The organism is Lysinibacillus sp. GW823-FHT02G10 (assembly GCF_058797135.1).
In genome coordinates this window covers 1-53,903 of sequence record NZ_JBXAJI010000014.1, presented here as the reverse complement: position 1 = coordinate 53,903, position 53,903 = coordinate 1, and the positions used below count along the sequence as shown (strand labels likewise).

General features: G+C 36.8%; 53 protein-coding genes. 18 read left to right on the top strand and 35 right to left on the bottom strand.

From position 1 onward, the window contains the following. The 6 genes from AC1RFD_RS21910 to AC1RFD_RS21885 form a co-directional block, all read right to left on the bottom strand. Positions 1-1,416 (bottom strand): InlB B-repeat-containing protein (locus AC1RFD_RS21910; protein ID WP_492475267.1); only part of this gene is annotated, 1,416 nt, incomplete at its 3' end. Between the two features lie 20 nt (positions 1,417-1,436). Beyond that, complete coding sequence (locus AC1RFD_RS21905; RefSeq protein WP_048390792.1) at positions 1,437-2,063, bottom strand: phage tail protein; 627 nt, start codon at positions 2,061-2,063, stop codon at positions 1,437-1,439. 18 nt (positions 2,064-2,081) lie between these two features. Further along, positions 2,082-2,588 carry a GNAT family N-acetyltransferase gene (locus AC1RFD_RS21900; protein WP_048390794.1) on the bottom strand — a complete coding sequence of 169 codons (507 nt, stop codon included), beginning with the start codon at positions 2,586-2,588 and terminating at the stop codon, positions 2,082-2,084. Between the two features lie 29 nt (positions 2,589-2,617). Further along, entirely contained in the window at positions 2,618-3,013 is a 396-nt protein-coding gene (locus AC1RFD_RS21895; RefSeq protein WP_048390796.1) for a hypothetical protein, read from the bottom strand. A gap of 1 nt (position 3,014) precedes the next feature. After that, on the bottom strand, positions 3,015-4,163 hold the full coding sequence (locus AC1RFD_RS21890; RefSeq protein ID WP_048390798.1) for a hypothetical protein: 1,149 nt from the start codon (positions 4,161-4,163) through the stop codon (positions 3,015-3,017). Positions 4,164-4,445: 282 nt separating this feature from the next. After that, on the bottom strand, positions 4,446-5,498 hold the full coding sequence (locus AC1RFD_RS21885) for a helix-turn-helix transcriptional regulator (RefSeq protein WP_492475265.1): 1,053 nt from the start codon (positions 5,496-5,498) through the stop codon (positions 4,446-4,448). A gap of 614 nt (positions 5,499-6,112) precedes the next feature. Between AC1RFD_RS21885 and AC1RFD_RS21880 the strand changes: the two genes are divergently transcribed. Next, entirely contained in the window at positions 6,113-6,817 is a 705-nt protein-coding gene (locus AC1RFD_RS21880) for a class I SAM-dependent methyltransferase (protein ID WP_281217393.1), read from the top strand. Beyond that, positions 6,814-7,857 carry a saccharopine dehydrogenase family protein gene (locus AC1RFD_RS21875; protein ID WP_492475264.1) on the top strand — a complete coding sequence of 348 codons (1,044 nt, stop codon included), beginning with the start codon at positions 6,814-6,816 and terminating at the stop codon, positions 7,855-7,857. Before AC1RFD_RS21880 ends, AC1RFD_RS21875 begins: the two co-directional genes overlap by 4 nt. Positions 7,858-7,908: 51 nt before the next feature. On the opposite strand, the gene AC1RFD_RS21870 is transcribed toward AC1RFD_RS21875, so the two are convergent. From AC1RFD_RS21870 to AC1RFD_RS21860, 3 genes are all read right to left on the bottom strand, one after another. Further along, complete coding sequence (locus AC1RFD_RS21870; protein ID WP_054548544.1) at positions 7,909-8,631, bottom strand: amino acid ABC transporter ATP-binding protein; 723 nt, start codon at positions 8,629-8,631, stop codon at positions 7,909-7,911. Further along, positions 8,624-9,283, bottom strand: a complete 660-nt coding sequence (locus AC1RFD_RS21865; protein WP_036075291.1) for an amino acid ABC transporter permease — start codon at positions 9,281-9,283, stop codon at positions 8,624-8,626. Before AC1RFD_RS21865 ends, AC1RFD_RS21870 begins: the two co-directional genes overlap by 8 nt. A gap of 133 nt (positions 9,284-9,416) precedes the next feature. Continuing rightward, complete coding sequence (locus AC1RFD_RS21860; protein ID WP_004233155.1) at positions 9,417-10,211, bottom strand: transporter substrate-binding domain-containing protein; 795 nt, start codon at positions 10,209-10,211, stop codon at positions 9,417-9,419. A gap of 422 nt (positions 10,212-10,633) precedes the next feature. Here AC1RFD_RS21860 and AC1RFD_RS21855 point away from each other — a divergent pair, with 422 nt between their 5' ends. Beyond that, a complete protein-coding gene (locus AC1RFD_RS21855; RefSeq protein WP_492475263.1) occupies positions 10,634-13,642 on the top strand; it encodes an ATP-binding protein in 3,009 nt (1,002 codons plus the stop codon). Positions 13,643-13,656: 14 nt separating this feature from the next. Further along, complete coding sequence (locus AC1RFD_RS21850) at positions 13,657-14,370, top strand: DNA-binding response regulator (protein WP_048395759.1); 714 nt, start codon at positions 13,657-13,659, stop codon at positions 14,368-14,370. A gap of 229 nt (positions 14,371-14,599) precedes the next feature. Here AC1RFD_RS21850 and AC1RFD_RS21845 read toward each other — a convergent pair whose 3' ends face one another. Genes AC1RFD_RS21845 through AC1RFD_RS21815 form a run of 7 tightly spaced genes read right to left on the bottom strand, consistent with a single transcriptional unit; the run spans position 14,600 to position 20,375 of the window. Beyond that, complete coding sequence (locus AC1RFD_RS21845; protein ID WP_048395761.1) at positions 14,600-14,968, bottom strand: Na+/H+ antiporter subunit G; 369 nt, start codon at positions 14,966-14,968, stop codon at positions 14,600-14,602. Continuing rightward, positions 14,946-15,230, bottom strand: coding sequence for a Na(+)/H(+) antiporter subunit F1 (locus AC1RFD_RS21840; protein ID WP_004233151.1), 285 nt, complete (start codon positions 15,228-15,230; stop codon positions 14,946-14,948). The genes AC1RFD_RS21845 and AC1RFD_RS21840 overlap by 23 nt, the downstream gene beginning before the upstream one ends. After that, a complete protein-coding gene (locus AC1RFD_RS21835; RefSeq protein ID WP_048395764.1) occupies positions 15,230-15,712 on the bottom strand; it encodes a Na+/H+ antiporter subunit E in 483 nt (160 codons plus the stop codon). The genes AC1RFD_RS21840 and AC1RFD_RS21835 overlap by 1 nt, the downstream gene beginning before the upstream one ends. Continuing rightward, on the bottom strand, positions 15,712-17,217 hold the full coding sequence (locus AC1RFD_RS21830; protein WP_492475261.1) for a Na+/H+ antiporter subunit D: 1,506 nt from the start codon (positions 17,215-17,217) through the stop codon (positions 15,712-15,714). Before AC1RFD_RS21830 ends, AC1RFD_RS21835 begins: the two co-directional genes overlap by 1 nt. Beyond that, positions 17,210-17,548, bottom strand: coding sequence for a Na(+)/H(+) antiporter subunit C (locus AC1RFD_RS21825; RefSeq protein WP_004233143.1), 339 nt, complete (start codon positions 17,546-17,548; stop codon positions 17,210-17,212). The genes AC1RFD_RS21830 and AC1RFD_RS21825 overlap by 8 nt, the downstream gene beginning before the upstream one ends. A 3-nt stretch (positions 17,549-17,551) precedes the next feature. Then, a complete protein-coding gene (locus tag AC1RFD_RS21820) occupies positions 17,552-17,974 on the bottom strand; it encodes a Na(+)/H(+) antiporter subunit B (RefSeq protein WP_004233141.1) in 423 nt (140 codons plus the stop codon). Continuing rightward, positions 17,964-20,375, bottom strand: coding sequence for a Na+/H+ antiporter subunit A (locus AC1RFD_RS21815; RefSeq protein ID WP_257962172.1), 2,412 nt, complete (start codon positions 20,373-20,375; stop codon positions 17,964-17,966). The genes AC1RFD_RS21820 and AC1RFD_RS21815 overlap by 11 nt, the downstream gene beginning before the upstream one ends. Before the next feature lie 564 nt (positions 20,376-20,939). Here AC1RFD_RS21815 and AC1RFD_RS21810 point away from each other — a divergent pair. Continuing rightward, positions 20,940-21,626 carry an adenine nucleotide alpha hydrolase family protein gene (locus AC1RFD_RS21810; protein ID WP_036075307.1) on the top strand — a complete coding sequence of 229 codons (687 nt, stop codon included), beginning with the start codon at positions 20,940-20,942 and terminating at the stop codon, positions 21,624-21,626. Between the two features lie 28 nt (positions 21,627-21,654). Here the strand turns inward: AC1RFD_RS21810 and AC1RFD_RS21805 are convergent, their stop codons facing one another. Then, positions 21,655-22,860, bottom strand: coding sequence for an MFS transporter (locus AC1RFD_RS21805; RefSeq protein ID WP_492475260.1), 1,206 nt, complete (start codon positions 22,858-22,860; stop codon positions 21,655-21,657). Between the two features lie 102 nt (positions 22,861-22,962). Here AC1RFD_RS21805 and AC1RFD_RS21800 point away from each other — a divergent pair, with 102 nt between their 5' ends. After that, positions 22,963-23,682, top strand: a complete 720-nt coding sequence (locus AC1RFD_RS21800) for a DUF421 domain-containing protein (RefSeq protein ID WP_082148191.1) — start codon at positions 22,963-22,965, stop codon at positions 23,680-23,682. A 26-nt stretch (positions 23,683-23,708) separates the two neighbouring features. Here the strand turns inward: AC1RFD_RS21800 and AC1RFD_RS21795 are convergent, their stop codons facing one another. After that, entirely contained in the window at positions 23,709-24,413 is a 705-nt protein-coding gene (locus AC1RFD_RS21795; RefSeq protein ID WP_048395772.1) for a CBS domain-containing protein, read from the bottom strand. Positions 24,414-24,588: 175 nt separating this feature from the next. On the opposite strand from AC1RFD_RS21795, the gene AC1RFD_RS21790 reads away from it, so the two are divergent. Next, a complete protein-coding gene (locus tag AC1RFD_RS21790; RefSeq protein ID WP_231595764.1) occupies positions 24,589-25,353 on the top strand; it encodes a MerR family transcriptional regulator in 765 nt (254 codons plus the stop codon). Between the two features lie 2 nt (positions 25,354-25,355). Then, positions 25,356-26,009, top strand: a complete 654-nt coding sequence (locus AC1RFD_RS21785) for a GAP family protein (RefSeq protein ID WP_492475259.1) — start codon at positions 25,356-25,358, stop codon at positions 26,007-26,009. A gap of 39 nt (positions 26,010-26,048) precedes the next feature. Here AC1RFD_RS21785 and AC1RFD_RS21780 read toward each other — a convergent pair whose 3' ends face one another. The 5 genes from AC1RFD_RS21780 to AC1RFD_RS21760 form a co-directional block, all read right to left on the bottom strand. After that, positions 26,049-26,831, bottom strand: coding sequence for an ABC transporter permease (locus tag AC1RFD_RS21780; protein ID WP_492475258.1), 783 nt, complete (start codon positions 26,829-26,831; stop codon positions 26,049-26,051). After that, positions 26,828-27,712 (bottom strand): ABC transporter ATP-binding protein, encoded by an 885-nt coding sequence (locus AC1RFD_RS21775; protein ID WP_048395781.1) that lies wholly within the window; start codon positions 27,710-27,712, stop codon positions 26,828-26,830. Before AC1RFD_RS21775 ends, AC1RFD_RS21780 begins: the two co-directional genes overlap by 4 nt. Then, a complete protein-coding gene (locus AC1RFD_RS21770; protein WP_081010918.1) occupies positions 27,709-27,912 on the bottom strand; it encodes a PLDc N-terminal domain-containing protein in 204 nt (67 codons plus the stop codon). Before AC1RFD_RS21770 ends, AC1RFD_RS21775 begins: the two co-directional genes overlap by 4 nt. 118 nt (positions 27,913-28,030) lie before the next feature. Continuing rightward, positions 28,031-28,462 carry a protein-tyrosine phosphatase family protein gene (locus AC1RFD_RS21765; protein ID WP_048395783.1) on the bottom strand — a complete coding sequence of 144 codons (432 nt, stop codon included), beginning with the start codon at positions 28,460-28,462 and terminating at the stop codon, positions 28,031-28,033. Positions 28,463-28,483: 21 nt separating this feature from the next. Continuing rightward, on the bottom strand, positions 28,484-29,431 hold the full coding sequence (locus AC1RFD_RS21760) for a carbohydrate kinase family protein (protein WP_054548551.1): 948 nt from the start codon (positions 29,429-29,431) through the stop codon (positions 28,484-28,486). Between the two features lie 156 nt (positions 29,432-29,587). Between AC1RFD_RS21760 and AC1RFD_RS21755 the strand changes: the two genes are divergently transcribed. From AC1RFD_RS21755 to AC1RFD_RS21725, 7 genes are all read left to right on the top strand, one after another. Beyond that, positions 29,588-30,151 (top strand): GNAT family N-acetyltransferase, encoded by a 564-nt coding sequence (locus AC1RFD_RS21755; protein ID WP_066038452.1) that lies wholly within the window; start codon positions 29,588-29,590, stop codon positions 30,149-30,151. Positions 30,152-30,169: 18 nt separating this feature from the next. Further along, complete coding sequence (locus AC1RFD_RS21750; protein WP_492475257.1) at positions 30,170-31,084, top strand: EamA family transporter; 915 nt, start codon at positions 30,170-30,172, stop codon at positions 31,082-31,084. A 199-nt stretch (positions 31,085-31,283) separates the two neighbouring features. Continuing rightward, positions 31,284-32,390, top strand: a complete 1,107-nt coding sequence (locus AC1RFD_RS21745; protein ID WP_492475256.1) for an extracellular solute-binding protein — start codon at positions 31,284-31,286, stop codon at positions 32,388-32,390. A gap of 83 nt (positions 32,391-32,473) precedes the next feature. Next, positions 32,474-33,544: an ABC transporter ATP-binding protein gene (locus tag AC1RFD_RS21740; protein WP_066038451.1), complete on the top strand. Its 1,071-nt coding sequence runs from the start codon at positions 32,474-32,476 to the stop codon at positions 33,542-33,544. Between the two features lie 12 nt (positions 33,545-33,556). Continuing rightward, entirely contained in the window at positions 33,557-35,263 is a 1,707-nt protein-coding gene (locus AC1RFD_RS21735; protein ID WP_492475255.1) for an ABC transporter permease, read from the top strand. A gap of 27 nt (positions 35,264-35,290) precedes the next feature. Further along, a complete protein-coding gene (gene argH / locus AC1RFD_RS21730) occupies positions 35,291-36,805 on the top strand; it encodes an argininosuccinate lyase (RefSeq protein WP_054548557.1) in 1,515 nt (504 codons plus the stop codon). Next, positions 36,802-37,749: an N-acetylglucosamine kinase gene (locus AC1RFD_RS21725; RefSeq protein WP_492475254.1), complete on the top strand. Its 948-nt coding sequence runs from the start codon at positions 36,802-36,804 to the stop codon at positions 37,747-37,749. The genes argH and AC1RFD_RS21725 overlap by 4 nt, the downstream gene beginning before the upstream one ends. A 21-nt stretch (positions 37,750-37,770) precedes the next feature. Here AC1RFD_RS21725 and AC1RFD_RS21720 read toward each other — a convergent pair whose 3' ends face one another. The 4 genes from AC1RFD_RS21720 to AC1RFD_RS21705 form a co-directional block, all read right to left on the bottom strand. After that, positions 37,771-39,075 (bottom strand): transglutaminase domain-containing protein, encoded by a 1,305-nt coding sequence (locus tag AC1RFD_RS21720; RefSeq protein WP_312145358.1) that lies wholly within the window; start codon positions 39,073-39,075, stop codon positions 37,771-37,773. A 90-nt stretch (positions 39,076-39,165) separates the two neighbouring features. Beyond that, a complete protein-coding gene (locus tag AC1RFD_RS21715) occupies positions 39,166-40,302 on the bottom strand; it encodes a transglutaminase domain-containing protein (RefSeq protein ID WP_269897513.1) in 1,137 nt (378 codons plus the stop codon). Between the two features lie 252 nt (positions 40,303-40,554). Further along, a complete protein-coding gene (locus tag AC1RFD_RS21710; protein WP_004233098.1) occupies positions 40,555-40,815 on the bottom strand; it encodes a metal-sensitive transcriptional regulator in 261 nt (86 codons plus the stop codon). A gap of 84 nt (positions 40,816-40,899) precedes the next feature. Then, positions 40,900-41,613, bottom strand: coding sequence for a glycosyltransferase family 2 protein (locus AC1RFD_RS21705; protein ID WP_048395935.1), 714 nt, complete (start codon positions 41,611-41,613; stop codon positions 40,900-40,902). A gap of 238 nt (positions 41,614-41,851) precedes the next feature. Between AC1RFD_RS21705 and AC1RFD_RS21700 the strand changes: the two genes are divergently transcribed. After that, positions 41,852-43,768, top strand: coding sequence for an SEL1-like repeat protein (locus tag AC1RFD_RS21700; RefSeq protein ID WP_492475253.1), 1,917 nt, complete (start codon positions 41,852-41,854; stop codon positions 43,766-43,768). Between the two features lie 44 nt (positions 43,769-43,812). Here the strand turns inward: AC1RFD_RS21700 and AC1RFD_RS21695 are convergent, their stop codons facing one another. From AC1RFD_RS21695 to AC1RFD_RS21670, 6 genes are all read right to left on the bottom strand, one after another. Continuing rightward, a complete protein-coding gene (locus AC1RFD_RS21695; RefSeq protein WP_048395933.1) occupies positions 43,813-44,220 on the bottom strand; it encodes a hypothetical protein in 408 nt (135 codons plus the stop codon). Between the two features lie 73 nt (positions 44,221-44,293). Next, positions 44,294-45,667, bottom strand: a complete 1,374-nt coding sequence (locus AC1RFD_RS21690; protein ID WP_326141356.1) for a HAMP domain-containing sensor histidine kinase — start codon at positions 45,665-45,667, stop codon at positions 44,294-44,296. Continuing rightward, entirely contained in the window at positions 45,664-46,335 is a 672-nt protein-coding gene (locus AC1RFD_RS21685) for a response regulator transcription factor (RefSeq protein WP_326141355.1), read from the bottom strand. The genes AC1RFD_RS21690 and AC1RFD_RS21685 overlap by 4 nt, the downstream gene beginning before the upstream one ends. A 73-nt stretch (positions 46,336-46,408) precedes the next feature. Further along, positions 46,409-47,506, bottom strand: a complete 1,098-nt coding sequence (locus AC1RFD_RS21680; protein WP_492475252.1) for a DUF1648 domain-containing protein — start codon at positions 47,504-47,506, stop codon at positions 46,409-46,411. A gap of 4 nt (positions 47,507-47,510) precedes the next feature. Next, positions 47,511-47,906: a GntR family transcriptional regulator gene (locus tag AC1RFD_RS21675; RefSeq protein WP_269897518.1), complete on the bottom strand. Its 396-nt coding sequence runs from the start codon at positions 47,904-47,906 to the stop codon at positions 47,511-47,513. Positions 47,907-47,978: 72 nt separating this feature from the next. Continuing rightward, positions 47,979-48,872, bottom strand: coding sequence for a LysR family transcriptional regulator (locus AC1RFD_RS21670; RefSeq protein WP_490762225.1), 894 nt, complete (start codon positions 48,870-48,872; stop codon positions 47,979-47,981). 129 nt (positions 48,873-49,001) lie between these two features. Here AC1RFD_RS21670 and AC1RFD_RS21665 point away from each other — a divergent pair, with 129 nt between their 5' ends. Further along, positions 49,002-49,667 carry an O-methyltransferase gene (locus AC1RFD_RS21665; RefSeq protein ID WP_269897519.1) on the top strand — a complete coding sequence of 222 codons (666 nt, stop codon included), beginning with the start codon at positions 49,002-49,004 and terminating at the stop codon, positions 49,665-49,667. 274 nt (positions 49,668-49,941) lie between these two features. Here AC1RFD_RS21665 and aceB read toward each other — a convergent pair whose 3' ends face one another. Both aceB and aceA read right to left on the bottom strand, forming a co-directional pair. Continuing rightward, complete coding sequence (aceB, locus tag AC1RFD_RS21660) at positions 49,942-51,540, bottom strand: malate synthase A (RefSeq protein ID WP_048395937.1); 1,599 nt, start codon at positions 51,538-51,540, stop codon at positions 49,942-49,944. A gap of 112 nt (positions 51,541-51,652) precedes the next feature. After that, positions 51,653-52,936 carry an isocitrate lyase gene (gene aceA, locus AC1RFD_RS21655; protein ID WP_492475251.1) on the bottom strand — a complete coding sequence of 428 codons (1,284 nt, stop codon included), beginning with the start codon at positions 52,934-52,936 and terminating at the stop codon, positions 51,653-51,655. 214 nt (positions 52,937-53,150) lie between these two features. On the opposite strand from aceA, the gene AC1RFD_RS21650 reads away from it, so the two are divergent. Further along, the gene (locus AC1RFD_RS21650; RefSeq protein WP_257962188.1) at positions 53,151-53,822 is read left to right on the top strand and encodes a LytTR family DNA-binding domain-containing protein; all 672 of its coding nucleotides are present in this window, start codon (positions 53,151-53,153) and stop codon (positions 53,820-53,822) included. Positions 53,823-53,903 lie beyond the last annotated feature (81 nt).

Below are 53,903 nucleotides of genomic sequence, written 5' to 3'. Positions count from 1 at the left end.
CGCTTTTTCTCCATGAGCTATTGTTTGTGCTGGGACTGTACTTCCCCCATCTACATCAAAGCTCACTGTATGTGTCACGGGATTCCATTTCGCATAAATCGTTGTGTCCCCTGTAATCACAGTATCAAAATTAAATGGTGTATTTCCCGTACTGCTTGTATACCAGCCAACAAATGTATGTCCCACTTTCGTTGGTGGAGGTGGCTCCGTCGCTTTTTCTCCATGAGCTATTGTTTGTGCTGGGACTGTACTTCCCCCATCTACATCAAAGCTCACTGTATGTGTCACAGGATTCCATTTCGCATAAATCATTGTGTCTCCTGTAATCGTAGTATCAAAATTAAATGCTGTATTTCCCGTACTGCTTGTATACCAGCCAACAAATGTATGTCCCACTTTCGTTGGTGGAGGTGGCTCCGTCGCTTTTTCTCCATGAGCTATTGTTTGTGCTGGGACTGTACTTCCTCCGTCCACACTAAAACTTACAGAATACGCTTTAAGTGTAGTTACATTCACCATAGTATAGGCTGTTTTATTTCCTGCTGCATCCTTCACTATGATGTTAAAATAGTAGGTTGTATTTTGTAATAAATCAGGTATATCAAATGTTGCGATATCCTTTGAATAGTTTCCTAAAGCAATGCCATTTGTCTCTATATGACTAACTGTATCAATATTGTTACTTGTAGATTGATAGATTTGATATTCTAAATCTTCTGTAGAAGTAATATTATCTGTTGCTTTTAGCCAGTTTAATGTCACGCTATTATTACTAATATTCATAACATTAATAGATGAATTGCTTATTTCTGGAGGTATTAAATCTTCTGTACTCGTAACTGATGCACTTACATCCAAATGATAAATCCTCACAAATATATCTGCAACTCCATCTGTTCTACTAATTCTAATTTCATCGATGTTTTGCCATGGTTCCCCCGTTAATGGGACATCAATTTTTTCAAAAGGCATGTACTGATTTATAACTACAGCTCCGGTAACAAATGTATTATCTCTATATCCTTCTATTTTGAGTTCTACAATTTCATTAACCGCACTTTCTAATCGTAATGAGTTTAGCTTGAAATTTCCTTTAATGGACTTAATAGAAGCTGTAGTAACAATACCAGGGTAACCCGACATCCCTAAACTTTTATCAGTTGGATAAAAATCGTCAATATCATTGTTACTATTATTTGAATCATCCAAAGTACCATCAATTTTTAATAATGCAAATTCCCAATCCCCTATAATACGGGGATTTGTACCCACGCCGTCACTAGATTCAAAATCCTCGCTTGATGGAAAGGTAGTTGCTGAAACTCTTGGAACCTCCACAATTGTCATCGAAGAAAGATTTAGTACTATCATACAAATACACAGAATGCCTATCTTTAACCTAGAAAATATTTTCATCATAACACGCCCCTCAATTACTAAGGTCTCGGTGGATATAGTCCTTCGATACAAATAATATAGTTCACTGCTAAATAAGGTTGGCGATTATCAAATGAAGTACCACTACCTGTCTCTCCTATTATCCCACTAATTGATACATCACCAGTTACTGGAGCATCAAAGGACTTTAGAGTGCCGTTTGAAGTATTCTTACTATAAATATTAGCGTCCCTGCCATTAGAAATGCCTTTTCCGAGGGTACTGTTATCATCTGGAATATTAGTCGTACCATCATTATTTACAACGGGAATAGCAACAGTAGCATTAGCGTTTTTAAGGATACCACCTGCGCTACTAAAAAGATGATTGTGTCTTGGTAAATTATTTATACTTAAAGTCGTCTGCTCTGTACCACCCTTACTACCATTCGAATAAGATGATATTCCTGCATCTCTTTGTCCCCCCATATCGGCACCTACTGGAACGCGGCCATTAAGATTTGGCAAATTAAAAACCGTTTTTCCATCCCCTCCGTATTGGAATCCAATCACTGCATACAAAGCTTGGTATTGATTAATTTGTAATTGTTGTCCATTACAAAACAACCATCCTCTTGGAGCGTATGTTCCTGCCCAAGGTAAAATTACTCCTATAAATGCTTCCATAAATATCTCTCCTTAAGTTTATTTTCTCCAGTACATCTCAAATGTTGCTTCTTTATCCATTACAATCTTAAACCCTAGCTTTTTATATAACTGATAGGCAGCTATATTAAATTTAGCCACTTCAAGTTCCATGCCCTTCAAATAATGGGTTGCTTCCTTCATCATAGATTGTATAATATACTTCCCAATACCTTTGCTTCTCCACGTATGAAGGAATCCTATCCAAATTAATCGATAGTTTATATTTGTTTTATCAATGGTATATCTCCCGATTGGCTTCCCTTTATATTGAACAATTATCTTTTCTGCCCTTGGGAACATCTTCTTAGTCTGCACATTATCTAATTCATATTGTTGTTGTACAATACTTTTCCTTACATTTTCATCCTCTATAAAAGATAACTCCATTCGTGATTCTTCAAATATTCGATATAATACCGCTTGGTCTTCCTTTGTAGCGAGACGTAAGCTTATTTCATCAAAATTTATCAAATCGTCAGAAAAATCACATGTAATTCGTTTCATATTTATCACCATACAAATATTAATTGCGCTTAGGAGTTCTTGTTTGTAACAATGATGGAACGTACAAAGTTATGCCCTTTTTCCGGTAGTTTTTCCCAGCTATCTATATGAAATTGATGATCAGCCAAGCATTCAGCTCTATTTTGACTTTTTTGCGGTACGTCTAATGATAACGAGATAGTACCATAGGATTTTTCACCTGGCGGTACCTTATCTCGCCAAGAGCAAGAACATTCATAGCCATTAGGCCCTGTTGAAGCCTTAATTCCTAAAGCCTGAATAGTTGTATTAGGCGGAACATTCATAGGCTCTTTGCCTTCAATATCCTCTGTATTCCAAATACCCCAAGTTCTCTCCTTATGAAAAACTTCTAATTCACGATCTGTTGCATTTGTTATCATTAATGAAAAAGTCCAAGTTGCCATTTTAATTCTCCCCTCCTGTTGTTACTTTTATCTTTGCATTATCCATAACATCGAATTCATGTGTACGGTTCAAAATTGCGTAATCCCATTCGGATGCTCCGATTAATGTTGTCACATTATCTTTATCAGTTCGATATAAAAGAATCATTTTACTAAAAATCCAAGGTACAACATCCATATCTTTATCGTTTGGTGCTTCAAATTCTCTATCAATTGACTTTCTTTCTGTTTGTTGTTGTTCTTTGGTCACAGAATTTAATATATTAAACTTCGCTCTTAATTCCGTCTGTAATTCTTGCTCAACACTCGCCTTCACTATCTTTTCTTCAGAAACTGAAGCTTTTTCCGAAAATTTCAGTGCGGTTTCAATCGTGCTAACCTTTTCTACTACTTTTTTACTTGTAGTCGATATAAACTGTTCATCTTTTACTTTTATTTTTCCTCTTCTAGTGACAGTTTCAACTTTTGAAGCATCTGCTCTTATGCAAGTAACCTCAACAGAAAAATAATCATTCACTTCACGCTTTTTCAAATAAAGGCTATCAAAATCTACATCATTAACCCCATCCCAAAGTTTTTTCGAAATTTTAAATATAGACGTTTTAAATATTGCTTTCTTTTCAAAGTTAACTCCACTAGGAATATACTGATTTAGATCAATAGTTTCTACATTCTCAACAACCTTTAATGTGTCTATTTTGGACCAATCTGTATATAAACTATTAGGTACTTCCTTTTTTCTAATCCTGTCCATCTTATTCGAAATCCGTATATCTCGAACAAAGTTATGTCCATCATGAGTAATACCCTTCCATTCATTCACTTCAAAATACCCATTCGCTCTGCAAGTTGCTTCATTGGGATTGTTATATGGCACATTAACATAAAGGCTTACAACACCATATGGTTCCTGCATATTTCCTTCATGATTCTTGTTATTATCCTTCCATGAACAAGAAAATTCGTAACCATTCGGACCAAAGGCAGATTTGACCCCAACGGCCTGTATTGTTTGTCCTGCTTTAATTGATTGGGGTCCTTTATCCTCTTCACCATTTGTATTCCAGTATCCCCAGTGCAATTGTGATTCCACCAATTCTAAATCTCGATCTGTGTCATTTGTAACGTTAAAACTAAATGTCCATGCCATAAGTGTGATACCTCCAATTAAAATATTTTAATATTCAGAAATTAATTTATGTAAAACAAATAATTCTTATTACCTAATAAAAAATCTAAAGGTTACATTTTTTTGGTTCTTTATAACTTTTTTTCATTATATTATAGGTCCATAGATTCCGCTATGAGTTCATTCCCTTTTTTAGGTTAATTTTTCTTAACCTTTTAACTTCTAATACAAATCTACTGATTAAAATGCTAATAAACAAAAGAAACTGCTAGAAAGATAGCAGTTTCTTTTGGTAGTCCACCTTTAATCTAATTGGAAGCGGGAGAAGATCTTCCATACTAGCTCATTTCGATTTGAGACATTTACTTTTTGAAAAATTACCTTTAAATGATCTTGTACCGTGTAGATTGAAATATCAAGATTATAAGCAATCTCTTTTGTAGGAATCCCTTTAATAACTTCAAATACTACTTCCTTTTCTCTAGGGGTAAGATTATAGGCTGTTATTAAGAAATTGAGCATTTCTCTTGATGATGCTTCATTTATTAATAAAGCAATTTGCTGTTCTTGTTGGCTTGTCAGCAAAAGTGATGCCCGAATAGCAATATAGCCTGTATCTTTGATAGGTACTATTAAAGAAGTATTTGAATTGTACTTATCAGCAAGTAGCTTTGCACAGATAGCTTGAATAGGCTTAGGAACTTGAATTTCTGCTAAACTTTCATACTTTCTTAAAATGGATAGCAATTCAAAAGCTTTGGTATTACTTGAAAGAATTTTTAACCCTTTATCAAAAATAACAATGCCTTGTTCTCCTTCTACAGCTGGAATCCTCTCCTCAATAATATAATGATAGAACTTCTTTAATGATTCACCCATAATTGGCATCAGTCTTTTTATAAGCATCACATCTTGATCTTTAAATAAAGGCTGTTCATTTTCAGCTCTTTTGAATAGTGTTAAAAAACCATAGCATTGTCCTTGATAAATTAATGCAGCTCTTACTTCATCACTAAAACCATTGGGCATTAAAACTTCTCTATAGCGAAAGCTTCGACTTGAGGAATCGCTTAACCTGCCTATGTTTTGCCCACTTTGAACTAAGAATCCATATTTATTTACATCTTCTGTCGTATATTCCAATTCCATAATCTCCTGATGAATCGCCTCTATTGATTGTTCAGTAACTGCTCCTACCGAAAAAAGAGTATGTACATCCGTTAATGTACAGCAATACGCATCAAAATTTATATGTGTTCGTAGAGCTTCGATCATCAATTGACGATATTCAAACGAATTTTTGCTGTGCTTTAAGCATTGGTCAGATTTTCGTTGCCAATATTGTGCTTCCTTCATAAACACCTACCTCCCCCCAGAAATATGGGATAGTTCTTTTTTTCCGAAAGTTTATAATTGAGAATAATTCTTAATTGAATTGTACAGAAGTTCAACAAGTAGGAATACTATTTTGAAGAAAATTTTTACTTTTTATTTTCTTGCTAGCTACTTCCGTTATTAGTGGCTGCTCAGAGAAATCGTCTCAAGCAATTGTGGGTGGTGTGAATTCAGATTAAAGCTACTATTAATGCCCCTAACTCGTCTGCTATTTTTCCAAGCATCCTGTTGGCAGAACAAAAGAGGATATTGAACTTATTACCTGGGGAAACAGTAGATACCCTTTTAGCTCAAATACAAAAAAACCAAGCACAATTTATGGTACTTCCTCTTAATATGGGAGCTAATCTATATGCAAAAAGAGTGCCATTACAACTTATAGGAGGTCTAGCACATCAAACTATTTTCATGCCTAGTTAAGGTGGTCCACCAGATATTTTTAGGGAATAGTCCTACACAGATACTAGGTGACTTCACTAAACAATCATCAGCCTTTCATCAGAATGATTGCTTAAAGATGAAGGAATTGCTCTCAATTTTAACGCATAAAAATAAATTGTTTTGGAGGTATTTTAATGAATAGATCTATACATAGCTGGGACAGTCCTTCTGTCAACAATTATCAACAGTCCATTCGACAAAAAATCATAGGCTATGATCTTATTTATGACATGATGGTCAATATACTTCAGAATTTCACTCCTGCAAATAAATTTTTAGTGGTAGGTGCTGGAGGTGGACAGGAATTACTCACTTTAGGCAAATCATTTCCTTCTGCCCATTTCACAGCAGTCGATTCCTCAAAGGAAATGCTGGAGCTGGCTGCTAAACAAATTGAATCGCTACCACATCGACCTACTATTATGTGGGTTGAGAAGGATCTACTATCCTTAAGTGTAAATGAGGTTTTCGATGTAGTTAGTTGTCATTTGGTTTTGCATTTCATAGAAAGCCTTGATCAAAAGAGAACAATGCTTCAAAAGATTGCGGATAGCTTAAAAGAGAATGGAGTGTTATTTATTTCATCGATAAATGCTGATTTAACTTCACAAACGTTCAAACATGAGCTTTGTTATTGGCGAAGCTCCATGCTTCATAACGGAATAGGTGAGGATCATTGGCAACGCTTTGAGCAATCCTTTAGCGTCACAACCCATCCTATTAATCTTGAATTGCTTATTAATTTACTGAAAGAGGCTGGCTTTACAACAATCCTTCCCTATTTTAAAACACATATGATTGACGCTTTAGTCGCTATTAAGGGAGAAACTACTATATGAAAAATGGGAATATCTTAATCATCGGAGGCTATGGTGAAGTGGGAGGGAAAATTGCAAAATTATTGTTGCAAAGCTATCCCAACAGAATATGGATTGCCGGAAGAAATATAGAAAAGGCTAAGGATTTCTGTGTCGAGCACAAAAACTTAGTAAGACCTCTTCAATTGGATGTGTCAGAAAAAGTGCATCCAGAGCAATTAGAAAATGTAGCACTGGTCATTATGTGTCTAGAGCAAAAGGATACTGCATTTGCACAGCTCTGCTTAAATGAAGGGATTATCTATATCGATATTACTGCAAGCTATACCTTCCTTAAAAAGTTAGAGGCACTCCACTCACTAGCTGTACAAAAACAATCTACAGCCATTTTTAGTGTTGGTATGGCTCCAGGATTGACCAACTTAATGGCCATGCATGCTGCAAGGCAATTATCCTCCCTCGAGAAGATGCATATTTCCATCTTACTTGGGGCAGGCGATACACATGGCACCGCGGCAATTCTTTGGATATTGCAACAATTAAATAAACCCTTTAGTAGCTACAACAATCATAAGGTTGCTAATTTTACTAATAAGAGAACCGTGAAATTTAAAAAGATTGGGAAACGAAGTGTGTATCAATTTAATTTCTCTGACCAGCATACATTAACAAAGCATTTCCCTTCTATTCCTATCGTCACAAGATTAGGCTTTGATGTTGAGCCACTCAATAAATTTGTATCCTTTTTACAAAAGAATAGAATTGCTTGCCTATTAAAATTTAACGGAATACAAATCTTGCTCACTTCACTTATTCAAAAAATTAAAATTGGTTCTGATGTGTGTGGCATACAAATAGAAGCCATTGGGACAAAACATCACAAAGAAGTAAGCTTCACATTAGACTTTCTTGATCGCGATGAATCACTTGTAACAGCGAAAGTTGCAGCATTTATAGCTAACGAGTTTCTTAACAATAAACATCCAGCAGGAGCCTATCATATTGAGGAATTATTTACATTAGACACCTTACAGACTCAATTTGATATGTCCCTTCAATAAAAATGGCATTTAGCTCTCATCTAACGGAGAAGCTAAATGCCTGTTGTTTTATTATAAAACCTTCTCTAAAAAATCCTTTGCACGCTGTGTTGATGGCGCTGAAAAAAACTGTTCTGGAGGAGCATCCTCAATGAGCTTGCCGCCATCAAGGAAAAGAATACGATCAGCAACCTCACGAGCAAAGCCCATCTCATGTGTCACAATCAACATGGTCATCCCAGAATCTGCGAGGTTTTTCATAACAGCCAATACCTCTTTAACCATTTCAGGGTCAAGTGCCGATGTAGGCTCATCAAATAATATAACTTTAGGGTCCATGGCAAGTGCTCGCGCAATAGCAACACGTTGCTTTTGTCCTCCCGATAAACGATTTGGATATTCTAGACGCTTCTCAAACAGACCTACTTTCTTTAGTAACTCTTCTGCTTTGTTGATAGCTGTAGCCTTATCCAAACCCTTCACATTGATTGGCGCATATGTTAAATTTTCAAGCACAGTTTTATGAGGGAAAAGATGAAAATGCTGAAATACCATACCTACTTCTTCACGTATTTTCATTATATTTGTCCCTTTATCTGTCAGGACATCCCCTGCAATCGTTACCTTCCCACTTGTCGGAGTTTCTAATAAATTTAAGCAACGAAGAAATGTCGATTTACCTGATCCTGAAGGTCCAATAATAGCAATTACTTCTTTTTCTTTAACTTCAGTTGATATACCCTTTAATACTTCATTCTGCCCATAAGATTTGTGTAAATCTTCAATTTTAATCACTTTTTCTCATTCCTTTCTCGATTCGTTTACCAAGGAACGTTAAAACAAGCGTCATGATGTAATAGATTACCCCTGCAAAAAGTAGTGGCTCAAGATAACGGTATGTCGAACCTCCTACAATGTAGGCACGACGCATAATATCTAATGCACTGATTACTGTCACAACTGCTGTTTCTTTATTTAATGTAATAAATTCATTTACTAAGGATGGTAAAATATTTTTTACTGCTTGCGGAATAATAATATCCTTCATCATTTTTGCATATGGAATCCCCAATGCTTGTGCAGCTTCCATTTGTCCTTTATCAACTGCATTGATACCAGCACGGATAATCTCTGAAATATATGCACCTGAGTTTAAACCAAAAGCAATAATAGCTGTTGGAATAGGCTCAATTTGGATATCTAGTAATTGCGGTACTGCATAATAAATAATTAGTAATTGTAATACAAGAGGTGTACCGCGGAAAATCGACGTATAGAAATCAGCAAACCAACGTAAAAAATTCACTTTACCAATTTTACATAATGCTAAAAGTATACCTACGATAAAACCAATGATGGATGCACCGATTGCAATTTGAAGTGTAACACCTATCCCTTTTAAAATATAAGGAATAGAGGGAACGATAGCTGTAAAATCTAAATTCACAGCGCTCCCTCCTTTCTTTTTCATCATGATGTAGCTTTGTTTTTTGTACCAAACACAAATTTAGAAGAGGCTTAAAGGATAATAATGAAAAGCACAAGCGATAGCCCAAAAGTAGAGCTATCGCACGCAATTATTATTCAACTTTTTCTAACCATTTTTCTTCTAACTCTTTGATTTTGCCTTCTTCAGCTAGCTCTTTTAAAGCTTTATTAATTTTATCTTTTAAATCGCTTCCTTTTGGAACAGCGATTGCTTTGAAATCTTCAGGCTGTTCTTCCACTGGGAAAGCCTCTAATTGATCATTCGTTTTTAAATAGCCTTTCGCAACGCCACCCTCTAAAATACCTGCGTCTAAACGTTTAGACATCATATCTTGCACAATCTCAGGGATTCGCGTACGTCCTTCTACTGTTACATCAACCTTTTTCGCAATTTCATTACCTAAGTTTTCCTGAATAGATGCAGTTTGTACACCTATTTTTTTACCAGCTAAGTCAGCTTCTTTTTTAATACCGCTATCCTTTTTAACAAGGATTACTTGCTCTGTTTCATTATATTTATCTGAGAAATCTACCACTTTTTCACGCTCTGGATTCGGTGTCATACCCGAAATAACGACATCAATTTTCCCTGCTTGTAGTGCTGGCACTAAACTGTTAAAGTCCATATCTTGCACTTGCATATCAACGCCTATTTTTTCTCCAACTAATTTGATTAGATCAATATCAAATCCAATAATTTCTTCGCCTTTTGCTGCATCCACATATTCAAATGGCGCATAGTCGGCTGATGTACCAACTTTTAATACTTGCTTACCCTCTGTATCCGTAGTAGATCCTGTATCGCTTGCATTATTGTCTTTAGTGCCACATGCTGCAAGTACACCTATTACTAGTACCAGCATCATGATGAATAACTTGTTCTTCATAAATTGTAACTCCTTTTATTTATAATTTATTGTGTATGAGAATACATTTCTCGAATATAGTTGATTGGATATTTATTCATGTTGAAGAATAAAAAATCTATCTGCTAATTAAGATATACTCTTTTGAAATAATAATCAAGATAAACTAAAAAAATTTTAGCTAAATATTATATACATAATTTTCTGATAAGTCAATTTATTTTTGTTTTCATTCATTTTACAAAGTAACTTTACTATTTTCCTTTTTAGCATTATTTATTCCTCCATCATAAAAACAACTTAATTTCAACAGTTCAGAGATAGAGATTATTGCCATCCTTTAAGCTCGCAATATTTAGATTTCATCGCTAGTAGGAATTTTGTATTAATGCCGTAAGTTATCTTGTATAATCCAAATAAATCATTTGAAAGGGATTTTTACGATGAAAAAATTATCGTTATTGTTCGCAATTATTATTGGCTCAGTGCTGATAGCAGGCATTACCTTTTTCTTAACTCAACCAAAGTCGCATGGGCCGCAAGCGATTGAAGGTGTGATGGATTTACGTCATCATTCATTTCACGATAATACGCCTATCAAATTAGATGGGGAGTGGGAATTTATCCCGAATCATTTAGTGGACGGTGAAGCCTTTGATTCCTATCAAAGCTATCTTGTTAATGTCCCTTCAGCTTGGACAAAATATACAATTGATGGGCAACAAATACCTGTATTTGAAAGTGGGACTTATCGTCTCAAGGTTTTAATCGATGATACCGAAGATATTTTAGGAATTAAAACGAGTAACATTCGAATGTCGAACGCATTGTATATTAACGGAAAGCGAGTTGGACATAGTGGAGAGCCCGCTGAGGATAGCAGCTATATACCCCACAATACCCCATATACCGCTTATTTTTCGCCTGATAAAAAAGAACTTGAATTGATTGTTCATGTAGCCAATTTTGATTATGCACCAGGAGGAGGAATTATTAGCTCCATTTTTTTGGGGGATCAATCTAGTATTGCAAAGCTTCGAGAGGGTGCCATATTCTACGATTTAATTACCTTAGCAGGTTTTTTAACAATGTTTATCTACTTTTTTGGCTCATATCTTTATTCAAAATTTGGTATAGAACAGCTTTACTTCTCTATATTTTGTTTCGCAAGTGGGGTTTACACCCTTACTCATGGCGAAAAGTTATTACTAGACTTTATAAATATTTCCTATGCTCCATTTCAGAAAATGCAAATGATCTCTAGTATAGCTGTAGGCCTTTTTATATTGTTGTATTTTTATCGTGCTCTAATAAAACATATGAATCGTTTAGTTGTGAAAGTGTTTTGTGCAATAGGTACCCTTCTAATGCTGGTTGCATTGCTTCCAACATCCATTAATTCACTATTTCAGAATATCAACTCATTGTATGTATTCGCAAATATTGTTTATATCTTCTATGTACAAATTATAGCAATTTACAAACGTGCTACTGGAGTAATGTATTTAACATTAAGCTCTCTAGCCATTTTGCTTTATTTTATCGTTGCTACTTTAAATACAAATATTAATCTTGAACTGAGTGCTTTACCACCATTGTTGCCATTTATTTGCCTGACAATGCTTTCCCTATATATTTCTCATCGTTTTGCAGATTCTTATTTAGAAAAAGGCAAGCTAACGGAGGCACTGATACGTGTAGATAAATTAAAGGATGAGTTTCTCGCTAAAACATCTCATGAATTCCAAACGCCCTTACATGGCATTATAGGCATTTCACAATCTATGCTGAAGGATAATAGTTTACCTATCTCAGCGGACGAACAAAAAGAAAAAGTATCACTTATTTTCAATATTGCAGAACGTCTATCCTATTTAGTCAATGATTTACTTGATTTTTCAAAGCTGAAGGAGAATGAATTAACATTGCGGATGGCATCTGTTGATTTATATGCCATTACACATATGACTGTAGAAGTGCTTTCCTACACGATTAGCAAGAATGTCAAAATTTATAATCATATAGAACGGGGAACCTTTGTCCAAGCTGATGAAAACCGTCTTCGCCAAATTTTATATAATTTAATTCATAACGCAGTGAAGTATACAAATGAAGGAAAAATTGATATAACTTGTTATGAGAAACAGTCATTCCTTGTGATTGAAGTTAAGGATACTGGGTGTGGGATAGCACCAGAAAATTTAAAAACCATTTTTAACCCGTTCCAACAATTCAATTATTCAATTGGTGGCAGTGGATTAGGTTTACATATTACAAAGGAGCTTGTCGAGCGGCAGGGTGGGAAAATATTTGTTGATTCTATTGTCGGACAAGGCGCTACCTTTTCATTCAAATTACGAAAAGGTCAGCCGACAAATGAGGAATTACCATCCATGCCAATCCAAACATACCAGCATCCTTTCCTAACATTCCCACATATTGTTGAGAAAATAGGAAAGAAAAAAATTCTTATTGTAGATGACGATGCTGTTAATTTAAAAGTACTAATAGATATATTGACACAAGAAAACTATTCCATTATAGCAATTGATAATGGACACCATGTTTTTGAGTACCTTACACAACAACCTAGTATTGATTTATTAATTTTAGATATAATGATGCCCACAATTTCTGGCTATGAGATTTGTCAACAGGTTAGGCAACATTACACGTCTACAGAGCTACCTATTCTAATGTTGACTGCGGCGGTTCGCCCAGAGGATATGATTGCAGCCTTTCAATCTGGAGCAAATGATTTTTTACATAAACCTTTAGATGCTACCGAGCTAATGACAAGGGTTCGCAATCTTCTTTTATTGAAGGAGTCTGCAGAAACAGCTGTGAAAATGGAAACTGCGTTTTTACAAGCACAAATAAAACCGCATTTTATTTATAATGTCTTAAATTCCATTCTGTCCCTAAGCTATTTAGACTTAGATAAATCACGGGCAATGATTACAGATTTTGCTACATTTTTACGTAACAGTTTTGCCTTTGAAAATGCCAACAGTCTTGTCCCTTTGGAAAAGGAGCTTAGTCTTATTGAGGCATATGTAAATATTCATCGTACTAGATATCCTGAGCAATTAGAATTTAATATTTGCATGGATGAGCCTATCCAATGTCTTATTCCTCCTTTACTGCTTCAGCCTTTAGTAGAGAATGCCCTTCTTCATGGTTTGAAAGTCAGAAAAGAGGTTAGCAAGCTACTATTAGTTATAAGGCAGGAAGAGCATATGGTGATTTTCCAACTGATTGACAACGGCATTGGGATATCTTCAGAGCTTTTAAGGCAAATTCAAAATGGTGAGAAAACAGCTAGTCAAGGCATTGGTATTTTAAATATTTCCAAAAGATTAAAAAAATTCGACAACGCTACTATCCATTTTGATAGCCACGAAAACAAAGGAACGACTGTTGAAATAAGATTTCCAATAATTACTTTATAGAGGATGTGAGCAGCTTGTTAAAAGCAGTTATTATAGATGATGAAATTTTAGCCATTCGTTTATTAGAATCCATGCTAAAGGCAAGTGGCTCTATTGAGATTATTGGAACCTTCCAGAATCCAAAAGATGGTTTAGTAAATATTGATATGCTAAAACCTGATATATTGTTTTTAGACATTGAAATGACTGAAATGACTGGACTTGAATTTGCTTCTAAAATAGAAGATGTCTCAAGCTATATAGATATTGTCTTTGTTACAGCTTACGAAAATTATGCTTTAGAGGCCTTTAATGTACAGGCTATAGATTATATTTTAAAGCCCATTGACCACAACCGACTCTTAAAAACAATTGAGCGGCTACTTGAACGAAGGCAACATAAAAAGTTGATGCAACCAATTGAACATACTTCCGTAAATGAAGGAATCAAAATTATTCATACATTACACTTCCATATACACTCAGGAAAAGTTTCAATTGGTGATACTGTATTAACTTTATCAACAAAGGAATTCCAAATTTTATTCTTTTTAGCACAGCATTGCAATCAAGCTTTTCCCGCTGCTGAGCTGTACCGACTTATTTGGGATGAGGATAGCTTTGGACAAACACAAGCCTTACGAGTTCATATCAGCAATTTAAGAAAAAAACTTGAAACGATTCCAGGTCATACAGCTAAAATCGTTATGGTAAGAGGCTCTGGGTATCAATTGGTTTTTCAAGAATAATTTGAAAGGGAAGTTGATTAAACCAATCAACTTCCCTTTCACTTATTTAGAATCCACTTCAATGTTAAGAAATGTCCAATGTTTACTACCTTAAGCCAGTGCTCTCTCATCTCTTGTGCAGGGATTTCACCACTCTCTTTGAACAATCTATTCATCAATTTTGCAGTTCTACTATTTTCATTATTTTGCACTAAAAAGACTGTTTGCTTTAGGGCAAACAGTCCTCCTTCTATTTTATCGTATGCTCTTCTGGGAACAATTTTGACTTTAATTCATCTTCACCAGAGTCCTTTGCTAATGGAACGCGAGAACGATAGGCAGCACGACAAATTAAATGCCCTGCAACGGGTGCTGTCACAAAGACGAAAAGAATACCTAAAATGAGCCGTACACTAACAAAACCGTCATGTACCCAGAAATAGATAAACGCTCCTAACAAACAGGTTAAAACCGATAATGTAGAGCTTTTCGTAGCAGCATGTGATCGTGTATAGACATCTGGTAGGCGAATCATCCCAAATGCGCTAATAACACTCACAATGGAACCTATAAGAATAAGGATAACTGCTGCCCATTCAATCATTTGATTTACGTTCAACAATCACACCTCTTTCTATATATTTTGTAAATGCAATCGTTCCGATAAACGCTAAAATGCCCAAAATAAGAATAGCTTCTAAATATGCTTTAGTCTTCAATATAATAGAGACAATCGCAATAGCCGATAATAAATTAACACCAATTGTATCGAGAGCTATCGCTCGATCAGGCATTGACGGACCACGGATAACACGATATAACGACAGCGCAATGGAAATACTGAAGAAAGCAAGTGCAAGAAGTAATATATTGTTAATCATTAGCGTGTCACCTCCATTATTGCTTGTTCGAATTTTCCAATTGATCGTATAACAGCATCCTTTGACTGTTCGATGTCCATAGCATGAATATAAAAGACATCTCCCTCTTCCGATACCTCCATGACGACAGAGCCAGGTGTTAACGTTAACAGTAAGGCAAGAGCTGTAATCTCCCAATCACCCTCTAATACAGTTTTATATGTGAAAATACCCGGTGTAATATTTAGCTTAGGTGTAGTGATTTGTCTTAATACACTATAGCTTGATAAAAATAGCTCCCAGTTAAACAGCCATAATAACTTGATAATGGAAAAGACTCTCCTCATGTAAAATTGAGTACCATAAAAGCGATGCATCGCATATAGAATACCCATACCTACAACAAAACCCATTAAAAATGTTGAAAATTGTGGTGTCACTTCATCCTGTAGAAGTAACCAAAGTGTTGCGATAAATAAATTTAAAATAAACTGCATCGCCATTATTTATTCACCTCACCTTGCCATTGTTCGCCATCTAAAACTGCATCGATATAGATAGATGGTGTATAAAGTGTTTCAGCTGCATCTGTGACAAATGGTGCCAGTTTTTCTGCCCCAATCCCTAACCCAAATGTGCAAACAGCTAGTAATGTTAATGGCAACAATATACGTTTAGGTAAAGGTTTTTCATCCTCTAAGCTAATAATGGTTTCGCCGAAAAAGGAAGAAAGAAATATCCTTAACAATGAATATAAAACAATTAAACTAGAGAAAAACCCTAGACCTAATAGAACGAAATGGCCACCTTCTATCGCACCTTGTCCAATTAAAACCTTTCCTAAAAAACCACTCAGTGGGGGTATACCAGCTAGTGAACACATTGCTATAAAGAACAACCATCCTAAAAAGGGGTAGTTACGAATAAGTCCACTCATCTTATCAATTACTGTTTCCCCAGTGAGATAGATCATCATGCCAACAGCTAAGAACAACATAGCCTTAGCTATCATATCGTGCATTAAATAGTAGATAACACCTTGTAAGGCTGACTCTGTGCCTACAGCTAGCCCAATTATTATAAAACCAACGCCAATTAGTACATTGTAAGAGGCTATTGTTCTAACATCACGACCTGAAAGTGCACCGATACAGCCTGCTATAATTGTGAGTCCAGCCATGATGCCAAGAGCTGTGTGTGTGACTTCAGGATTGTTAGGGAACAGCAATGTAAAGGAACGTACAAGTGCATACATCCCTACCTTTGTTAATAAAGCAGCAAATAAAGCAGCAATGGCAGTTGGTGGTACACTATAAGATCCTGGCAACCAGAAGAATAATAAAAGTCCAGCCTTCAAGCTAAAGACGATTAAGAAAATAAGCGCTACTGTTGTAATAAGAGGATTAGCTCCTGCCTCCATTACACGAATTGAAATATGTGCCATATTTAATGTGCCTACCGTTCCATACAGAAAAGCTAGTGCCACTAAGAAAATCCAAGAGGCAACAATGTTGATGAGCACATATTTCAATGCTTCACGTAGCTGAATTTTTTCGCCACCTAAGCTAATCAATGCATAGGAAGCGAGCAACATTACTTCAAAACACACAAATAAGTTAAAAATATCGCCCGTCAAAAATGAGCCGTTGACACCTGCTATCATCAGCAAGGTAAATGGATAAAAATACATTTTTTCATATCTTAGCTCCATTGTAAAAATTGCATATAGCATACAAATGAGGGCTACAATATTTGCAACTAACACTAATAGTGTCGCAAATGAATCGGCTACAAATGAGATTCCAAATGGTGGTGCCCATCCACTAAAATCAATGCGCATCACACCCTGTTCTTGAATCTCTACTAATAAAATGACGCTAATGATAATAATAAAGCTCAATGTCAATAAGCTGATGATACGTTGTAGCGTCACATGCTCTTTTAAAAACACCAGTAAAATAGCCGTAATTACTGGTACAATTAATGGTAAAACAATCATATTACTCATCAGGCGTACCTCTCAATTCATCAAAATTCCCTGAACCATTTGTTTTGTACGCGCGATACCCTAAAACGAGAACAAAAGCAGTGACAGCAAAGCTAATCACAATCGCTGTTAATATTAATGCTTGAGGTAATGCATCTGTATATGGTCCCTCTGATTCTCCTAATAACGGGACATCCCCTTTTTTTAAACCTCCCATAGTCAAAATCAGTAAGTGGGCAGCATGAGATAAAACAGCGGTGCCTAAAATAACACGCAATAACTGCTTCGAGAGGATTAAGTACGTCGCAACAGCTACTAATATACCTACTAAAACAAGTATTAAAGACTCCATTGGCTACTCATCCTCACTTATACTTAAAATAATTGTTACAACAACCCCCACCACTGTTAAAGCCACACCCGCTTCAAAAATAGTGACAGTTGAAAAGCCCATTTTCCCAAAGATAGGAACATCTATATACGTATGTGCTTGTGTTAAAAATGGGACATCAAAAAACAACGAACCTATTGCTGTTCCAGTTGCAAGCAATACACCAAGAGCTGCAACTTTTTTGAAGTCGAAAGGCATCCCTTTATGAACAGTTTCAATATCATAGGCTAGATATAACAAAACAATGCCTGAGGCTAACACCAGACCACCTATAAAGCCACCGCCAGGAGCATGATGCCCAGCAAAGAATAAATACACGCCGAGTGTTAAAATAATGAACACAACGGCTTTGGTGACGGTTCTTAAAATCACATCATTAATTTTCATGATCTGCTTCCTCCTTTCGTGGCTTAAGCTTTGTCAGAGCATAGACCCCTAAGCCAGCAATTAGAAGAACAACAACCTCTAGCATCGTATCAAAAGCACGGAAATCCCCTAGTATTGTATTAACGATGTTGGAACCGCCAGCCAATTCATAGGCATCATTGAAGTAAGTAGCCACTGGTTCAAAGCGATCATAGTGTACTACTGCTAAACCAACAATAGTTACAGTTGCACCAACAAAAATAGAAATCAATGCTTTTGACCATTGAACCCTTTTACGTGGTAGCTCTGGCATTAAATCTGGCAAATATTTAAAACATAATAGGAATAAAGCTGTTGTGACCGATTCAACAACTAATTGTGTTAAAGCTAGGTCTGGTGCACGGAAAATAACAAAGAAGAAGGCAATAGAATAGCCTAGTACACCATTTAGCAACATGGCTGTCACCCGACCCTTTGCGAAAATCATCCAAACAGCAGCAAAAATCATGACAAACACAAGGATTAACTCGTAGGATTCTATAGCGGAATCTTTGTCAAAATTAAAGGTCATGGCATCTGACCAAACAAAATAACCTGCGATAAGTGCAACAAAAAATACATATATATAGACAAAATAATGTGTTAAATTACCTGTCATATATTTATTGGTAAGCTTCTGTGAGCCATTTTCACTCATCTCTATCATTCGATTGTAATACGTATTAAACGTATACTTTTGTGAAAATAGACGATAAAGTGGCTTCCAGCTTTTTAATGTTTTAAATAAGATAATTCCAATAATAATGACACCTACTGTCATCAATAACTCTGCATTGATGCCATGCCATGCATGAATATGTGGTGTTAACTCACTTGTAGTTGGGAATGTTGGATAAATACTAGCCATAGCAGGCTCTAAAATATAATGACCTAATATATTAGGGAAGAAAAAGATACCAACTACCAACAAGCATAAAATAATTGGCGATATTAACATGCCAAGTGGAGCTTCGTGTGGTTTTTTATCAATCTTCTCTGGCTGTAGTTTACCCAAAAATGTACGACTAATTAAAATCAAACTATAGACAAAGGTAAAGATACTTGCCACCCATGCTACTATAGGGAAAAACAGCCCTATATCAGCAATAGAGAATGCTTCTACATCACGAATAGCCAATACTGCTGCAAAAAACATTTCCTTACTTAAAAAGCCATTAAATGGTGGCAGTCCTGCCATTGAGAAGCTACCAATCACAGCAATTGTAAAAGTGATAGGCATGAAAGACATTAAGCCACCTAAACGACGAATATCACGAGTACCTACTTCATGATCGACAATTCCAACCATCATGAATAAAGCTCCTTTAAAGGTCGAATGATTCACAAGGTGAAATAGCGCTGCAAAGCTTGCTTGGGTGTAAAAAATCGAGTTTTCCTCATAGCCATAATAATGACCAACAGACCCAAGACCAAAGAGACTCATAATTAAACCAAGCTGACTCACTGTTGAAAAGGCTAATAATGCTTTTAAATCCGTCTGACGGACAGCATTAAAGGAGCCCCAGAATAATGTAACTAGGCCGATAACACTAACTAGCCAGAACCATACTGCCTCTCCTCCAAAAACCGGTGAAAAACGAGCAACTAAATAAATGCCTGCCTTCACCATTGTTGCGGAATGTAAGTAAGCACTAACAGGTGTTGGGGCCTCCATAGCATCAGGCAACCAAATGTGGAATGGAAATTGTGCAGATTTTGTAAAAGCCCCTAGTAAAATTAGAATAAGCGCTGGCGTAAATAAGGTATGATCTCGTATAACCTCTACATTAGCTACAATTTCACGAATACTAAATGTATGAGAAGCTACATAGAGCATTAAGAAACCCGCAAGCATTGAGAGTCCGCCAAAGACGGTAATCATCATCGCTTTTTTAGCACCTGCCCGAGAAGCCTTTCTATGATGCCAAAATGCGATTAATAGGAAAGATGACACACTCGTTAATTCCCAAAATGTGTATAATACCATTAGGTTATCTGAAAAAACAACGCCAAGCATAGCGCCCATGAATAGTAATAAATAGCAGTAAAAATGATGAAGAGATTCTTTCGTTGATAAATAAAAAATAGAATATAAAATGACTAAACTACCTACACCTGTAATCAGCAGACCAAAAATCATACTGAGTCCATCTAGGTAAGTTGTGAAATTTATATTAAAAGAGGGAATCCACTCATATGTATGAATAAAGGTTTTACCCTCGGCTAATTGAGGAATATAGCGAGCGAGTAAAAGAAACAAGATGAATGGAACAGATAAAACAAACCAGCCAAGATGTGTGACACGCCTTAGTCGCCTGTAAAGCAATGGAATTAGAGCAGCACAAACAAATGGCAAAAGTATCGCAATGAGAACTGTGACCAAATGAAAACCTCCTACTATCTAAATCATCTAGCAAATTTTTGTGGTGATGGGCATGTAAAGTGCTAAGACTTTAGAAATTTGTTCAAGCTAAGGAACATATTAGATGTATTCTTGAAATTTATTAATGGAATGTGGTGGGGTATTAAAGTGCCTAATTGTTTATAAAAACGGTTATTTTAGTTATTTAGTCACTTCTAACCCGATGCAAGCCTAAATAACTTGTGGAAAATCAGATAATTTATACAGTTACAACTCAGTTAATATCAGCATAATGAAGACACTTGACTATCTATTTAACTCACTGCATAATAGTGTGGCATATGAAAGCAAATTAGCATAGATGCACAGAATGCATAAATTAAATAATCTCTAATTATCGATTTAAGCTTAATCCTTCAAGGGTTTTCCAATACATTTTCGTTAACTTTTATACATTTTTAAGTATACAATATAAGTGAGCATAATGCACTGTAACAGCATCGATTTTAGCTGTTTTAGGATAATTTTTTCAAAATCAACAGTGAAATTAACAAAATACCAACAGATAAGAGGTGTACATTTTTTATGAAGCATGTAAAAGGGCGTTTGGATGAAAGTATATTAGTTTGTGTTTATTACGGCTTAAATGGCGAACGTTTGATTCGTCGTGGTCATAAGATGGCCACAATGCTTGATTGCCCACTCTATATTCTTTCAGTCGATTCGCAACCCCTTGATGCATTTGACGCAGAGAAATCTAGTTATATAGAGCAATGGAAAAAGTTATCAGATGAACTTGAGGTTGAAAAATTTATTTTGCAAGATAATGAAAAACGCCCCATACAAAAGGTTATTGCAGAGGTCGCGAAGAATTATAGTATTTCACAAATTATCGTAGGGCAAAGCGCACAAAGCCGTTGGGAGGAAATCACTAAAGGTTCGTTCTTAAACGTACTGTTAAAGGAAGTTCCTTTTGTTGATTTTCATATCGTAGCTGTTCAACGCCCAACCGATGATGATGCAAATGAAACATATGAAAAAGGAGTACGTGCTTACTTAATTAAAGAACAGGAGAACTTTAAAGTAGCATTTACATGTCCTAAGTATGTATCGATTGAAGGTATATTCTTCAAAGAAATTGGCACAGATTTTGACAATGGCATCTTTAAATTTACTTACAACGATAAAATGCATGAAGTTCATATTTCAGAGGGCTATGTAATTGATCAGGAAAAATTGCCAGCAGAATTCTTAGCTCCATTAAGACAATAAAAAAACGCGTAGATACGCGTTTTTTTTATTAGACAGCAGCTGAAGCAGGTTTATCTTTCGGTAAGAAGAAGGCAACTAGTAATAATAAAGGTAATAATGAAACAACAATCATTGTAAAATCAATGCCTTTATGATCCATTAAAACGCCGATAATCATTGCCCCTATTGCGCCCATTCCAAAAGCAAATCCTGTTGTTAAACCTGCCATGGTGCCAATTTTTGTTGGGACTAACTCTTGCGCATAGACCACCGTTACGGAGAAGCTAATCATAATCAACGTACCAATAATAACTAAAAATATCATAGCCGCCCATAATGGTACATATGGCAATGCTAAACAAAATGGCATAGGGCCAACTACAGAAAGGATAATGACATTTTTCCTACCAATACGGTCTGATAAAGAACCTCCGAAAAAGGTACCTACTACACCAAATGCCATGAAGGTGAATATTAATATTTGCCCTAGTCGAAGGCTGACCTCATAGTGATCCATTAGATAAAACACATAAAAACTTGTTATATTTGTTGTATAAAATGATCGTGCAAAAATAATTGTAAATAATAATGTTAATGCGATTCCTACTTGTTTCTTTGTTAATGGAGGCAATGTTGAGACGAGTACACGCTTTTTCTTAGTTGCACGCTCCTGCTCCAATTGTTTTTTATACCATGTAGCAATTTTACTTAATAAAATGATACCAAACGTTGCAATTACTAATATGATTGCAGCCCCACGTTGCCCTAAAATATCAAAGATATAAGCACTAATTAATGGTGCTAGTGCTTGCCCTGAATTTCCCCCCACTTGATAAATTGACTGCGCAAGTCCTCGTTTAGATCCAGCTGCCATAAAGGAAACTCTCGATCCCTCAGGGTGAAAAATAGCTGACCCGAAGCCTATAAATAATACCGCAATAATAATAATCCAATACTGCGTTGTGAACGCTATAATAGCAATCCCTATAAATGAACTAATCATACCGATAGGTAAAGCATAAGGCATTGGTTTTTTATCACTAATAAAGCCTACCGCAGGCTGCAATGCAGAAGCAAATATGTTTAATACAAAAGAAATCATTCCAATTTGTGTAAAGGTCAATCCTAATTCACTCTTAAATATCGGAAACATCGCTGGGATAACAGCTTGCATCGTATCATTTATTAGGTGAGCAACACCGATTGCAATCATTATTGGATAGATTGGATTGGTTACATTTAATTGTTTATTCATGTTGCCACCTCACTCTTATTTTGTTTAAAAATGATTGTCGCATACTATCGACCATTTTGCACAAGCTATAGTTCGACAGCTGTAAAAGGAGTTGATATATGCATGGAAAGCTTTATTCATGCTCACTTTTGGGAAATGATTCTACGAACAACACTTTCGTTTTTTGCCTTACTAATTCTGGCACGTCTACTTGGTAAAAAACAATTAGGCCAGTTAACGTTTTTCCATTACATTACAGGTATTACATTTGGGTCGATCGCTTCAGAAATTGCCTCTCAGGAAGAAACACCATTTTTAGATGGTTTGATTTCTCTCGTTTGGTGGAGTGCTTTAACGTATTTGATGACCGTTATTACGATTAAATCTAAAAAAGCTCGCGTTCTCATTGATGATAAACCAACAATTGTTATTCAAAAGGGTCTTATATTAGAATCAGCACTACAAAAAAACCGTCTTCATCTAGATGAGCTTACAATGATGTTACGTGAACAAGCCATTTTCTCCGTACAGGACGTTGAGTATGCTTTACTAGAAACGAATGGAAAGCTCAGTGTGCTACAAAAAACCTCTGAACAAGTGGCTACAAAGCAGGATGTTAAAGCCGATGTATCACCACCTACCTACCTTCCTACAGAAGTTATTTCTGATGGTCAACTTATTACCGAGAATATTGTTGAACTTGAGCTGACAGAAGACTGGGTAATAAAGAAATTGAAAAAGCAAAATGTGCATTCTGTAGAAGAAGTTTATTTTGCTCAAGTCCAAACAAATGGTTCCTTGTACATCAGCTTAAAAGATAAAGCGAGACATTCAAGCCCTTAATTGCTTGTCTAGTCTCGTTTTTTTTGTTAATCAATTTTGACAATATCTAAGGGCGTAATAATACCGAGTAATCTTTGATGTGGTTGACCATGCTCCGTTATTAATAATGCCTCAAAGCGTCTCCCTCTTTCGACTCCTTGTTTAAATATTTCCTCAGCCTCATAGATGGATATCGTTCTACTGACAAATTTGTAATTCACTCTATTTTTCTCATGCAATAAGATATCATGCAGTGTTGGTATTCTTTTCGGTAAATGATCACCACCCATCTTTGACGCAAGCCAATTTGTGATTCCTACTGTTGTGATGAGCCCCTTAAACTGCTTATTATAATAAACAGGAAATTGTGTATATTTGCGCTGACGTATCACTTTTAAAACATGTTTTAAAGAATCATTTTCTTGAAAAATCAATACTCTTTTACGGAACATTTGCCCCACAAGCGTTGGCTTAGCAAGGGTAGCATCTATGTATTCAATTCGTTCTACAACATCAGTATGTGGCTCTGCAATCACATAATGTAATGATGTACGATGATGCACAATCGCATTTCGTAAGTCCGCATATGAGCGGAGATCATCTTCATATTTCTTCACCAAGACATCCTTTTTCTTTGCTTGATCAATCAGCCGATAAAAAGGCATAAAATCCTTCGCACCTACAATATCTCTCAGTCTATGATCTATTCGATTAAACGCTGTCAGGAAACGATCGGAATTTTCAGTTCCCACTTTTCATGTCCCTTCTTTCTATAGTAGTCTATATATTTTCCGAGTTATTTGACAAATTTCGAGTTACACACCCATTATATTCCTAAGTTATAGAGATTCCAAGAAAGGAGTTTTACAATCCCTCTTGAAAGTGACGTTACGTCATTTTATATAATGTCATTAACAGAGAGGAGGAGTGATTACCTTGATTACGATTCACAATGTATCAAAACAAACTGGCATTTCTGTTCGAACGTTACGTTACTATGAGGAGATCGGCTTGTTACTTCCTATAGCAAAGACTGAGGGGGGACATAGGATATACGGAGAGAACGAACTCAAAACGTTACAACAGATTGTATTTTTAAAGGCATTGGGCTTCAAGTTGAAAGAAATTCAGACGCTTATCAATAATTCATGGAACTGGGAAGCAAGTTTAGACCATCAGTTAGCTTTTGTAGCAGAAGAGCAAAAGAAACTACAGCAAATGAAGAACACTATTCTTGGATTAAAGAATGCTTCGTCTATCGAAGGTGGGTTGACAGAGTCCCTTATCCAAAAGTACATTAAGCTTTCAAATCAAGAACGAGATAATAAGCAAGCCTTCCGCCAGCAGATTTTTGCAGCTACAGAAATGGAACTACTTAGAAAATTACCCAATTTAAATAAAAATGATCCTAATTCTTTAGAGTGGATTGGTTTATTAGGTCAATTAAAGCAGCTTCATAAGGAAAGTCCTGAAGCCGATTCCGTTCAGTTTATTATTAAACGAATGATGGAAAAAGCCGAGGTAGAATATAACGGAAATGATGAATTTTTAGAGAAGATGTGGACCATAAGAAAATCTACTTATAAATCTGAACAAATTGGATTATATCCTTTAGAGGAAGAATTTCTACATTTTATAGAGCAGGCTTTTCATGTTTATGAAACAAAAAAACAGGCGTTAGGAAAATCATAATCATGAACATAGAAATGTTGCTACTGATTGGTACCTTAGCTTTGTTAGACATGTTTAGTCCTTCTATAATTGGCGTATCCGTCTATGTATTGCTTGTGACTAAAAAACAGCAGATCCGCCTTTTATTAACCTATTTAATGACTGTTGGGTTGTTTTACTTTAGTACTGGGAATTTTTTAATGTTAGGTCTAGGTGTCATATTCAACCCTATTTCTAATTTGCTAGATAGTTACTCAGCTCGATTAATCATGACCATAGTAGGGGGAATTTTATTTATTGGCAGTTGGTTAGTTCCAAAAAGAAAGGCAAATGGACCCCCTAAACCAAAATCTTTACATGTGGGCTCTATGGTAGCTTTAGGTTTCACAACTTCTATTTTAGAAGTTGCAACCGCTCTTCCTTATTTCGCGGCAATAGGTATTTTAACGAGTAATCAAATAGTGTTTTATGAATGGTTACCTTTATTGGCAGGATATAATTTAGTAATGATTGCACCAGGGATCATCCTACTATGCTTACATCTATTATTCCGCCGATTTATGAATAAACCTTTAAGAAAAATTCAAACGCTTTTTGATCAAAGAACAAGCTCGACCCTTTCTTGGATTATGTTCTTTGTAGGATTGATTTTGCTTATAAATGGTAGGATGATTTAAAATAAAAAACGGTAAAAATCCATTTTTACCGTTTTCTCTTCAGATTTTTGTCATAGACGCATTTCTTTTCATCATCACGATACCAATGCCGATGCAGATAATTGTCAATGCTAGCGTAATGACTAAGCTCCACCAGTAATCTGACATCTCTATTGTTCCTCGAAATTTTGCAATTCCGTAGCTTGCCAGTTTCCACGGAGATATTGTCCAAAAGATTCCTATAATCATATCGATAATTTGCCCAACAAAGATTACTGTAAATGCACATGTTGTAGCAATAACTGTTTTAAAGCTGGCACTCATCATTAACGTAACAGCTATCACAAATAGCAGCCAAATATAGTACGTAGAAAAGCTTACTAACAGTGCACCCACGTCCAACGTTCCATATAGAATAGTAGTATAATAGACACTTGCACCAAACCCAGCTAAAATACTAACAAAACAAATGGTGCTCATAACAACAAATTTACTCAAAAAATATGCGCCAAATGATATAGGCCTAGAATATAGTAATGTTGCCATACCATTAGCGCGTTCCTTACTAATAGCTCCTACAAATGAAGCCATCATCACCAATAAGCCAATTGTTTGAAATTGCCCGATAGAAGCTTGAATTAAATCCAGTGGCATTAATTCTGGCATCAACATTTCAAAGCCCTCTGGAACATTTCCAACAGCATTTAAAATATCCATCATATAATAGTTTGTTAGTGGATCACTCATTCCAAGCAGAGCAAACACTAGAGGAATCCATAGAAACTTCCAACTCCGCCATGCTTCTCTAAATTCCTTTTGCAGAAGTACATTGAATCCTCTCATGCCTTTTTCGCCACCTTCATGAAAATTTCTTCCAAAGATGCTGTCTGTCGCTCTACCTTTCTAATTGTATAAGGACATTCACTTAACCGTTGAAGCAACATTTTCATCGTCGGCTCTTCATTCACGATCTCAATATACACATTACAACCTATTACATGATTAGAGGAATTTGCAAAAAGCTTAGCCTCTTCTTCACTGCCAAATTCAATGACATAATTTTGCTCATCAAAACGTTGCCGTACTTCACGTAATGTTCCCTGCTCTACTAGTTTTCCATTTTGCAAGAATAATAGTTGATCTGTCATTTCTTCAGCATCATTTAAAATATGCGTTGAGTATAAAATAGTCGTCTCTTGCTGTAGTCCTTTTAATAAATCAAGTACTTCTCTACGGCCAACTGGATCTAATGCTGAAACAGGTTCGTCTAATAGCAGTAATTTAGGCTTATGCACTATTGCTTGGGAAATACCTAGTCGCTGCTTCATTCCACCTGAAAAAGAGGCTATTTTTTTATGTTGGACGTCCCCTAACCCTACAAATTCTAAGGTTTTTTGTGCTTCTAATTTAGCCTTTTTGGCTGCTACACCATTCAACTTTGCAGCCATTTCTGTAAACTCTAACGCAGTTAACCAAGGATGAAATTGTGGATATTGGGGTAAAAAACCTATATTCGCACGTAAATCATTACCTAGCATTTTTACATTTCCAGCAGTCGGTCTTAAAAGCCCCGTTAACATAGATAAAGTGGTTGTCTTGCCAGCTCCATTTGGACCAATTAAAGCCGTAGAAGTTTTTTCCTCTAAGTTAAAATGAATAGCATCTACAACTTTGTGCTCTGCAAATTGCTTGGTCAAACCTATAACTTGAAGTAAAGTTGTCATGACTGCTTTCTCCCCACTATAAAGTACGCAATTGATCCAAATAGATTAGCAAAAAGAATAATAAACACCCAAAGAATTTTAGGGCCGTTTGTTGCATGAATTTTTCGTAAATCAATAAGTGCTACAATCATCAAAATAATTTGAACGATGATGAGCGGTGCTATTACTGCCCATGGAACTTTTGCTAATTCCTCCATCATACAGATCACCTCATTATTTGTTATACATTAACTATAACAACTTTGTTCTAATATGTATAGAACAAAGTATCTCTTACATCATAAAAAAAGATGTACCTTAATTAGTACATCTTCTCAATTATTTATAAAGTTTTTGCAGCGCGTCTTCCATTTTAGGGCGTATCGTCACCAATGGACGAGCTTTTTTGACAGCTGCCTGTGCTGCTTCTAATGAATCAGCCATTCCCAACTCCATTAATATAGCAGTAGCTGCAACACCTGCACGTCCACCACCACTTCCACAGTGAACATATACTTTTTGCCCTGTCTCAAAGGCTATAGCAACTTCTTGCGCGACTTGTTGAATGGATGATGCTACCTCACTATCTTCATCTGCTATAGGCATATGTTTATAAGAATAAGGAACTGTCTCCTGGTCTTGAGGGGATAGCCCTTGAACACGAACATCTATCACAACATCAACGGATTCTTGTGTAAATGCAGCCTCTGCATCTTTTGCACCGCCAAAGAACAGTTGATCCTTTACTAAAACATCGTAGTCTTTCCCCATATTCTCCACGCCTCACATGTTTTATTTTAGTAAATGCTTAATATCCTCATAATATGGTAGAGCCGTTAAAGCACCTGCTTTTGTTGCGGCAAAAGCTCCTAATTTGTTGCCAAAGCTTGTACAACGCACTAGTTCTTCTTTTGTTGTAGGTAAACCATTGTAATGGACATCACGTAGGACACCTGCCATAAATGCATCTCCCGCACCTGTTGTATCCACAGGCACTACTTTCTCAGTAGGTACATGGATAACTTCACCATTAAGGACTGCATAAGTCCCGTTTTCTCCTACGGTAATTAAAATAATAGGCACTAAATAGCTATTTAATTGCTCGATACCTTCTTCTAAGCTACTTGTCTCTGTCAGGAAGAATAGCTCATCATCCGTCACCTTTAAAATATCGACATCCTCGAAAAATGATGTAATCGTATCTCGACAAATTTCTTCACTGCTCCAACGTAAAGGACGAATATTTGCATCCATTGCAATAATCGCACCCTTGTCCTTAGCCATTTCTACTGCTGCTCGTGTTGTAGCAAGAGCTGTTGGATGGAACATTGTGCCTGAACACACCGTTAAAGCAGAGGCATGCTTAAAAGCTGCTTCATTTAGCTGTGATGGTTCAACTTGTAAATCAGGTGTTTCATCAACATAATCCTTAAAAATTCGCTCACATGCTTCTGTTAGATGCACATATACACCACTTACTCGTTTTGCTGGATCAAATACGGCATAATCCAGTTTCACACCCTCTTGGGCAAGCCCATCTCGCACAAATTGCGAGCCCTCGTCATCCCCCGTAATTGTAATTAATGCGGAAGGCGCACCAATGCGGCTAATACCCGCTGCAACATTGACCGTTGCGCCACCCATATATTTAGTAAATGATGTGTTTGTTACATCATCAGCAATATAGTCAATAAAAGCATCTCCATAGACTAATATAAAATCCTTCTCTTGCTTTGTCATGATAGTCCTCCTGAAAGTCTAGTCATTATAGATTAACACGAAAATTGTCATTCTATAAAGGTTTTTACTTTTGGGATTTCTTTATGAGCGGATGGATAACTTGAGTCATCCCCTATCTTTGTTATACTTGCCTATAGAAAGGTAGGGATTATCAAAATGAGTATTACAATTCGACAAGCGCAACCACAAGATGCCCATGCCGTTGTGCCTTTAATTATCGACGCCATTGGCGATATTGCTAATCGCTTAACTGGTGAGCAATCAACGGAGGCTGTTATACAAGAGCTGACTGTTCTTTTTCACCAAGAAGACAATCGACATTCTTATTTAAATACTTTTGTCGCTACTGAAAATGAACAGATTTTGGGGATTCTCGTTTATTATCACGGCGAACAAGCCGTTCACATGGACGCTAACCTTGTTAAATGGCTTGAAGCAAAAAATGCGCCATCCATTGTTATTGACCAAGAAGCCCATGAAGATGAGGCTTACATTGATACAGTTTGTGTTGCACCAGCTGCACGTGGTAAAGGAATCGGAACATTGCTATTACAATTTGCTGAAGAGCTGACAAAGCAGCGTGGCTATACAAAATTATCATTAAATGTTGAAACCCAAAAAGAAGAAGCTCGCCGTCTTTATGAACGACTAGGATTTGTTATTACGGAGCCTTGGTCAATTATTGATGAGCCTTTTCACCATATGGTTAAACAGTTTTAGGAAGTGAATAACTAATATATGAAAAACAATTTGATTTACCCTCTTTTGATTGTTATTGCATCTAGTAGTTACGGGATCTTGTCGACTATTGTCAAAGTAGCTATGCAGCATGGCTTTACATCAGCAGAGGCTGTATCAAGCCAATATATTATTGGCTTTTTACTCGTAATATCCATCTTTATTTTTACTGACAGAAAATTACCAAGACCGTCCAAGAAGGGCTTACTTATTTTAATATGCGCGGGAATTTTTACAGGGACAACAGGTATCGTGTACGGAGAATCTTTAAAGTATCTTCCTGCTTCTCTTGCAGTAGTCATGTTATTCCAATTTACATGGATTGGTCTACTGATTGATTGTGCCCTCCATAAAAGATTACCAAATAGACCTGAAGTAATTTCAATCGTTATCTTATTTATAGGAACGATTCTAGCTGCAGGTGTATTAAATGTAGATTTAAGTGACATTCCTATTCAAGGATGGCTATTCGGTTTTACAGCAGCCGTTACTTTTGCATGTTTTATTCAATTTAATTCTCGACCCGTCGAGGGCGTGACTACCACATCAAGGGTATTAATCGTTTCCTCTGTAGCCCTTATTTTGATCAGTATTTTCCTAAGCCCCGAGGTTATTTGGAACGGTAAACTATTCATGCAAGGCCTGTGGAAATACGGACTAGCATTAGGTCTTTTCGGTATCATTTTACCGATTTATCTATTTTCAATTGCTATCCCTAAAATCGGTGGTGCGCTTGCTTCTATTTTAAGTGCCATTGAATTACCAGTGGCTGTTACTGTTTCCGTTATTGTTTTGCATGAACCTTTAACTGCTGTACAAATTATCGGGATTGTACTGGTGATTGCTGGTATGATGCTGCCAACCATTGTTGCACAACGTCAACAAAAGGATAGCTTATTAGAAGCACATTCATAAAACGACAAAAAACTCCTTAAAAATGGAATGATTCCTTTTTAAGGAGTTTTTTTGAACTTTAATGAAATGCCATTGCTTACCATTATGCACTTCGCTATGATGAATGCAAATGTAATTTTTTAATAATTCTAACATTAATGTTCCCCTTCGGTATTATACTGCAATATGCAAGTAACTTACTTTAAGAAAGGGGAAGTTGATGAAAAAAGCCTATATTCTTGGTTTTTTCCTTATGTTAATGCTTTTCGTTTTAGCTGCTTGTAATGGCAAAGATCAGCAAAATTCTACAAATGATGCAGCAAATAATGACGAGGCATCGGATGGTAAAAAAACAGAAGTAGCAGCAACGTCGCCTTCAGGCAAGCTAGTAATTTACACTGGACGTGACGAAGAAATGGTGCAAAATGTGATCGATCAGTTTAATGAAAAATATCCAGACATTGAAGTAGAATTTCTAACGATGGGTGCTCAACAAATTTTAGAACGTCTTCGTGGAGAGAAAGCCAATCCTCAAGCAGATTTTTGGTGGGGCGGAACCCAATCAGCGCTCATTGTTGGCGCCAATGAAGACTTACTACATGCTTGGCAGCCGAGCTTTATTGACTCTATTGATACCACACACAAAGATGTTGAAGGACGATGGTTCGGAGAGATGCTGTTACCAGAAGTAATTATGATTAATAGTGATTTACTAACAAAAGAAACTGGTCCACAGGACTGGGATGAATTATTAGATCCTAAATGGAAGAATCAAATTTTAATCAGAGGTGTACTGGCGTCAGGCACAATGCGTACGATTTACTCTTCCATGATTGTACGGCAAGATGCAGATTCACCAGAAAAAGGCTATGAATGGTTACTACAATTAGATGCCAATACAAAGGAGTACACACAAGACCCTAATGCCTTGTATTTAAAGCTAACACGTCAAGAAGGCAGTGTCTCCCTATGGAATCTACAAGATATTTTGTTAAAAAAATATACGACAGATTATCCTTTTGATTATATTTATCCTAAAAGTGGAGCACCTATTTTAGTAGACGGTGTAGCAGTTGTAAACAATGCGAAAAACCTAGAAAATGCGAAACTATTTGTAGAGTTTTTATTTGAAAAAGAGATGGTAACACAATTAGCTAATGATTACTATCAAATTCCTACACGTTCTGATATCGACAAAGCCTCCATGCCAGAATGGTATCAGGAATTAGATTTAAAAACATTTGATATTGATTGGCAGCTAATGTCTGACAAAGAAGCAGAATGGATGGAATACTGGGATAACAATATTAAAGGGCGCGGTAAATAGTAGAACGGGTAAAAATTCGGCTTATACAGCGAATTTTTACCTTCCTGTATCATCTAGATTCTTTGTTAGAGAGGAGCTAATGATTGAGAAGTGTCAGAATTGAAAATGTCTCGAAGCAATTTGGTCAAGTGTATGGCGTGAAAGACTTAAATCTTGAAATAAAAGCTGGTGAATTTTTTACCTTTCTCGGTCCTAGCGGCTGTGGCAAAACAACCACTTTAAGGATGCTTGCAGGCTTTTATTACCCTACTAAAGGCAAAATTCTTTTTGATGAGCGAGATGTCACTCGACTTCAGCCCAATAAGCGCAATATCGGCATGGTATTTCAAAATTATGCCCTTTTCCCCCATATGACAGTTGATGAGAATATTGCATTTGGTTTACAAGTTCGAAAATTTTCAAAAGCTGAGATTCAGCACAAGGTTGATCGAATTAGAGGCCAAGTGCATCTTGCTGCTTACGGCAACAGAAAAATAAATGAGCTATCTGGTGGACAGCAGCAACGTGTTGCTTTAGCTAGAGCACTCGTGATAGAGCCAGATATTTTATTGCTTGATGAACCTCTATCCAATCTAGATGCAAAATTGCGTGAGGAAACACGTATTGAAATCAAACGAATCCAATCTGAGCTTGGAGTCACAACGATATACGTTACTCACGATCAAATGGAGGCCATGTCTATGTCGGATCGAATTATGGTCATGGAAAATGGCTATATCAAACAAATTGGTACTCCTCAGGAAATTTATCATCAACCCAAGGATCGTTTTGTGGCAAATTTTATTGGTGAAACTAATTTAATTGAATGCTCAATCCAAGCTATTGATGGGGAAAATGTACAAGTACGAACAGTGAATGGACATAATTTAACTGGGCGAAAGCAACAAAGCTCTCCCTCCTTAACGCATATGATTGGAGACAAAGTATTTATTTCTATTCGTCCAGAATCGATTCAACTTGGTACTGGTGAAAACACATTAACAGGAAAAATTACATTTGTTGAATTCACAGGCATTAGCGTTAATTACATTGTAGATTTTACTGCGTTCTCACTTAAAGTAATGCTTATTAATTCTTATGACCAAATCAAAAAGATCGGTGAAGATATTACAATCCATATGGCACAAGATTCACTATACTTTTTAGGGGAATAGGAGGAAGCCAATATGGAGAAACAGTCTGAAAGTACGTGGACGCGAATTTTTCATGCTAATTGGTTTGTCTATGTTTTAATATCGCCATTATTTTTAGTGTTATTCGCCTATGTGGTTTACCCCTTCTATCAAACTTTCATCCAAAGCTTTGCTGGCGATGAAGCATTCTTTCACTATAAGAAATTTTTTGATATAGCTAGTCCAGCAAATTTAGAGGCCTTGTGGACCAGTATTTATATTTCATTTATCAGTGTTATTTGCTGTGCACTTGTTGGGGTAACAATGGCCTTTTTACTAGAACGCTATAATTTCCCTGGGAGACGGATATTGTCTGTTTTAGTTTTGGTTCCAATGGCACTTCCTCCTCTAGTAGGTGTTTTGTCCTTTTCATTTTTATATGGTGATAGCGGGATTTTCCCACGAATTTTTCAGCATCTATTTGGGTTGGATCACGTTCCTTTTGCCTTGAAGGGAATATGGGGCGTCATCGTTGTTCATACATTCACAATGTATACGTACTTCTATTTGACTGCCTCTGCTGCTATTAAGGGGCTTGATCCTGCTCTTGAAGAGGCAGCTACTAGTCTGGGTGCAGGGCGTATTCGCGTATGGACAAAGGTTATTTTACCAATGCTCACACCTTCTATTGTTGCCTCATCCTTATTGGTGTTTATGATTTCTATGGCTTCTTATACTGCACCTTTGATGTTTGGTGTAGAGCGTACTATGACGATGCAAATTTATTTATCACGTACAAATGGTAATCTTGAGATGGCTGCGACACAGTCGATGATATTATCTTTTGTATCTATCACTTTTTTAATCATTATGCGCTGGTATCAAAATCGCAGAAATTATCAAAATCTAAGTAAGGGAATTAGTGTTCATCGTTCAGAGGTATCCTCAAAAAAGGTAAAAATTATAGCAACAATCGCTTCTTTTGTTGGCACATTAATATTGATACTGCCTATTTTAGTGTTGATATTGATCTCTTTTTCTGTGGATGGCGCTTGGAAAACGCAAATTCTCCCGACCGACTATACAATTGATCATTATATTGCCCTTTTTACCGATGAGCGCACATGGCGACCTATTTGGAACTCCATTCAAATGGGTGTCATTGCAACACTGGGCAATATTATCTTTGGTGTCGCGGCTGCTTATGCTATGGTGCGCTTAAATTTTAAAGGGAAAACCTTGCTCGATATTTTGATAATGGTACCTTGGGCTTTGCCAGGAACAGTTGTTGCTGTTAATTTAATTGCTGCTTTTAGTACAGAAAGTATCTTTAGTTTTAATCAAGTATTGATCGGGACATTTTGGATTTTGCCATTAGCCTACTTTATTCGACATTTACCACTTGTTTTTCGATCAACATCCGCCTCTCTTGTACAGCTAGATCAATCGATTGAAGAGGCATCACGTGGCTTAGGAGCCAACTGGTGGTATACATTTAGACGTATTGTTGTGCCTTTAACATTCACCGGGATTTTAGCAGGGACACTCTTAGCCCTCGTGCAAAGCTTTGGTGAATTCGTTGCATCCATTCTAATTTACAGTACATCCACTATTCCATTGTCTGTAGCGATATTCCAAAAATTATATGCATTTAAATTTGGGACCGCCTGTGCTTATGGTGTCTTACAAATTTGTTTAATTTTAGTTGTCCTTATTATTTCTGAAAAACTATCAAAAGGCAGTGCTGGTACAGCCATTTAGCTGCCAATCTATTAGGGGGCCATGACAATGTTTGAAGATTTTCGCAATAAAACACAGCTGGAAGATGGGATGATATTCCCTTCTAACATCTATCGAAAAATTGTTTTACAGCCAGCTTATGATGAGGCAAAAAAAAATTTTTTAACAATTATGCTACAAATCAATATTGCTCATTTAAAAATGTTAGAAGAACAAGGACTTGTAAAAAAAGATGAAGCAAAGCAAATTGGGATAGCTCTAAAAAAAATTGACTTAAATTATTATCGTTTAGAGGATTACAGTCCCCAATATGAGGATTTATTTTTCCGGATTGAAAATAAATTAATAGAGCTTGCTGGTGATGTTGCTGGAAATCTTCACATTGGCAGAAGCCGAAATGATATGGGTATTGCCATCTATCGAATGACATTAAGAAAAAAATTATTACTATTAATGCGCGAGTTACTAACATTACGTGATGATTTAATCGCTGCTGCAGAGGAACATATCGATACCATTATGATTGGCTACACACATACACAGCAGGCCCAGCCTACAACCTTCGCCCATTATTTAAAGGCCGTCATCGATCAGCTAGAGCGTGATTTTGAACGAATGCAGCATGTCTATAAAACCGTCAATCGTAGCAGTATGGGAGCCGCTGCCTTAACAACGACAGGCTTTAATATTAGTAGAGAACGTATGCGTGATCTACTAGCCTTTGATGATATTATCGAAAATGCATGGGATGCGGTTGCAGGAGCAGATTATATAGCTGAGGCTGCAAGTATTGTACAGCTTGCAGCACTCAATCTTGGCCGTACTTCTCAAGATTTTTTATTATGGGCTACTCAGGAGTTTAATGCGTTTACACTCGCAAGTCCATATGTGCAAATAAGCTCTATTATGCCTCAAAAGCGTAATCCTGTTTCTATAGAACATACACGCTCATTACTATCTGCGGTTGTAGGAGATGCAAGTACAGTATTACAGATGGTACATAATACACCTTTTGGCGATATCGTAGACACTGAGGATGATATGCAGCCTTATTTATGGCGTGCCATTGACCGCTTAATTGGTATTTATAAGTTGTTTGGTTCGCTTGTTGTTACAATGGATGTCAATAAGAAGAAGTTAAAAAATCGCGCTGAAAATAGCTTTGCGAATGTCACTGAGCTCGCTGATACATTAGTCCGTTCAGAGGGCATTTCCTTCCGTCAAGCACATAGTATTGTTAGTAAATGTATTAAGGTTCTACTTGCTCATGGAGAGGAATCATTAGCTAGTCTTACATGGGGACTTGCAAATACACAATCGAAATTGATCACGGGCAAGGAATTAACTATTTCAGAAGAGGATTTCTATAAGACATTAAAACCAGAATCTTTTGTTGGTGTACGAACATTACTAGGTGGACCCGCTCCAGCCACTATGAAAGCTGCTCTTGAACGCTCCAAACTGAATGCCCATGATTTTTATGAATGGATTCGCTTAAAGGAAAGTTCCATTATTGAAGCAGAAAAAGAACTAACAGCCTTTCTAGAGGAATGGAATCAATGAAGCAATGGTTATTAATTATTGATGGTGGGGCGACAAAAACAGCATGTGCTGTTGTTCATGCTGAATCTGGTGACATTGAATATTCTATATCCGCTAAAGGCTCTAATTATCAAGCCATTGGTGTTGAATCAGCTACAGCAATTTTACAAGAGCTTTTTGCAAATGTTGAAACATTTTTGCAAAAGTATCCTAATTCTCAAATCGCTGTAGCTACCTTTGCTTTAGCTGGCATTGATTCTCCGAAGGATCATGCAACCGTCGTAACCATTGTTCAAAATGCTCTTCAGACCACACAGTTACAAATCGATACACTAATTATTGAAAATGATGCGGAGGCCACACTATTAGGTGTGACTGCTGGACAGGCAGGTGCACTACTCATCGCTGGAACAGGAGCTATTGCCTATGCCTTTGATGGGCAGCGGATTGTACGTGTAGGGGGTTGGGGACATCGGGCTGGCGATGAGGGAAGTGGGTATTGGTTAGGGCAGGAAGTCGTAAGAGCTATATTTAAGATGGAGGATGGTCGTGGGAAACCAACAATCTTAAAGGAAGCCGTCTATCAATCTTTAGGTATACAAGATGTTACAGAGCTCGCTGAATGGCTATTCCGCCCTTCCTATACCAATGCACAACTGGCCAAGATGGGTTCCTTTGTGGCAAAGGCAGTCGAGCAAAAAGATGCTTGTGCCATCGAAATATCTCAACAAGCAGCCCACGAACTAGCTATTCTAGCAAACGCTGTATTGAAAAAAATTAACTATCAGAATACACCATTTAATCTATATTGCAATGGTGGTGCCATCAAGCATAATCCACTCATTTTAAAGTTCTTTACAGAGGAAATAACCTTCATGTATCCTCAAGTGGACATTATCCTTTGTCAGCATCAGCCTATTACCTATTTAATTGAACGAACAAAAAGGGCATATGACTGTTTATAAGTCATTGCCCTTTTCTTGCTTTTAAAGTGCCAGTCTCTTCAATTCATTCGTCGTAAAATAGAGATACCCATCCTTTATAAATAAATCCTTCGAATCCTCCCTATTTAGTACCTCTTCTCCACTACCATCTGGACGAATCTTTGTTAAATACGCCCCTCGGGAATAATTACTAAAGTAGAGCCAACCATCCGAATAAACGATATATTGTGCCCGTGAATTTGTGACACGCTTCGTTTTACCAGTTTTCATATCTAGTACATATAACTTATTGTCATCTGCAATATTACTATAAAACAATTGGTCTCCAACCTGTGCTGGGAAGTCTATATCATGATAATAACTATACAGTGTGCTTGTTGCTTTTGGATAGTCTTCAGCAATCCACGTGTGATCCTTCGCCATTGTACGGTCATCTACTAAAAAGTATTGGTAGCGTATTGCGCCCTTACGATCTGGTACTGGATCATTCCATGTCGTATCGAGATGATACCATTGTCCATCCAACTTGACTAGATTCCACGCATGTCCCTCTTGACCTACATAGCCTACGATATATTTTGTTTCAATACCCAATTTTTGAAGCATAGAGTGGGCAAGTAAAGCATAGCCCTGACATACTCCCCCGTGCTCGGCAAGAACGGTATAAGCGCTGTGTGGGCTAGAATTCGTTTGTTCTGTATAGGAAGTATTGGCAACAATATAGTCATTGACAGCTCGTACCTTTTCTACATCCGTCATAGATTTTTTACTAATCTTAGCAATAATTTCTTGAACATTCATCTCCACATATGCCGCCTGCTCTGGCGTCATTAAATAGCTCTGTTCTCCAAAAATAGTTGCTTTATTTCGCCCATATTCATATCGAATTGAATGTTTACTTACATGGCCGTAAACATAGTCATCGCGTTTGATAGCATTGTTATAGGCCTCTTCTACAATTTGTTCAATTCGCTGTGTATTCCCTTTATATTGAATTTCAAACTTTGGTGAAAAGCTATTATAGTACGCATACATCGCATCAGCCAGTTCCTTGGCATTTGTCACGACTAACTTTGTTTCAGGTTTCTGAATAGGTGGAGCTGTAGGGGCTACCTCCGCTTCATGGACATCTTCTATAGGTAGGGCTGTTTCAATTGAGGCATTATCTGAAAGTCTTGCAGTAACATCTACGATCTTCTCTTTTGTTGAAAGTAGCATAGTTTCTATGTCATCATTATTTGTCCAATCGACCACCTGCTGAACAACAGCCTTACCAGCCGTATAAATAGGATCAATAAAAATAATAATAATGGCAATTATAGCTAATTTCTTCCACAAACTCCTCACCTCCAACCGTCTTCCTTACATTATATACAAAAAAAGCACAAAGAACTCACTTAAGGGTCCATTTGTGCCTGTTAATATTTGTTTGTTGACTTAATTAATTTTAAGTTTATGTTCTTTTGTCTGGACATTATACAGTAAATAATTGTCACTAACCTTTAAATTTGTTACTGGCTGCTTCACTAGCACCTCAGCTTTTAACGTTTTTAAATCTAGCTTTGTCAAATACCCACCGTTACTGTAATCACTATAATATAGGTTTTGATTAGTCCCTGTAATATACAACGCACGTTTATCTAATACCTTTGACTTGCTACCACTAGTCATATCAAGCTTATACAGTTTATCGTTATCTGCAGTATTACTAAAATAAACAATATTATTTAACTGATGTGCGAAATGAACATTAAGCAAATAACTGTATTTAGTGCTTGTAGCAGGAGGATAATTTCCTTTAATCCAAGTGTGATCTTTGCTAATTTGATTGTCCGACACTAAAAAATAGTCATAGGACGCCGCACCAACGCGATTTGGCAAAGGATCGTTCCATGTTGTATCCAAATGATACCATTTCCCATCAACCTTTACTAAATTCCAAGCATGTGCCTCATTCCCATTTACAAAACCTACAACATATTTTGTCTCTATCCCAGACTGCTCTAACATAGCATGTGCTGCCAATGCATAACCCTGGCATACAGCTTGTCCTTCAAAAAACAAAGCATAAGCACTATGTGGACTTGCCTTAGTTTTAGTCCCGTACATAGTATTGGATACAATATAATCGTTAATAGCTTTTACTTTTTGGAAATCTGTCATAGAAGGTTTGATAATATTTTTCAATATTAGATTAATCTTTTTTTGTACAGCTACTTCTTGAGTTTGACTTGTCAGGTACTTCATTTTATACGTTACATTCCCTAGAGAATCTGCGGAAACCATGGTACTTTCTATATGTCCACTTGCATAAACGGCTTGTTGCTTAGCTTTTTCAAGTGCGTCCATCATTTCTTTTTTGAGGTCGCCTATTTTGCCTGTATACGTAATTTTTATATCGGTCTCAAAGTTTTGTATTTGCTTTGCAAGTTCTTCTGTTAATTGATCCCAATTTGCTACTGTTGAGTTCGCTACCATAGGATAAATTTGGGAGGTATTTTCTGTTTGTTTTGCATAGACCGCAGTTGGACTTAATATCAATAAAGCCGCACCACATAACAATAATTTTTTCATCACTCATCACCTTCCCTTGATTCTTTCTTCACTATTTAGCATAGCAAAGAATGTACCTACTAAGCTATAATACAAGTTCACTAACTAAGACTTTTAACTAAAAATATATTAAATTTTATATAATATAAAATACCTAATAATAAAATATAATTAGCGAATATAACTATTTTTTTGCAAAATAATAAAACTCACCTAATTAATAGTGAGTTTTATTTCGATTTAGATTCTGTAATTGTTCAGGAGTTTAGAAAATTATCTACTTTTCACCACTAAATTAACTGCTTCCTGAATGGCTTCGTTCATTTTTTCGCCATCCCCTTCAGCATTCTGTACACATTCCAATAGGTTTGTACTAACAATAACCCCAACTGTACGGTCTACAGCAGAGCGTACTGCTGATAATTGTGTAATGACTGCCTTACAGTCTTTTTCCTCCTCCATCATTTTCAAAATGCCACGTAGCTGTCCTTCCATCCGTTTCACACGATTTTTCACTTGATCTGAATATTCCATATACATTGCTCCTTCTCTTATACTCGCTACGCTCTAATGAGTGATCGTTATTCTTTATCCTAGCTCATTATTTTAAATTTAAACCTAGCCATTACTATTCCTTGGCTTTAGATAATTTATGAGCATTCTCGTAATAATGGTACCAGCGTTTGTTATTTCATCGTACTGAATTATTGAATTCTTCTTTATACGTAATTGCCCAATTTCAACTTCGAAAACTGGACACTTTCTTTTAAGTGCAGCAACTAACATGTTTGTATCATAATCATAGCGTTCACCTTTTACTTTCATTAACCAAGGCAACTCATTGATGGAAATATAACGTAAACCTGTTTGTGTATCCATTAATTTCTTATGATACAGTATCTCGAAAAATAAGCTTGTTGCACGATTTCCCCAGTAAGAAAGAAATGTACTATCAGTTGAACGAAAGTTACGTACACCTAGCACAATCCCTTCAGAAAACACCTTTGTCATCGTTAAAACAAGCTTCACATCTTGTAAAGTATGTTGCCCATGGGCCCCAACTGTAAGGATACCATGGCACCTCGCTTGTTGTTCTCGTATATATGCAAAGGCGGTCTTAAGTGCGCCACCCTTACCAATATTGCAATCATGCTGTAGTACTTGGCAGCGTTCAATTTTATCTAGGTTTTCAAAAATATCTTTATATTTTTGATCACTCCCATCATTGACAATGATGATTTGTGTAATAGTCGTTGCTAACAATTGATGTACATAGGTAATGAGTGATTGTTGTGGATTATATGCTGGTATAATAGCTGCAATATTTTTCATTTCGATCCCCCACCTAAAGGCTGACAGGTTCTCCGTAGCTACGAATCTCCCTTATATCAAATAGTATCATGTAACAGCAACAATTCAACTGATGAATCCCATTAAAACATATCAATAATATCGATTTTTCTCCGATATATGAACAAAGAGATGAAGAGGCGCTTTGTAAAAAGGTTGAATAAGAAATTGCTTGCAACGACGCCAAGGTAATTAACTGAAAGAGGTGAGTACTTTCGTCATGCATTATGAAAATCTTGAAGAACAATGTCAAAAATTAAGACAGCTGTCCTTCACAATATTAGCTAAAAATTTACAGGATGCTAGTTTGCTCGCCATTTCAACCCCAGCAGAATCCTTACAGAAGTCACTTCTTGTATTAGAGGAAATTTTATATGAGATTTACCGATTGGAAATGCATACCGAACCTAAACTCAAAAATGTCCGAATGCTATTAAATAATCGAAGTTTTGTGGCGCAAATTCATCCTCGTCGGATTTATTTATTGATGAATCTAATTCATAAAATGACAAGCCATACTAGTAATGACATTGTAGAAGCCAAAGCAGCTAAAATTGTTTTAGATTATCTTAGCGATATTGTTGAATGGTTTATGAAGCGCTATGATCGTAGTTTCAAATCGAACCACATGTCTTCTCATGTCACAGAACTTCCTTCAATATTTGATAAAAATATACTTCAGCATGAGCAGTCTCAAGAGGCTTACGAACATGCTGTCAAATGGTTTGAAGTAGCTGCCCAGAACGGAGATGCAAGTGCTCAATATAACTTAGGTGCTCTTTACAATCATGGTCGAGGGGTAGAAAGGGACTATCGGCTTGCAAAAATGTGGTATGAACGAGCTGCCGCACAAAATGACGCAAATGCTCACTATAGCCTCGGTGTACTTTATCATCTAGGCCAAGGTGTTATACAGGATTATCTAGAGGCTGCACGACATTACCAAATAGCTGCTGATTTAGAGAATGCTGACGCTCAATACAATTTAGGTGTACTCTATAATCAAGGCTTAGGCCTATCTCAAAATTTTAACGAAGCTGCCAAGTGGTATACCTTAGCAGCCAATCAAGGTAATACAAGTGCCCAAAACAATCTAGGCTTCCTTTATCATAATGGCACGGGTGTGGAGCAAAGCTATGATAAAGCCGTTGCTTATTTCAAAATGGCTGCCTTAACTGGAGATGCAAGTGCTCAATACAATCTCGGCTATATGCATCTAAAAGGGCGTGGTATTCCCCAAAACCAAGAAGAAGCGGCAAAATGGTTTCATATGGCTGCTTTACAGGACCATGTGAACGCAGAGTTTCAACTGGCCATGCTCTATAATACTGGGCAAGGAATGATAGAAGATCATATAGAAGCTTTAAAATGGTTCAAGCTAGCGGCACATAAAGGACATTTAAATGCTCAATACTGTCTTGGCCTGCTGTATGAAAAAGAACAGAATCTTGTGTCAGCAGAAAAGTGGCTACTGCTAGCTGCTGACCATGGCCATATCAGCGCTGGCTTCGAGCTAGGACGTCTATATGTATATCAGCTTCAAGATCCAGCCAAAGCAATGTCATATTTTAGGTCTGCGGCAGAAAAAGGCTATGCAGATGCTCAGTATGAGCTTGGCCTATTACTGACATCTGGAAATGGTGTTCCTATAAATTATAAGGAGGCCGTGATATGGTGGCGAGCAGCAACTGATCAATCACATATTCAAGCTGAATATCAATTAGGTCTACTATATGAACAGGGATTAGGGGTAGCCTTAAATCTTGAAGAGGCGCGCAGATGTTATCGCCTAGCAGCCATTCAAGGCCATGCAGGTGCGCAGTATCAACTAGGCAATATATTTGATAAAGGTAAAGGGGTAGAGCAGGATTACACAGAGGCAGCTAAATGGATTGAACAGGCTGCGTCACAAGGACATATGAAAGCACAATACCAATTAGCCCAAATGCACATTCATGGACAGGGCGTACCAAAGGACTTTGCAAAGGCAGCCCAGCTTTATCGACTATCTGCTAATCAAGGACATCAAAAAGCCCAATTCCAGCTTGGTATGCTATACAAAAAAGGGCATGGTGTTGCACAAGACTATCAAGAGGCGACAAGATGGCTGAAAAAGTCACTTGAAGAAATTAAATAAATATTTTAAAACCTACCGCATCACGAATGACACGGTAGGTTTTATTAAAGACTGCTATTATCCTTTTGTTGTTGAATCATAAATGTTACAACAATAAATAAAGCAAAGCTAATTAATAGTGTAGTTCCTCCTACAATAAAGAAGACTAATGTAAAAGTGCTACCAAAATTAAATGGATTTATATTGTAAAACCACATGCCTAACGTTAAGCCCAGAACACCCACAATAGCTGTCCAACCATGAATGGTTACTAATTTTTGTGATTTCACTTTGAAGGCTCTATAAAAAATACCCCAGGCAAACATACTAAGCCAGCCGACCAGTAAAATATGTGCATGTATCGGTCTATATTCATAGCTACCTGATCCCGACATATGTGAACCTAAATATGTGCCGATTAAAGCAAAGATTGCCGCTAATCGAATAAGACGTATGCTCCACTTTTGTTCCATACGATAACTCCCCCTAGTTGTGTTTCAACTAAGTAGCAGTTTATCGTGTGAACATGAACTTTATATGAACTCCTTATGACAAAATTGGTAGATGGATATAAACCTTTGTGCCCGCATGCATCGTACTTTGCATCTGTATGGTCCCTCCATGTAGCTCAACAATTTGTTTGACAATCGCTAAGCCTAGCCCTGTCCCTTGCTTGGTTCTAGACGCATCGGCGCGATAAAAACGGTCATATGCTTTTGCTAATTGATCCTCAGTCATTCCTATCCCACTGTCCTCAACAAGAATTTCAAGTGAGGCAGATCTTTTTTGTAAATGTAGATGTATTTGCCCACCCTCTACATTATATTTAATGGCATTTGTCAGTAAATTATCCCATACATTTTGTAAAAGCCCTGCATCGCCATCAAAAATAATTTGCTCAAGCTTATATGATATTTGAAGCTGTGACTCTTCCATTTGCCAACGATACTTTCGTACGGTTTCCTTTAACTGTTCATCTAAACGATAAGACTCTCGTTTTACAATTCTTGTCGATTGGTCAAGGGAAGTTAATAATAATAACTGTTTGGTTAATGTAGATAGGCGTTTTGTTTCTAGCTCTATGATTGCTGCATATTCCTGTCTTTCCTGTTCAGTAAGGGAAGGATTTTTCAGTAAATCTACATACCCTTGAATATTTAATAAAGGCGACTGAAAATCATGTGATACATTACTAATAAATTCCTTCCGTGTACGATCATTTTCCTGTAATCTCTCGGTCATCCTATTAAAGCTTGATGCTAATTGACCAATTTCATCTGCACGATCAATATCTAGAACTGTATCAAATTTTTCATGTGCTAGCTGTTGAGTGGCTGCTGTTAACTTCGTAATGGGGCGAATTAATGCTTTAGCAAATAGTAGCATGGCAAGAAGACTCAGTACTGTCATAACCAACATTAATCCTGCGAGTATTGTATGCACCTCAGAAAACAATAAACGAATATCTGGTCTTATGAATAGTGCATAGGACTTGCTTTCATAGGTAAATGGCACACCAATTGTATTATTCAGTTCGTTAGCAAAAAATCCTGTTACAAAGGTTTCTTTAGGAAAATCTCGCATACCATGATAGGTTTCCCCATTTAAAACATGCTCCACAACAGATGTTGACAATGTTTTATCACGATATGGACCGCCAAAAAAATGCCCCTCCTCACCAGTTGTCACATATATTTGATAGCCGATTTCACCCAAGGTTGTTAGATAGCTATTTAAATCTTCTGGTTTGTTTGTCTCAATATAATGCACAATATCCTGTGCTATGCTAACATTTTTCGCATCATTTTTTTCTTTTACAACTTGATGGTAATAGGTATTCGTTACCAAAAAGCCCATACATAAGCTTCCGATCATTACTAGCATTGTTGTTACAACAAATTTACTATATAACGTTTTCATGTTGTTTCCTCTAGCTTATAGCCAACACCTCTTACTGTTGTAATTTCAACAGCCGTGTCATATCGGTTTAATCTTTCACGAATCCGCTTCACATGCGTATTTAACGTTTGCTCATCTCCATCATAGTCATAGCCCCATACTTGTTCCATAATATAGCTGCGAGTAAATACTTGATGGGGGCGTGATGCTAACAAAGCCAGTAATTCAAATTCCTTTAAAGGTAATATAAGGGTATTTTCCCCTATTACAACCTCAAAGCTTCGTCGGTCAATTACTAGTTTACCTACTTGAATAGTTACTTGATTTTTTTTATCAAATCTCCTCAAAATTGCAGCTATACGAAATAATAATTCCTTTGGTTCAAAGGGCTTTACAACATAATCGTCAGATCCTGCTAAAAAGCCACGTTCTTTATCCTCTAGCTCACCTTTTGCTGTTAATAATAAAACAGGAATATCATAATCTTGAGTTAAATACTCTGTTAGTGTAAAACCATCAATTCCTGGCATCATCACATCGACAACAGCTAAATCAGGCAGATTCCCTTCGAGTAAGGCTAGTGCCTGCTTTGCATTTTCAGCAAGTAGCACTTGGTAGCCTTCCTTTGTAAGATAAATATTGACTAGCTGTAAAATATGAACGTCATCATCGACAACAAGGATCTTCATCTGCCCACCTCCAGTTAATAAGAAAAAATCCGATCATATAGAACGAATTTTTTCATCACAAATTACTATTATTTTATAACGAAAATATAGAAATCAACAGCAATAAGACAAAAGGTAAACCAATCACAATATAGCCTCTAGGATTGGCAAGGTTCATGGTCCATCCTACCCCGAAGCGTTTCTCCACAAAAACGGATGGGTCTTGTCGATTCATATAAATTAAGCCGCCCTTCCAATAACGATCCTCATCCACGTCCATTACCTGGGAATCTATATTTGCTTCATAGCGTACTTTATGTTTATACTTTTTCACCACATATATCAGTAATGAACCCAGCAAAACAACTAAGAACAAAATAAATACTGGTAATAGCTTATAGCCTACTGTCATAGAAGGATAGATGTTGCTTAATTGTAAAATTGTTAATAAAGCTGTTAATGCAGAACTTATCAGTAGTATTTGCCAACTCATGTATTTTCGTGTTTTTAGCTGATCCTCCAACGACTCCTCTTTGCGATTTACAGCTAATTTAATTGCAGAACGTTTAATGGAGTCGGTAATTCCCCACATCATACATTGCATCATTAGCATTACCAGTGGCAGTGAAATAGCCGTAAAATAGGTCTTGTTTCTCCATGCATCCGCTTCACCACTCGGCCCCCAATGTACTGCTATATCATTTGGCATGAGATCGTAATGAAAGTATGTGTAAATCATCAAAAATACGGATATTCCTAATGGTACAGCAAAAAAAGACCAAGGAAGCATTTCATCACGACTTCTTGCAGTTAAATCCACTGCCCGTACTTGTTTAATATTTACACCCCACTGCTCTTGTTTTTTCAACTTCGATACCTTTTGATGATTTATCCAATACAACGCCATACTTACTGTAAGCATACTAAACAAACAGCTTAATAAAACAATACTTTGAATAGCTTCAGAAGGAGCAAATTGATTGTAACTTATAATCATGATGATTAGAAAAACTATCCCTGTTCCCCCTACGAACTGCACATACTGTTTTTTCAACTGAGCTAAGATGGGATGCTTAATAATTTGATCAGGCACTGTGACTCCAAAAACGATAGTCTCTCTTACAATATAGGGAACGACTATTTGCAAAGCTAATGTCATGATGTAAATGGTTATAAAAACGCCAAGTAGCATTTTGCTACACTCCCTCTGCTGGAATTTGCAAATCAGCAAATACTTTTTTCATCATGTGCTCAATTTGGTCAGCTGTTGCGCCGAGCACCATTCCTTCTGCCACAACAGGTTTTAAATTCTTTTCGATTTGTCGTAGTTGCTCAGGTGATAAAGCTCTCTCCTCTGCTGAACTTATAATAGCTCCAGATTTTGGCCGAATGGTAATAATCCCTTTCGCCTCTAATTCATGATAACTCTTATTAACAGTATGCATATTAACACCTAAATCGGCAGCTAAACTCCGCACAGACGGCAAAGTATCACCTGGCTTCATTTCTCCTCTAGCAATTCCTTCGATAATTTGACGTGTTACCTGCTCATAAATAGGTACGTCTGATTGAAATTCTATTTGAATAAACATGTTTATCAGCTCCACATTTGTTATACAACTAATATAACAAATTTCTCTCCACCTTGCATGAGATTCAAATGTTTAAATGGGGGAATTTTTTATGGTTTCAATAAACCTTTGCACAAGTAAATTCTGCTTCTCATTATTCCTTGTACAAATTGCAATTTTATGTTTAATGGCATGTATATCCTTCACATAAACTCTCGCCAATTGCCCACTCTCTACATACTCTCTAACCGCAAGAGAAGAAATAAAATTTGCACCATAGCCTGCCATGACTGAGCGAATGGTTTCATGAATACCATTAAATTGGAGTGCGATATTTGGTGGTCTCACTTGGTATGTTTGACATAATGAGAAAAGATGCTCCCTCATCGAACTACCTACTTCTCTCATAATAAAAGGCTCCTGAAACATTTCAACTAATGTAATAGATTGATGTGCATAGCGATGATTTGGCGATACTACAAACCATAATTCATCCTCATATAATTCCTCCCACTCTATTTCCTTAGGTCTTTCAGACATTCCCCCACCGTAAATAGCCATATCCGCTTTATAGTTTATTAACTGTTCAAAGGCATCCTTTGTGTTGGTTGTTGTAATCATTAAATTCGCCTGTTCATTAGCAGCCTTGAAAGTAGCCGCCCATTTAGGAATTAAAAAATTAGCAGGTAAGAAAGTTGCAACAATGTGTAAATTCCCAGTTCTTGCAAGTCGATAATCTTCTATAAATGTTTCAATATGTTGCTCAAGAGCAATAAGATTTTGAGCTTTTTCTGCTAGTGTCACACCGAATTCAGTAAGTACTACACCACGTCCCTGTTGTTGAAATAGCTGGACTCCAATTTCATGTTCAAAACGTTTGATTTGACTTGAAACTGCAGGTTGACTTATGCATAGCATTTCTGCAGCTTTTGTAAAACTGCCTGTAACCGCAACTTGATAAAACAATTTTATGCCATGACTATTCATGATTTAACCTCAATTCATAATCTTTAGTTATGTATTAATAATAATAATATATTTTTATTATGATTCATTCTATCATACACTTGATTGGCAAGCTTGCACTTTAAAGCATAATGAAATGAGGACTGTATAATGACAGAATTAAATGTTTGGCAATACGTAGATGACTATTTCATGACTAAGCTCCTTTCAGAAAACGAACATCTTAATACTGCACTACAGGCTAATAAAGCTGCAGGTATTCCAGAGATTGATGTATCTCCTACTCAAGGGAGACTATTATATTTACTCGCAAAAATGAAAAGTGCGGTAAATATTTTAGAGATCGGCACACTTGGAGGCTATAGCAGTATTTGTTTAGCCCAAGCTCTTCCTCAGGCAGGAAAAGTTGTGACATTAGAAATTAATGAAGAGTACGCCAAAGTTGCCAAGCAAAATATAGCGAATGCAGGGTATGGACCAAAGGTTGAGGTCATTGTAGGAAATGCCCTAGATACATTACCAAACTTAAAAAACGCTGGACTATTATTTGACTTTATCTTTATTGATGCTGATAAACCTAATAACCCCGCTTACTTGAAGTGGGCTTTAAAATTAGCAAAATCTGGCGCTCTTATCATTGCAGATAATGTTGTACGTAATGGTGAGGTAACTAATGAAAATAGTGAGGATGAACGTGTTAGAGGCGTACAAGAATTTATAGATTTAGTAAAAGCAAACCCAAGAATTGAAGCAACGGCTATACAAACAGTGGGTGTCAAAGGGTATGACGGCTTTGTACTAGCCGTAGTAAATTAGCATAGAAAAACCGCGTAACTAAAAAAGTAGTTACGCGGATGTACTATATAAAAGATGCCTTACTGCTCCCCATCTAAGCTAGTAAGACATCTTTACCCCTTAAAATCTCTTAACTTTTATTTATAGACCCCTTTTAATTCAATCGTGCTCATCTCTCTAAACGGGGGAACAGACCCCGTCACGTTATGTTAGTGGAATAGGCTGGATTGTACTCGAGTGCAATCCTTAGATAGTTATTAGGAAAGTTTGATATGTTGGATAGTAGACTTGTATTTTACGCTAATTTTTCATACCCTGGAAGTGTCAAGAATTCCGCAAATTCATCTTGTTCAATTAAGGATTTAAACAGTTCAGCAGCTTCTTCATAGCGACCACTGTTATAAGCTTGTTCCCCAACAGCCTCTTTAATTTTCACAAGTTCTTCTTCCAATATTTCTAAAACAAATGCTAGTGTAATACCACGTCCATCATCTAAGATTCCTTTCGGATGACGGATCCATTGCCATACTTGTGTACGAGAGATTTCTGCTGTTGCAGCATCCTCCATCAAGTTATTAATTGGTGCAGCTCCGTTACCTCGAAGCCATGAAGCAATATATTGTACACCAACACTACAGTTAATACGTAGACCTTCAATTGTTATTGTTCCTTCTGGTACAGCTACTAAATCTTCGGCAGATACTTGTACATCCTCACGCTTTTTATGAATTTGGTTAGGCGTTGTCATAATAGCATCAAATTGCTCCATCGCTGTTGCAACCATACCAGGATGTGCTACCCATGTACCGTCATGCCCCTCTGTTGCCTCACGACGTTTATCTTCTGCCACCTTTGCAAATGCCACTGCATTGGCCTCATCGTCATTTTTAACTGGAATTTGAGCTGCCATTCCGCCCATTGCTGGTGCATTTCGCTTGTGACATGTTTGAATACATAAAGATGTATAGGCTTTCATAAAAGGTACTGTCATCGTTACTTGCCCACGGTCTGGCAAAATAACATCAGCTTGATTGCGTAGACGCTTAATATAGCTGAAAATATAATCCCAACGACCGCAATTCAAACCAGCTGAATGTTCACGTAGCTCATATAAAATTTCATCCATCTCAAACGCAGCTAAAATCGTTTCGATTAATACAGTAGCTTTTATTGTCCCCTGTGGAATACCAATATAATCTTGAGCAAACACAAAGACATCATTCCATAGTCGAGCCTCTAAATGACTTTCAAGTTTTGGTAGATAGAAATATGGCCCTGTACCTTGTGCAAGTGCGTTTTTGGCATTGTGGAATAGATATAAACCGAAATCAAAGAAACTGCCAGAAATCGGCTCTCCATCCACCAGGACATGCTTCTCAAGCAAGTGTAGACCTCGTGGACGAACTAACAGCACTGCTGTCTCATCATTTAATTTATATGTTTTACCATTGGATTCTTGTGTAAACTCAATCGTCTTATTAATAGCATCACGCATATTAATTTGACCGCCAATCATATTTTCCCATGTCGGAGAAGATGCGTCTTCAAAGCATGCCATGAACATTTTTGCTCCAGAATTTAACGCATTAATAACCATTTTCCGATCAACTGGCCCTGTAATTTCAACACGGCGATCTTGTAAGTCGTTTGGAAGTGGTGCGATTACCCAATCACCTTCCCGAATATGCTTTGTCTCTGGTAGGAAATCCAGCTTCTCTCCCGCATCAAGTCGTTTTTGGCGTTCTTGTCGAGCCTCCAACAGCTCCTTGCGACGAGCATCAAATTTTTCGTGCAGAGCAAGAACAAATTCAAGAGCTTCAGGTGTCAAAATTTCATTAGTTTGCTCATTTTGTTCTCCAACAATTTTAAGCTTACCTGTCGTTGCTTGTTCCATTAGCTGTTTACCCACCTTTGCCATTTTAGTTTCGTCATCCCCCGCTTTAGGAGGAGCGGAGGAGACTATTCTATGATTATGAATTTAGGAAAACACGTATTTAAATTACGACTTATACAAACTGTTCCGTTTCAGTAGAACCTGCCATTGCTGTTGTAGAAGAAGTACCACCAGAGATAACTTGAGAGATTTCATCAAAGTATCCAGTACCTACTTCGCGTTGGTGACGTGTAGCTGTATAGCCTTTAGACTCAGAAGCAAATTCTGCTTGTTGTAGCTTAGAATATGCAGCCATACCATTATCTTTATAGTCATGAGCAAGCTCAAACATAGAGTGGTTAAGTGCATGGAAACCTGCTAAAGTAACGAATTGGAATTTGTAACCCAACTTACCAAGTTCACGTTGATACTCTGCAATTTCTTCTTCTGAAAGATTTGCCTTCCAGTTGAATGAAGGTGAGCAGTTGTATGCAAGCATTTTACCTGGGAACTCAGCATGAATAGCTTCAGCAAATTCTCTAGCTTCTTCAAGTGATGGTTTAGAAGTTTCACACCAAATTAAATCTGCATATGGAGCGTAAGCTAAACCACGAGCAATTGCTTGTTTGATTCCAGCTTTTGTACGGAAGAAGCCTTCAGGTGTGCGTTCACCAGTGATGAATTCTGCATCACGTGGATCAATATCTGATGTAACCATATCAGCAGCATCAGCATCTGTACGTGCAATTAAAATTGTATCTACACCCATAACATCTGTTGCTAAACGTGCAGCTACTAAGTTACGAACAGCATTTTGTGTTGGAAGTAATACTTTACCTCCAAGGTGTCCACATTTCTTTTCAGATGCTAATTGATCTTCTAAGTGAATACCCGCTGCTCCTGCTTCAATCATACCTTTTACAAGCTCGAATACGTTTAGAGGCCCACCAAAACCTGCTTCTGCGTCTGCTACGATTGGCGCGAACCAATCAAATTGATCAACACGTCCTTCAGCATGATCAATTTGATCTGCACGTTGAAGCGCTTGATTAATTCGTTTTACTACTGCTGGTACAGAGTTAGCTGGATATAATGATTGGTCAGGATACATTTGACCAGACAGGTTTGCATCAGCAGCTACTTGCCAGCCTGATAGATAGATAGCCTTTAATCCAGCTTTTACTTGTTGTACTGCCTGATTCCCCGTTAATGCCCCCAATGCATTGATAAACGGTTCCTCATGTAATGAATTCCAAAGTCGAGTAGCACCTTTTTGTGCTAGTGTTTGTTCAATTACTACTGTCCCCTGTAATTTAACAACTTCTTCAGCTGAATATGTGCGTTCAATACCAGCCCAACGTGGGTTTTCAGCCCATTGTTTTTCTAAAGCTTCGATTCTTTCTTGACGAGTTGACATATTGAAATTCCACCTTCCCCTTTGTGTACAATATACTCTGTTAAAAAACTTTTAATTATCTGTTCCATAACAGGTTTATTTGTTGTAAATTAATATATAACAGACTATTTGAATTTTCATTATTTTTCGATAAAAGATCAAATTTTAAGGATAAAACTACCTTTTTTGACGATGAAATTTGGAAGACTGTTTACAAACAAGGGGGATATTCACAATGAACAATGAGTTAAATTCTTTCGTAAAAGATATTTCACAACAATATATTTTTATGTTGAAAGACTGGATACCTGCTGATTCATCCATTGCTATTGCTGTTGAAAATGCTTATGTTTATTTTCACTCTGGTCACCAAAGTATTCATTTAGAGATAGGTCAACAAGTATTACCTGGGAGTATTGCCGACCAAGTGTTACAGACTCAAAAAAAAACAGATGCTATTTTAGATAATTCCCTTTTCGATACGCCATATTATGGCATTGGTTATCCCATATACATTCAAAATAAGCCTGCTGCTCTCGTCATTGTCCTACCGTCATCATTTACAGCAAAAAGAGCAGAACCATTTCAATTTTTAACTGGAAAGCAAGAGGAGGAATGGAATCCTGTAGCAATTAATAAAATATCTCATATTGAAAGCCTACAGAAAAAAACATGGTTTTATGTAGAGGGGGATCAGTATAAAACAAGTATTACACTTAAAGAACTTCAATTACGATTACCATCATATTTTATTCGTATCCATAGATCTTACATTGTAAATATACATTTCATAAAAAAAATGGCACGTGATTTAACGTCAAATTTTATTGTCACTTTAATTGATGGAAGTGAGTTACCAGTAAGTCAATCTTACCTAAATGATCTTCGGAGTGCTCTTGAGTTTTAGTATATACGGCTGTCCTTTTCCATGGACAGCCTACTTTGAGACAACAAAAAAGACCAGAGAATTTATTCTCTGATCTTTCTT

Excerpts from the sequence above, each read along its gene's own strand:
- AC1RFD_RS21905 (WP_048390792.1), bottom strand. The coding sequence starts at position 2,063 with ATGGAAGCATTTATAGGAGTAATTTTACCTTGGGCAGGAACATACGCT.
- AC1RFD_RS21900 (WP_048390794.1), bottom strand. The coding sequence starts at position 2,588 with ATGAAACGAATTACATGTGATTTTTCTGACGATTTGATAAATTTTGAT.
- AC1RFD_RS21895 (WP_048390796.1), bottom strand. The coding sequence starts at position 3,013 with ATGGCAACTTGGACTTTTTCATTAATGATAACAAATGCAACAGATCGT.
- AC1RFD_RS21890 (WP_048390798.1), bottom strand. The coding sequence starts at position 4,163 with ATGGCATGGACATTTAGTTTTAACGTTACAAATGACACAGATCGAGAT.
- AC1RFD_RS21885 (WP_492475265.1), bottom strand. The coding sequence starts at position 5,498 with ATGAAGGAAGCACAATATTGGCAACGAAAATCTGACCAATGCTTAAAG.
- AC1RFD_RS21880 (WP_281217393.1), top strand. The coding sequence starts at position 6,113 with ATGAATAGATCTATACATAGCTGGGACAGTCCTTCTGTCAACAATTAT.
- AC1RFD_RS21875 (WP_492475264.1), top strand. The coding sequence starts at position 6,814 with ATGAAAAATGGGAATATCTTAATCATCGGAGGCTATGGTGAAGTGGGA.
- AC1RFD_RS21860 (WP_004233155.1), bottom strand. The coding sequence starts at position 10,211 with ATGAAGAACAAGTTATTCATCATGATGCTGGTACTAGTAATAGGTGTA.
- AC1RFD_RS21855 (WP_492475263.1), top strand. The coding sequence starts at position 10,634 with ATGAAAAAATTATCGTTATTGTTCGCAATTATTATTGGCTCAGTGCTG.
- AC1RFD_RS21840 (WP_004233151.1), bottom strand. The coding sequence starts at position 15,230 with ATGATTAACAATATATTACTTCTTGCACTTGCTTTCTTCAGTATTTCC.
- AC1RFD_RS21835 (WP_048395764.1), bottom strand. The coding sequence starts at position 15,712 with ATGGCGATGCAGTTTATTTTAAATTTATTTATCGCAACACTTTGGTTA.
- AC1RFD_RS21830 (WP_492475261.1), bottom strand. The coding sequence starts at position 17,217 with ATGAGTAATATGATTGTTTTACCATTAATTGTACCAGTAATTACGGCT.
- AC1RFD_RS21825 (WP_004233143.1), bottom strand. The coding sequence starts at position 17,548 with ATGGAGTCTTTAATACTTGTTTTAGTAGGTATATTAGTAGCTGTTGCG.
- AC1RFD_RS21820 (WP_004233141.1), bottom strand. The coding sequence starts at position 17,974 with ATGAAAATTAATGATGTGATTTTAAGAACCGTCACCAAAGCCGTTGTG.
- AC1RFD_RS21810 (WP_036075307.1), top strand. The coding sequence starts at position 20,940 with ATGAAGCATGTAAAAGGGCGTTTGGATGAAAGTATATTAGTTTGTGTT.
- AC1RFD_RS21805 (WP_492475260.1), bottom strand. The coding sequence starts at position 22,860 with ATGAATAAACAATTAAATGTAACCAATCCAATCTATCCAATAATGATT.
- AC1RFD_RS21800 (WP_082148191.1), top strand. The coding sequence starts at position 22,963 with ATGGAAAGCTTTATTCATGCTCACTTTTGGGAAATGATTCTACGAACA.
- AC1RFD_RS21785 (WP_492475259.1), top strand. The coding sequence starts at position 25,356 with ATGAACATAGAAATGTTGCTACTGATTGGTACCTTAGCTTTGTTAGAC.
- AC1RFD_RS21780 (WP_492475258.1), bottom strand. The coding sequence starts at position 26,831 with ATGAGAGGATTCAATGTACTTCTGCAAAAGGAATTTAGAGAAGCATGG.
- AC1RFD_RS21775 (WP_048395781.1), bottom strand. The coding sequence starts at position 27,712 with ATGACAACTTTACTTCAAGTTATAGGTTTGACCAAGCAATTTGCAGAG.
- AC1RFD_RS21770 (WP_081010918.1), bottom strand. The coding sequence starts at position 27,912 with ATGATGGAGGAATTAGCAAAAGTTCCATGGGCAGTAATAGCACCGCTC.
- AC1RFD_RS21765 (WP_048395783.1), bottom strand. The coding sequence starts at position 28,462 with ATGGGGAAAGACTACGATGTTTTAGTAAAGGATCAACTGTTCTTTGGC.
- AC1RFD_RS21760 (WP_054548551.1), bottom strand. The coding sequence starts at position 29,431 with ATGACAAAGCAAGAGAAGGATTTTATATTAGTCTATGGAGATGCTTTT.
- AC1RFD_RS21755 (WP_066038452.1), top strand. The coding sequence starts at position 29,588 with ATGAGTATTACAATTCGACAAGCGCAACCACAAGATGCCCATGCCGTT.
- AC1RFD_RS21750 (WP_492475257.1), top strand. The coding sequence starts at position 30,170 with ATGAAAAACAATTTGATTTACCCTCTTTTGATTGTTATTGCATCTAGT.
- AC1RFD_RS21745 (WP_492475256.1), top strand. The coding sequence starts at position 31,284 with ATGAAAAAAGCCTATATTCTTGGTTTTTTCCTTATGTTAATGCTTTTC.
- AC1RFD_RS21735 (WP_492475255.1), top strand. The coding sequence starts at position 33,557 with ATGGAGAAACAGTCTGAAAGTACGTGGACGCGAATTTTTCATGCTAAT.
- argH (WP_054548557.1), top strand. The coding sequence starts at position 35,291 with ATGTTTGAAGATTTTCGCAATAAAACACAGCTGGAAGATGGGATGATA.
- AC1RFD_RS21725 (WP_492475254.1), top strand. The coding sequence starts at position 36,802 with ATGAAGCAATGGTTATTAATTATTGATGGTGGGGCGACAAAAACAGCA.
- AC1RFD_RS21715 (WP_269897513.1), bottom strand. The coding sequence starts at position 40,302 with ATGAAAAAATTATTGTTATGTGGTGCGGCTTTATTGATATTAAGTCCA.
- AC1RFD_RS21710 (WP_004233098.1), bottom strand. The coding sequence starts at position 40,815 with ATGGAATATTCAGATCAAGTGAAAAATCGTGTGAAACGGATGGAAGGA.
- AC1RFD_RS21705 (WP_048395935.1), bottom strand. The coding sequence starts at position 41,613 with ATGAAAAATATTGCAGCTATTATACCAGCATATAATCCACAACAATCA.
- AC1RFD_RS21700 (WP_492475253.1), top strand. The coding sequence starts at position 41,852 with ATGCATTATGAAAATCTTGAAGAACAATGTCAAAAATTAAGACAGCTG.
- AC1RFD_RS21695 (WP_048395933.1), bottom strand. The coding sequence starts at position 44,220 with ATGGAACAAAAGTGGAGCATACGTCTTATTCGATTAGCGGCAATCTTT.
- AC1RFD_RS21690 (WP_326141356.1), bottom strand. The coding sequence starts at position 45,667 with ATGAAAACGTTATATAGTAAATTTGTTGTAACAACAATGCTAGTAATG.
- AC1RFD_RS21685 (WP_326141355.1), bottom strand. The coding sequence starts at position 46,335 with ATGAAGATCCTTGTTGTCGATGATGACGTTCATATTTTACAGCTAGTC.
- AC1RFD_RS21680 (WP_492475252.1), bottom strand. The coding sequence starts at position 47,506 with ATGCTACTTGGCGTTTTTATAACCATTTACATCATGACATTAGCTTTG.
- AC1RFD_RS21675 (WP_269897518.1), bottom strand. The coding sequence starts at position 47,906 with ATGTTTATTCAAATAGAATTTCAATCAGACGTACCTATTTATGAGCAG.
- AC1RFD_RS21670 (WP_490762225.1), bottom strand. The coding sequence starts at position 48,872 with ATGAATAGTCATGGCATAAAATTGTTTTATCAAGTTGCGGTTACAGGC.
- AC1RFD_RS21665 (WP_269897519.1), top strand. The coding sequence starts at position 49,002 with ATGACAGAATTAAATGTTTGGCAATACGTAGATGACTATTTCATGACT.
- aceB (WP_048395937.1), bottom strand. The coding sequence starts at position 51,540 with ATGGAACAAGCAACGACAGGTAAGCTTAAAATTGTTGGAGAACAAAAT.
- aceA (WP_492475251.1), bottom strand. The coding sequence starts at position 52,936 with ATGTCAACTCGTCAAGAAAGAATCGAAGCTTTAGAAAAACAATGGGCT.
- AC1RFD_RS21650 (WP_257962188.1), top strand. The coding sequence starts at position 53,151 with ATGAACAATGAGTTAAATTCTTTCGTAAAAGATATTTCACAACAATAT.